Raw genomic sequence first — 56846 nt, forward strand, 5'->3', positions numbered from 1 at the left:
GCCGTCGCCGTCGAGAGCGAACTTCTTGCGGCGGGCGGCGTACCAGAGCCAGGAGAGGTACATCGACAGGGTGCGCGAGGCCTGTCCGGGCCCGGCCACCGGAATCGAGACGTGGAACTTCCCGCCGCCGGAGTAGCTGACGCTCGCCTGCTCCCCCGCGGCGATCATGGGCAGCCCCGAGGCGACCTCGACGAGGAGTGCCATGACCTCGTGGGGCGGGTCGTCCGTCGAGAAGGAGACATCGGCCTTCGCCGAGTAGGGGCCGTCCGGTTCGGTCATGTTCGTGAACGATGCCCCCGACAGGCTCGAGTTCGGGACGATCTGGATGCCGGAACCGGTGTCGATGTGCACGGCGCGCCAATTCACCTCGACGACGCGTCCCCGGGTGCCCCCGACATCGAGCCAGTCGCCGATCTTGAACGGCTGCTCGAACAGCAGCAGAAGCCCCGAGATGATACCGCCCACAGCGTTCTGGAGGGCGAGGCCGATGACGATCAATCCGACGCCGAGCGCCGTGATGAGACCGCCCACATCGGCATCCCACACCCAGGAGAACAGCAGCGCCAGGCCCAGGCAGACGAGCACGAGGCGGGCGATCTCCACGAAGATCGACGGGATGCGCTCCCGCCAGGAACCCGCCTTCGCATTCGCGAAGAGCGCGACGTTGAAGGCGGAGAGCACGAGCAGGATCACGAGGAACCCGAAGACCGTCGCGACCACGCGCACCCACACCTGTTCGGCCGGTGAGCGGAAGGCGAAGATCAGCAGGGCGAGGATCGCGCCGACGGGGACCACCCAGTTGCGCAGCATCCGCAGAGGCTTCTCGACGGGGTTGCCCCGTTCGAGTGGTGAATCCGATCGCCTCGGTCAGCGCGACGAGCAGCACCGGCACGCCCACCGCGAGCGCGATCACCCACCACGCCCATCCGTCCTGGAATGCCTCGGTCATGTCAGGCGACCTTCCAGACCGTTTCGCGGCCCGTTCCCGCCTCGACCGTTCCGGCCTCGACGTAGGAGATGAGATCGCCCGTGCGGTCGCGAACCGCCTGGCTGACGTAGATGCCGGGGTCACCCGTGACCGATCGCACCCGGTAGGCGAAGTTCACAGCATCCCCCCACAGGTCGTAGGCCAGGCTCGTGCGCGCCACCAGACCACTGGAGACGCTGCCCGTGTCGACGCCGGCGCGAACCGCGATCGATGTGCCGTTCTGCGCGTTGAAGCGACCCACGACATCGACGAGCGCCTGCGCGAAATCGACCGTGCGGCGCACGTTGTCGACCCGGGGGGGGACGACGAGTCCGGAGGAGGCGAGATAGCCGCCGTGCAGCGTGCGCACCTTCTCGACACCGCACTTCTCCGCCGCCTCATCGAAGCCGCGCATCAGAGTGTTGAGCTGGCCGATCTCCTCCTCGGCCGTGAGCTTCGCGGCATAGTCGCCGAAGCCGACCAACTCGGCGAACACCACCGAGACGTCCTCGTGCAGTTCGGTGATGACCTCGTCGCCCTGCTTGTACTTCGCGGCCACCGACTGCGGCATCAGCGTGTGCAGAAGCTTCTCGTTCTCGCGCTGCTGCTCCTCGATGAGGTCCTGCTTGATGCGCAGGCTCGAGGCCATGTCGTTGAACGCCTTACCCAGATCGCCGAACTCGTCGCGCGCCCCCTGCGGCACCTGCACGTCGAGGTCGCCCTCCGCCACCCGGCGGACGGCCTGCACGAGACGGTGCACGGGGCGTGTGAATACCTGCGCGAGCACCAGCGACAGCAGCGCGACGCCGAGCATGATCGCCAACAGCGACAACAGCACGGTCCGCGTGAATGCGGCGACCGGCCCGAACGCCTCCGAGGTGTCGATGCTCGCGACGATGACCCAGTCGAGCCCCTCGATCTCGAGCGGGCTGTACGCCATCACGCTCTCTTGGCCGAGATAGTCGACGCCCGTCACGGTTCCGCTGCGGCCCGCCATGGCTTCCGTGACGGCGGGCGTATCGATCGGCTGCAGCAGCACGGCCCCGCCGATCTCGGCGATGCGCTCGGCGATGCGCGGGCTGGTTCCCCCGGCGATCGCCGCGGCCGCGTACTCCTCGGGGTTCTCGATGAGCGTGCGCGAGTTGCTCCGCAGCATCCCATCGCGTCCAACCAGATAGACCTCACCGGTGTCGCCGAGTCCCTGCTGCGTCCAGCTCTCCGAACCGGTCATGACGTCGTTGATCGCGCCGAGCGAGACCTGAAAGGCCATGACGCCCGTGATCTCCGTGTCATTGCCGACCGCCGTGACGGTCCACAGGGTCGGGTTGCCGAGCGACGGGATCCAATAGTCGTAATCGACATAGGTGAACGTCGAGACGCTGTTGCTGGCCACCACTTGTCGGTAGGCCTCGGCGAACGGGGTGTCGCGGTAGGCGTCCGTGTTGAGGTTGGTTCCGAGGTCGACGCCCTTGTACGCCGAGAACACGACATCGCCCTCGAGGTTCATCAGCAGGACGTCCTCGTAGCCGTCCTCTTCGACGAGACGCGCGAAGTAGTCGCCGTACTGGTCGGCCGCAGCCGAATAGGCCGTTCCGTCGCCCGCGTCGTTCGCCCGGAGCTGCGGGTCATAATCCGCGTCGAAATCCTGCACGCGGGTCGTGCACTGCAGCTGCAGGTACTGACCCGCATCGGATTCCGGGATGAAGGCGGAGTCGCTGTACTCGGTCTGCATCGACTCCTCCAGCGCCGGCACGAACGTGTCGGCGTAGTAGGCCTGCAGCTCGGCGCGCTGATCGTCAGTCAACGGCGTCTCGTCGAGCTCGTCGAATGCGGCGTTGAGTTCGCGCGACAGGGTCTGCGCGCTGAGGTTGCGGGAGTCCAGCGCCGCCGACAGCCGGAAGCCGTTGAACGCCGTGTCGACCTCCGCGGCCCGCATGGAGCGGATCGTCGTGAGCTGGTCGACGGCGGCCTCATGCAGCGAGTCGCGGCCGTTGATGAAGCCGATCGCCCCGACGACGATGGAGGAGACGAGGCTCACACCCAGCAGCATGATGAGCAGCTTGGACTGGATACTCAATCCGACGTGCGAAAGACGCGCCCTCCTGCGTGTCGACGACGAACCGTCCTCCGTGGCGATCTTCTCCGACACCCTCTGCTCCCGACTCACCGCTGATCCGTAATCTCCAGACCGCTGCGCCCCCACGCACAGGGCAACCATCGCCCGCACCCGAAACCCTAGTGGTACGCGGTCATCAGCGTCGAGAGTGAAACGTCACATCCTGCGCGGCTGGGTGCGAAGAGCAGCAGCGAGCAGCAGCCCGACCGCGGGGATCATGGTGAGGCTCAGGCCCGGCTGCAGTACCGCCGCGATCGCGATCGCTACGGCGGCGGCGAGCCCCGCTATCCATGACATCCGTTCGCGAAGACGGAGACTCCACGCCCCAACCGCGATCCCGAGGATGCCGACGAGCGCCGCCGGACCCACCGCAACCGCCCAATACCCGGCTCCCGTCGGCACGGATGCGAGCCCGGTCACCGTCGTCCCCCACATCATCGAAGCCGCTGCGAGAAGCACCAGGAACAGGCGTGCGTCCCGGCCGTCGCGGACAGCGAAGGCGACGATCACGCCAGCCACGACGACGAGAAGCCAACCCGCACCGAGCGCTGCAGCGATGCCGATGTACCCGATGCCGTCACTGCAGATCCACTCACCCGCCCCCTCTGAGCCGGGTGGCAACATGCTGCAGTTGATGTGCAGATCGTCCCTGACCAGCCCGATCGCGAAGGCGCCGAAGACGATCGCGACGAACCCACTGACGAGCACGCACAATCCCGCACTGACACGGCGACCGGACCTCGGTGCCGTGGATCGGGACCTATCAGTGTGAGGCATCGGGTCTTCCTTGCGGATGTGTCCTTCGGAGGATGCTGCTGCGCGACAGCCTACGCGGATGAGGGTGGGGTTCTTGTGCATCGACGATGAGACCCGTGGCCCGCTACCCTGACCGCGGAGGAACGATGAATGGATGCTGCGCACCCGCCGATCAGCATCGGTGGAGCCGACCTGGCTCGCCGTGCTTTTCCTGTGCTCGACGACGTACATGGTCGTGACGGGTGTGGTCTACAACCTGCTTCTGCGCAGCATCCCGATCGCCGGGCTCTCCGACGCCTGGACCAACGAGACCCTGCACGTGATCATCCCTGCGGTGATGCTGCTGGATGCCGTGTTCGCGCCGCGACGACGCGCGCTCGGATGGGGCGCACTGGGTATCGCCGTGGTCTTCCCGATCCTCTGGGCTGGCTACACGCTGATCCGCGCGAACCTCATCACCGGACCGGCCACCGGCAACCCGTGGTGGTATCCGTACCCATTCCTCGACCCGCACCTGCAGGGCGGGTACCTCGGTGTCGCGGCGTACATCGTCGGCATCGCCGCGGCGATCATCGGCGTCGCGGCCGGGGTGATCGCGATCGGGCGGGTGCGCGGCACGCTTCCGACCGCACGCCCAGTATCGTCACGCGCCTGACTTCTTGATGATGCTCAATGAAGAAGCGTCCGTCCCATCGTCAAGGCCCCCAGCTGAGCAGGAAGCGGTGCGCTTCGGGTAATAGCGAGAAGTCTTCGTTGAGCCTGCCTGTGTCGTCCACGTACCACGCGCCGGTCTGGACTGCGTTGATCCAGAGCTCGACCCGTTCGGTGACAGTGATGGCAGGCACAGTGAAGATGCCCTCGCCCCACACGGTTCGCAGCGTCGGTGAATCAGGCGCATCGGGATCCGTCGAGTCAATGAAGAAGGGATCCTGACCTAACCAGCACAGAGAGAGGAAACGCTTCTCATCGAAAGCGATCTGTTCGGCTTCCGCCGCTGAATCGGCGATGCCCTTCCCCGTCGTTATCGCGCTTCGGATACCAGGGAAAATTCCGAAGGGCACAATGGTCGATGCTTGCGTGCACGGCTGGCCGCTCGGCACGGACGTGCCGCCGTGCCAGGACCACACTGCGCGCGCGTCCTGCGAGAGCCGAAACCCCGCTTCCGCCTCGATCTCGTGAAGCTGATGCGGGGTGAGCCCGTCAGCGAAATCATGACGGAATCCGATGCGGTCAAGCTCCGCCTCATACCGGCACAGCGCATCGGTCACACTCTCGAAGGTCACGAGATCACAGATTACAAGCGTCCCGCCACACGAACTCGACCCGGTGCAGGCGGGGACACGGCGAGCGGTTACCCTGTTCTGCGGGGACCGACTCGTCATGTCCCCGCGCCGGCGACTGAGGAGACGAAGATGAACCAGCCCTACACCGCCCCGAACGGGAGCCCGGCTGTTCCTCCTCCCCCGCCGGCCGCGCCGTCGCCCGCCGAACAGCTGTTCTCGACGCCCCCGGCGCCCGCAGCGCAGCAGGCCCGCCCCGCCGCGAGCGCGAAGCCGACAGCATCCGCCGACGCGAAGCCGGCACCGACGGATGCCGAGATGCGCCAGGCGGCCGAGACCATCCGGGTCATCTCCGACGCGTACTCCGTGAAAATGGTCGGCCAGGAGCGCCTGCGCACGAGCCTGCTCGTCGCGCTCATCGCCGGCGGCCACATCCTCCTCGAATCGGTGCCCGGGCTCGCGAAGACGACCGCCGCATCCACCCTCGCCGACACCGTCCAGGCGAGCTTCAAGCGCATCCAGTGCACCCCAGACCTGCTGCCCAGCGACATCACCGGCAACCAGATCTACGACGCGCACACGGGATCGTTCCGCACCGTGCTCGGCCCGGTGCACGCGAACTTCGTGCTGCTGGATGAGATCAACCGCTCGAGCGCCAAGACCCAGTCGGCGATGCTCGAGGCGATGCAGGAGCACCAGACGACGATCGGCGGCGAGGTTCACCACCTGCCCCAGCCGTTCCTCGTCATCGCGACGCAGAACCCCATCGAGCAGGAGGGCACCTACGAGCTGCCCGAGGCCCAGATGGACCGCTTCCTGCTGAAGGAGATCGTCGAGTACCCGAGCCCCGCCGACGAGTTCGAGATCCTCGGACGCATCGACTCCGGCGTCCTCGACCCCGACCGGCACGTCGCCGGCGCCGTATCGCTCGAGGACATCCGTTCGCTGCAGGATGTTGCCTCCCGCATCTACGTGGATGCCGCGATCCGCAACTACATCGTCTCCATCGCCTACGTGACCCGGAACCCCGGGCCTTACATCGGCGAGGAGCGCGCCCGCCTCATCAAGTACGGCGCGAGCCCCCGCGCGAGCATCGCGTTCCTGCAGGCGTCCCGCGCGCTCGCCCTGCTCAACGGCCGCAACCACGTGCTGCCCGAAGACATCCGCACCCTGCGCCACGTCGTGCTGCGCCACCGGGTGCTGCTCACCTTCGAGGCGGACGCCGAAGGAATCCACAGCGAGCAGATCATCGACGAGATCTTCGGCGCGGTGCCGACCCCGTAATCCCCGATGCCGAGCCTGATCACCCAGGTGAAGAGCAAGCTCTTCATCCACTCCTCCCAGAAGTCGATGCACGCGCTCGACGGCGCCTACGCGTCGCTCCTGCACGGCCGCAGCCTCGACTTCGAGGACCTACGCGAGTACGAGTACGGCGATCAAGTGCGTGACATCGACTGGCGGGCCACCGCCCGCATGGGCTCGCCGCTGGTCAAGCGGCACCGCGCCAATCGCATGCACACCGTGCTCTTCGTCGTCGACACGGGCCGTTCGATGAGCGCGCTCGCGCCGGACGAGAAGCCCAAGAAAGACCTGGCGATTCTCGCCGCCGGCACCCTCGGCATCCTCGCCCTGCGTCATGGCGATGACTTCAGCGTGGTGCACGGCGACTCCGCAGGCGTCCACCGGCGCGCTCCGGGCCGCAGCGAGGGAGCGCTCGAGCACGCCCTGCGCTCGATCGATCGCGCGGTCGCCGAGGCGCAGGCTCCCAACGATCGCGACGCCCTGCTGTCGTACGTCGCCCGCACGATCGCCCGGCGCATGATCGTCGTCGTCGTCACGGATGAGGCACCGATCACGGATGAGACCGAGCGACTGCTGCGCCGTCTGCGCGTGCAGCACGACATGCTGTGGCTGACGGTGCAGGATGCCGGCCCCGTGCTGGCCCGGTCGGGTGCCGGTGCGCGCGCCGATGTCGACACGCGCTGGGCCGTGCCGGACTTCGTGCACGGCGAGCGCGAGGTGCTCGCCGAGCTGGATGCCCGGTCCCGCGCCGACGCACAGCGCCGCGATGCGCTGCTCGACCGCCTCGAGATCAGCCGCACCGAGCTCGACGCGCAGGACGGTGCCGTGAGCCGCCTGCTCCACCTGCTGAACAGGAGGGCGAATGTCCGCTCCTGATGAGCTGTACCCGCCGACGCAGTACGGCTGGGGGTGGTTGCTGCTGGCGCTGGGGATCATCGCGCTGCTGATCCTCGGGGCGTTCCTGCTGATCCTGTTGACCCGTCCGCGTACGAGCATCTCCGTTCCGGGGCAGCAGGCTCCAGCCGCCCCGCCGGTGCACGAAGTGCTGAATATGCTCCGAATGGAATATTCCGCGCAGATCGATCGCATCGAGGCCGAATACCGCGCCGGGGCGATCACTGCGCGCCAGGCGAACATCGAGCTCAGCCGCACCGTGCGAACGTTCGTCAACGAGTACAGCGGACTCGAAGCGCCCGTGCTCTCCCTCGACGATCTGCGACGCATCGAGGTGCAGCCTGCACTGATCGACGCGCTGCAGCGGCACTACTACCCGAGCATCTTCCGGCGGGGTGCAGCAGTCGACCCGCTCGCCGGCGCGGCAGCAGCTCGAACGGTGGTGGCGTCATGGCACTAGCGAACAGCTGGATGATTCTGGTCGCCGCCGGGGTCGTCATCGCGGCCATCGGACTCGGCCTGCTGATCGGGCTCCGCCGCCCCGCGCACCGGGTCGATGCGGCGAGCGCACCCATCGCCCGCGCCGAGCGCGTGCGTGCGCTCCCGTCGTTCCAGAGCGCCGTGCGCCGCCGCACGGTCGCCCTCTCCGGGGTCATCGTCCTCGGCGTGATCGCCACGTTGATCGGCGGTGTCATCGCGGCTCGCCCGCTTTCGTCCCAGACGATCCAACCCGTCAACACGAGCCGCGACATCATGCTCTGCCTCGACGTCTCCGGTTCCATGAGCGATGTCGACGTCGAAGTGCTCACGGTGTTCGAGGAGCTGCTCGACGGCTTCGAAGGCGAACGCATCGGTCTGACGATCTTCAACTCCTCCCCCGTGCAGGTCTTCCCCCTGACCGACGACTACGACTTCATCCGCACGCACCTGGAGAGCATCCGGTCGAGCTTCGACTACATGGATGAGATCCCCGAGCACTGGGTCGGTACGCTCAACGGCCCCGGAGCATCCCTGATCGGCGACGGCCTCGCCTCGTGCGCCATGCGCTTCGACCACCTCGACGACGAGCGCAGCCGGTCGATCATCCTCGCCACCGACAACGAGGTGGCCGGGGCATCCATCGTCACCCTGCAGGAGGCGGCCGACTACGCCTCCTCCGTCGGCGTGCGGGTCTTCGCGCTCAACCCGGTGCAGGACATCGATGCCGGTCCCGGCGACGAACTCGTCGCCGCCGCCCGCTCCACCGGCGGGGAGTCGTACGGCCTGCGCGAGACGACGACGGTCGCCGACATCATCGCCGACGTCGAGGAGCAGGATGCCACCGAGCTGCGCGGCCAGGCGCAGGTCGTCTGGGCCGACACCCCGAATGCCTGGATCGCCGTGCTGCTGGTGCTCGGACTCGCCTTCATCGTGCTGATGTGGAGGGTGCGCCTGTGATCTTCCAGCCCGTCCTCAACGTTTTCCTGCTGATCCTGCTGTTCACCCCGGTGCTCGCTCTCACCGTATGGCTGTTGGTCCGGGCGATCCGCACACCGGCCCCGGGCGCAGCCGGTCCGCTGATGTGGGCTCTGCGCATCGTCATGCTGCTCGCCGCCTTCGGCATGCTCCTGCGCCCCGGCATCCCCGGCGGAACCTCTCAGACCCTCGCGACCGACACCGACATCATCATCGTCCTCGATACGACCGCGAGCATCGCCGCGGAGGACTGGAACGGATCCGAGCAGCGTCTGGAGGGCGTGCGAGCCGATGTGCAATCAATCGTCGAGGAGTACCCCGGCGCGAGGTTCTCGCTCATCACCTTCGACGCCTCCGCCCAGCAGCGTCTGCCGTTGACGACCGATACGACCGCGCTGATCTCCGCCGTGGAGATCGTGCGGCCCGAGGTCACCGTGCAGTCGAAGGGCAGCTCCATCAGCATCGCGAGCACGATGCTGCAGGACGTCCTCTCCGCAGCCGCCGAATCCGCCCCCGACCGCTCACGCATGGTGTTCTACCTGGGCGACGGCGAGCAGACGATCAGCGATGAACCCGACTCGTTCTCCGGCAGCGCCGCCTACGTCGACGGCGGTGCCGTGTTCGGTTACGGCACGAGCGACGGCGGCCCCATGCGCATCACGACCGGGTCCTTCGATGCCGCGGACGGCGGCGTCGAATACATCGAATACCAGGGCCAGCAGGCACTGTCGGTCGTGGACGACGCGAACCTGCAGGCCATCGGCGCCGACCTCGGCATCCCCTATCTGCTGCGCAGCGCCGACACGGCGATCGAACTCCCCGAAGCCCCCACGACGACGACCGACTACGCCGCATCCGGAGAGGTCGGCAACATCATCGAGCTGTACTGGATCTTCGCGCTCGTCATCATCGCGGCACTCGGTATCGAGATCGCCCGGGCGACGGTTCTCCTCGCACGTATGCGCGGCGAGGCCATCCACGGAGGTGCCCGATGACGTTGGATGCCGCGACAGCCCTCCTCGCCTCGAATCGCCGCCGGCGCAGCATCCGCCGCTGGGTCGCCATCGCGACCCTCCCCCTGACGCTCGCCGCCCTGCTCTTCGTCGGCAAACTGCTGAGCATGTACGCCTTCGCCCATCAGGCCGTCTCGACGTACGTCGTCGACGACTACGCCGGGTCGACCACGGCGGCGCAGGGCCAGGAGTTCCTCAACTGGTTCCAGCCTTTCATCGCCCCGTACAACGTCGGCACGGCCCTCGCCGGCGCGGAAGACCTCGATACGGCGCGCACAAAACTGGAAGAAGCACTCCCCCTGGCCGCGGGCCTCGAAGTCTGCGCCGTGCACGTCAACCTCGCGATCGTCATCGAACGCCAGGGAGACGCCGCACTCGGCGACGGAGACGGCCCCGGAGCCGCCCAGCTCTACGGCGAAGCGCTCCTCGTGACCGCGCAGACGCCGAAGGAGTGCGAATCCGACGAGGCCGACGGGCAGTCCCCCGACCCCGACCGCAGCATGAGCGACACCCTCGAACAGCTCCAGGAGCGCCTGCAGGAGAAGCAGCAGCAGAGCGAACAGCAGCAGGAGCAGCCCGATGACCAGGGCGGGGGCGAGCAGGAGCAACCGCAGCAGCCCCAACAGGACAAGCTCGACGAACTGCAACAGAAGCTCGAGCAGGGCGCCGAAGAGCGCCAGCAGCAGAACGGCGGCGACGAGGGTCCCGGCGGTGGAACGGACAAGCCATGGTAGAGCCCGACAAGCAGCGCTCCCGATACCTCGGCGGCACCGAGGGCGCACCTCCCGTCCCTCCCGCCGGCGGCTATCACGGCGCTCGGCGCACCGCCGCGCTCGTCGACCCGCGGGGCTTCCCGCTCCTCACGGCGGCACCGGCTGCCGAAGCATCCGCAGATCGCGCACCGGCGGAGAAGCGCGCGGCCGGTCCCCTCGGCTGGATCGCCCTCATCGCGGCGATCCTGTTCGTACTCGTGCTCCTGTCGATCCTCCTCAGCGGCGGCACTGACCTGCTCTACGGGATCACCCTGCTCGTGCTGCAGCTCGTCATCGTCGGAGTCGTGATCGCCGCCTGCCTCAGCCGACGCGGGCGGATGCTCGGAGGCATCGCCCTCACGATCACCCTGCTGCTGAACATCGCCACCGTCGGCGGCATGAGCGCGCTGCAGACCTCTGCATCCGGCAACTATCAGGGCCAGAAGACCGAGGAGCAGAAATTCGCCGAGGCGTATCCCGGGATCCCCGGGGTCTCCGAGAGCACGGTACTCGCGCAGATGTCGCTCGAAGACGTACGTGCCGAGAGCGACGCCGCCCTCGCCGACGTGCGCCAGCGGCTCAGTGAGAGGTACGGCTACACCTGGACGCAGTCGGGCGACGAGTCGCTGCGCAACGAACGCAACGGGCACGGCGGCGAATCCATGCTCGTCAGCTACACCTCGCAGAGCTGGATCACGAACGAACCGATCCAGGACTACACCCGCAAGATCGAGGTCATGAACGTCATCGAGGACGTCCTCGTCGAGCGCGGCATGTACAGCCTCTACTCGTTCAACGACCCCGCATCCAGCCTCGACGACACCATCCTCCAGCGCTTCTACGGAACCGCCGACCCCGAAACGCAGCACACCTGGGAGTGGTACACCGACAACTACCCCGACCCGATGCGGTTCTACGCGATCCTCTACGACCTCTCCAACGACCCGGCCGGCGAACTCGCCGCCGAACGTGAGGCCGAGACCGCGCAGAGCGGGGTGCCGATGGAAGGCCTGGAGATCTTCTTCCTCGCCCCCGAACTGCTCAGCGAGGACGACGCCGAGGAGTTCTCCGAACTGATGCAGGACTACGACGGGTTCTGATGCGGGGTGCGCAGCGCATGCGCGCTGCGCACCCCGCATCACGAAGAACTGCCCGGCCCCTGGACAGGGGCGCGGGCAGTTTTCCTCGTGCGTCAGAACTACACGCTCTGGACGTCCGTCTCGTTCCGCTTGCGGCGTGCGAGGAGCACGACCGTCAGACCGATCAGCGCCAGTGCACCGGCGAGTCCCACGGCCCCCACGGAGGAGTCCAGACCCGTCGCAGGAAGCGGCGGCACCGGAACCAGCGGATGCTCCGTGCAGAGCGGGGAGTCCTCCGCGCAGACCGGGGTCTCGCCGGTCACCGCGATGACGTTCCCCAATAGGTGGTTGCCCTGCTGGTCGTAGTCCTTCGCGACGACAGCGTACGTGACCGTCGCGCTGGCGCCGGAGGCGAGTTCACCCGTCACCCGGATCGTGTCGTCGACGGTCTCCGCTCGCAGCGGATCCGTTGCTGTCGGACCGTCGAGCAGCGTCGCGTCGTCGAGCACATCGGCCATGTGGTCGGTGTAGTCGATCTCGACTGCGGGAGCGCCCTCTTCACGCGCGCCGTTGGTGAATGTCAGCGTGTAAGTCACCCGCTCACCCGGGATGATCTCCGTCCCCGAAACAGGGTCGCTGCTCTTGACGACAGAGATCATCGAGACGTAGTTGATCGTGCATCGAGGACGCTCGACGCTCGCGTCAACGCATTCTTCCGGGGTCGGCTGGTCCGCATCCAGAAGGAAGTTCCCCAGACGGTCATCGCCACGCGCACCATCGGGCTTCACCGTCACACTGTATGTGACCGTGACGTAGTCGCTGGCGGGCAGGACTCCTTCGATGCTCATCCGACCGTCGACGATGGGCGATACGCTCAGCGCTGCGCTCGAGACCGTCGCCGCAGCGGTGATCTCGGCGTCGTCCAGGACTCCGCTGAGGTCATCCGCCATATCGACTCCGACAGGAGCGCGACCGACGTTCTCGAAGTGCAGCGTGTAGGTCGCCTCCGCTCCTGGTGCCAGAGACGTGCCGCTGGCGGGGTCGACCGTCTTCCACGCCATGAGTTCGCCGACGGGGTGCTCCGTGCAGGCGACGCCGGGGTCCGCGCAATCAGGGTCCTCCGTTCCCGTCGCAGCCACCAGGTTGCGGAGCATGTTGTCGCCCCGCTCCCCGTCGGGGTTGACCGTCACCACGTATGTCACCGTCACTGTCGCCCCAGGGGCGAGCATTCCCGTCACGCGAACGGTTCCGTTCGTGCCGGTGCTGGCGACGAGCGTCGGCGAATCACTCTCGGCCGTTGCCGTCAAAGCCGCGTCGTCCAGGACACCGCTCAGATCATCGGAGAAGTCGACCTCCCCCGACGCTTCTCCCTCATTGGTGAAGGAAAGCGTGTACGTGATCTCCTGGCCGGCCTCCACCGCAGTGCCGGATGCCGGGTCAGCGCTCTTGGAGACGGCGAGGAGAGGCAAGGGTGTGCTCGTGCACAGGACGCTGTCCTCCGCGCACTCCGTCGGCGGTTCCTCACCGGCCGGCACAAGGTAGTTGTTCGCCACATTGTTGCCGCGCATGTCCGCCGCATTGACCGTGACGCTGTAAGTCACCGTCACCGTTGCTCCGGCCTCGAGATCACCTTCGACCGAGAAGCGCTCGTCGACGACCTCGGAGACGCTGAGCGCGGGGGACGACGCTGCGGGAGCATCGGTCAGCGTGGCATCGTCGAGCACATCGGACAGGACGTCTTCGTGATCGACCACAGCGTTCGCTTCGCCCTGGTTGTCAAAGGTCAGCGTGTACGTCAACACGGTTCCCTCGCCGACCGGGTCGGTGCTCGCCGATACGGCCTTGCTCATCAGAATCCGACCGATGGGCGTGCTGGTGCAATCGGGCAGCTCCGCATCAGCAGGCTGACACGTCGGCACCTCCGGCACCACAGGAGGATTCTCCGGATCATTGACCATCAAGAAGTTCGCCGCGAGATCATCACCCCGCTCACCATCAGCGCGCACCACGACCTCATACGACACCGAAGCCGTCTCACCAGGATCCACAGAACCCGTCACCGAGATCCGTACACCCTCACGACTGACCGTCAGAACATCCGACGACGGCTCGACCACAACATCAGCATCATCGAGAACATGCGTCAGATCATCCACCGAATCAACCGTCGCAGCAGCCTCACCATCATTCGCGAAGAACAACGTATACGTCAGAACAGTCCCCGCAGCAACCGGGCTCTCCGACGCACTCACACTCTTCCACTGCGTCAGCAAAGGCACCGGGTTCTGGGTGCACGTCACTCCGACGTCTCCACACTGCGGATCCTCCGCGTTCGATGGAGCCAGGATGTTTCCGAGCACGTTGTCGCCGCGCTGGCCATCGGGGAGAACCGTCACGGTGTACGTGACCTCCTCCGTTTCACCGGCATCCAGCTGGCCCTCGATCAGAAGAAGATCGTCTGAGGTCAGCTCAGCGTCGAGAGACGGTCCGAAAGTCGGACCCGCTGCCAAGGACGCGTCATCGACCACACCAGCCAGATCGTCGACGTAGCTCACACGGCCTGCCGCATTCCCGGTGTTGCTGAATGTCAGGGTGTACGTCACGTTCTGCCCCGGAGCGACAGCCTCACCGGATTCGGGATTCACCGATTTGACGGCATCAATCACAGGCATCGGCGTGCTCGTGCACTCGGTACTGTCATCCGCGCACTGCTCGGGCGGTGTCGCCCCCGGCGGAACGAGGAAGTTGTTGGCGATGTGATTCCCTCGGTCCGCGGCCGCACGAACGGTCACCTCATAGGTCACGGTCGCCGTCGCACCTGCAGCGAGCTCGCCACCCAGCGAGAATCGACCGTCAACGACTGCGCTGACGGTGACCGAGTCCGTGTCCGATTCCGGCTCGGACATCAGGTCGGCGTCGTCCAAGACGTCTGTGAGGACGTCCTCCCTCGACACGGATCCGGTGGCCTTGCCCGTGTTCGTCACCGTAACGGTGTAGCGAAGCACGACAGACTCCCCCTGCGACTCATGTCGCTCGTCTTCCGGCACAAACCATAGCGGATTTCCGCTGGGATCGCACTGCCTATTTTTTGCTGGTCAGCGCCAGTTCCGGAAACGGTCAATCATGCATGTTCCCGGCCTCGATATGAAGTGCAGCTCACTTCTTCACGCATAAACAGCGAGGCGGGGTGCGCAGCGCACGAACGCCGCACACCCCGCCTCATGATCAGTTCGTCGCTGCGCGACGACGTCGGACGAACAGGAACCCGGCCAGCAGGAGCAGGATGCCGGCGATGACGCCCCCGGTCACCTCGACGCCCGTGACCGCCAGGGATCCGTCGCCATCGGCGTTGCCGCCCGTGTTGCCTCCCGTAGCGCCGTCTCCCGGCTCCGCACCCGGCGTCTCTCCGGGCTCTGCGCCCGGCTCGCCGTCAGTTGCGAGAACCGTGATGTCGGCCGCGGCCGAGGCCGACGACGCCGCCCCCGAGACGACCAGCCGATACGCCCCCGCCGCGGTGTCGGCCGCGACCGGAACGGATGCTGCGAAAGCACCGTCCGCATCGGCCGCCACCGTCACCTCGACTGCAGAGGCGTGTGCCGACCGGGCCGCGCCGGGCGCGGCATCCACCGGCTCGAGCGCGAACGAGATGCCCTCACCGGGCGCGAAGCCGGCTCCGGAGACCTCGATCTCCCCGCCCGCGCGCACCTCGGCGGAACCGATCTCGAGCGTTGTCTCATAGACGGGGAGCTCGGCGGCCGGGCCGGCCACGGCGAGCTCGCCGATCGTCGCCCACGGGTTGCCACCGATCTCGCTGAGAGCGACGAGCTTCACATAACGCGCCGACTGCGGGGCGAACGATGCGAGCTGCGCGTCACCGGAGTTCGCGAACGTCCCGGTCGCGACCGCGTCGCCCCATTCGCCGTCGATCGTCGACGCGGTGGCCGAGGCGTAGACCTCGTAGTCGGCGATGCGTCCGTTGACACCGCCCGATCCGGAGTACGAACGGCCGGTGTACCAAAGGCCGCAGATCGACTGCTCCTCGCCGAGGTCGACGACGATCGCGTGCGGATAGGGCGCATCGGAGGGCGACCACTGCGTGTGCCAGTAGGTGGCCGGGTCGCCGTCGATCGCCGCGGCGGCCGGACCGTTCGGCGCCGGCTCCCCGGTGGTCTGCTCGCTGGATACGTCGCTGATCGCGGCGGGACGGATGCTGTCGGCGCTGCACACCGCGGACGTGGAGACCGCGGCCGAGGCGATGACGGCGCCCGAAGCATCCACCATCTCGAAGGCCACGGAATCGGTCCCGCCGGATGCCGCGATGTTGTGCACGGTGAAGGCGACCTCGGTCGCCGCACCGGATTCGAGCGCATCGACCGCGACGGACGACGGCAGCACGGTGAAGCCCGCGGCCGTTCCGGCCACGCGCACCGAGGCGCCCTCGACCGTCTCGGCGCGCATGTTGGTGATCGTGAACGACACATCGGTCGACGTGCCTGGCTCGAGCGAGATCGTCGCCGGCTTGGGCGTCATCGACACCTCTCCCACGGCCTCCCACACGGTGCGTCCCCAGTCGGCCGGGGTCTGCACGACGCGACCATCGGCGACATCGGTGAATCCGGCGCCGGCGACGGGAACATCGACGAGTCCGTCCGAGATCGAGACGAACTGCTGACTGGCGGCGTTGCGCAGGGTGAATCCGCCATCGGCCTCGCGCACCTCCCAGCGCTGGATCGTCGTGTCGGAGCAGGCCGCGACCCGCAGGTCGGCCCCGATCCCGACCGGGACGTTCAAACGCATCGTGCCGTCACGGGCGATGTCGACGCATCGACCGTCGGGGGCGGTGATCGTGTAGTAGCCGTCGGCGGTCTGCGCGAAGGTCAGGGCGGTTCCGGCATCCGAGATCTCGAGCCGTCCCCCGTCCGTCACCGAGAGCGCACCGGCATCGCTGCTCAGCGTGAACGCGCCCTCGGGCAGCGGGTGACGCTCGCCGTCATCCCACAGGGGTGCGTGGCCGATCGTGTCCATCGCCGCGCGGAAGCCGTCGAAGGTGTCCCACGGGCGCGACGCCGACCAGGTCGACTGCGCGACGAACCGCAGCGGCTCGAACATCCGCTCCTCGGTGGTGTTCTCCGCCTCGCCGGGGGTGCCGCCGTCGGGCCAGATGCTCATGCGCGCGCCGAGGATCGCCTCGGTGCCGCTGGTGACCTTCTGCCCGTAGAACTGCTCGGGAGTCCAGCCCTGGTCATAGAGCGCACGGCTGTTGATCCCGTAGCCGTCGCGCACCATGTACAGCGAGTTCGAGATGTTGTTGACCGTGTGGCCCCAGTCGATGAACTGCTGCGGACGGATCGACGACCCCGCCTGGTTCCAGTGCTCGACGATGATGTCGGTGTCGAAGCGCACAAAGGCGTTGTCGGCCATGACGCCGTCGTTCCAGATGCGCAGCGTCTTGCCCTGCGCCTTCACATAGTCGTTGACCTTGTTCACGTACCAGGCGACGACGTCGTTCTCCGTCGCACCCTCACCGAACTGCTCCTGGGCGAACTGCTTGATCTGCGGGTAGTTGGCATATCCGCTGCCGAGCATGTACTCGTCGACGCCCATGTGCCAGTACTCGCTGTCGAACGCCTCGAAGTACTCGTCGATCAGGTCGGTGTAGAAGTCGAACGAGGCATCCTTCGTGATGTCCATGCGGACCTCGTCCTTGGCGCCCGTGTTCTCGTTCGTCAGCTGCAGCTCCGGCAGGTTCTCCAGCCAGATCTCCATGTGGCCGGGCGAGTTGATCTCGGGAATCACGTCGATCCCGTGGGCCTTCGCCTTCTCGACGAGCCCCCGGATGTCGTCCTTCGTGTAGTACGACCAGGTGTTCGTCTCGGGGTAGCCGTCGACCTTCAGCTTCAGCTCGACCAGCATCGTGTTGAGCTTCAGGAAGCCCATCTCCTCGATGAGTCGATCGATGAAGTCGGTCGAGATGTTGATGACGCAGGCGCAGACCGTGACGCCCCGCTCCTCGTAAGCGGGCACATCGATGACCGACCCCTGCGGGAGCTCGCTCTGCTGGGTGAGCATCTGCACGACGGTGCGGGTGCCGTAGAAGATTCCGGCGGGGTCGGCGGCGGTGATGACGATGCTGTCGTCGATCTCGAGCTCGTAGCCCTCGTCGCCGAGGTCGTCACGGTCCGCATCGATGGTGAAACGAATGTCGCCGTCGCCTCCCTCCGCGATGCTCGCATCGGTGTACTGGGTGGCGAGTTCATCGCGCAGGATGCCGGCGATGGCATCCATGCGCTCGGACTCGGATGCTGCGCCGCCATCGCCGGGCGCGATCGTGATGTCGGATGCCGCGGAGAAGGTGCCGCCGGAGGACTCCCACCCGTCGATCGAGGGGATGACATCGGGCAGGTCGACCGCGGCGGCGGCGGGACCAGCCACGGCGAGGGTGCCGAGTGCGAGAGCGGCGGAGGCGACGCCGGCGACCAGGAGCCGGGGAAGACGTCGGCGGGGTGGGGAGTTCAGGTGGGTCACGGAATTCCTTCTGCTGGGGACGGTCATCGTCCGCTCGCGCCTCAGCGCGCGAGTCATGGCAGCGCTAACATATGGTCTTCTCGCAGAGAATGTCAATGGTTGACCCGGGCGCTACGCCTGTTGTGCCGCGAAAACACACCGTGAATGTGAGCGCATGCAGAAGCACGCGGTCCGAGTATGACGACACGCCGCGCGCCGATAGAATGGGAAGCATGTCCAAGGTCCTGCAGTCTCTTCCCGTCGGCGAACGCGTCGGCATCGCCTTCTCCGGTGGTCTCGACACCTCCGTCGCCGTCGCGTGGATGCGCGACAAGGGAGCAGTCCCCTGCACCTACACCGGCGACCTCGGCCAGCCCGATGAGGACGACATCGAAGCGATCCCGGGCCGCGCGCTCGAGTACGGCGCCGAGATCTCCCGCCTGATCGACTGCAAGACCGCACTCGTCGAAGAGGGCCTCGTCGCCCTGCAGTGCGGCGCCTTCCACATCCGCTCCGGCGGCAAGACCTACTTCAACACCACGCCTCTGGGCCGTGCCGTCACCGGCACTATGCTCGTGCGCGCCATGAAGGAGGACGGCGTCGACATCTGGGGCGACGGCTCCACCTACAAGGGCAACGACATCGAGCGGTTCTACCGCTACGGCCTGCTCGCCAACCCGCGCCTGCGCGTGTACAAGCCCTGGCTCGACGCCGACTTCGTCACCGAGCTCGGCGGCCGCCAGGAGATGAGCGAATGGCTCGTCGAGCACGGCTTCCCGTACCGCGACTCCGCCGAGAAGGCCTACTCCACCGACGCCAACATCTGGGGCGCCACGCACGAGGCGAAGACCCTCGAGCACCTGAACGTCTCGCTCGAGACCGTCGACCCGATCATGGGCGTGAAGTTCTGGGACCCCTCGGTCGAGATCGAGACCGAGGACGTCACCATCACGTTCGAAGGCGGACGCCCCGTCGCCCTCAACGGCGTCGAGTACACCGACCCGGTGGCCCTCGTCTTCGAGGCCAACGCGATCGGCGGCCGCCACGGCCTCGGCATGAGCGACCAGATCGAGAACCGCATCATCGAGGCGAAGTCGCGCGGCATCTACGAAGCGCCCGGCATGGCGCTGCTGTTCATCGCCTACGAGCGCCTCGTCAACGGCATCCTCAACGAGGACACCCTCGCGACCTACCACGAGCAGGGCCGCCGCCTCGGCCGCCTCATGTACGAGGGCCGTTGGCTCGAGCCGCAGTCGCTCATGCTCCGCGAGTCCATCCAGCGCTGGGTCGGCATGACGATCTCCGGCACCGTCACCGTGCGCCTGCGCCGCGGCGACGACTGGACGATCCTCGACACCACGAGCCCCAACCTGTCGTACGGCCCCGAGAAGCTCTCCATGGAGCGCGTCGGCGACGCCGCCTTCGGCCCCGTCGACCGCATCGGCCAGCTGACCATGCGCAACCTCGACATCGCCGACTCGCGCTCGCGCCTCGAGCAGTACGCGGGCCTCGGCCTCGTCGGCGGTGCCACCGGCGAGCTCGTCGGCCGCGTCACCGCGGGCGAGGCATCCGAGATCACCGACGGAAACCTGTCCGCCGAGGACGAGAAGCTCGCGGATGCCGTCGACACGGTCTCCGAGGGCGCAGCCTTCGACTCCGGCACCGACTGAACACCCTTCGCGCGCCCTGATCCCCCGAAGGATCGGGGCGCGCGCCCTCTTCGCCCGAAAGAGCTTTCAATGACGAATGATTCTGCCGCCATCGCCGTACCCCGCCGAGGAATCGGAGGGAAGATCGGACGCATCGTGTTCGGCGTCCTCGCCGCCCTCGTCGTCATCGTGGTCGCGGTGGCGTTCTTCGTCGTCTGGACCGTGCACCGGTCGTTCCCGCAGACCACGGGCGAGCTGGATGCTCCCGGGCTCAGCGCAGAGGTCGTCGTCCAGCGGGATGCTCTGGGCGTTCCCACGATCACCGCGGACAGCACCGACGACCTGTTCTACGCACAGGGCTTCGTGCACGCGCAGGACCGCTTCTTCGAGATGGACTTCCGCCGCCACGTGACCTCCGGTCGCGTCGCGGAGCTGTTCGGCGAATCGCAGGCCGCCACAGACATGTTCCTGCGCACGCTCGGCTGGCACGAAACCGCCGAGCAGGAGGTCGAAGCGCTCGACGAGACGACGCTCTCCTACTACGAGGCTTACGCCGCAGGCGTCAACGCGTACCTCGACTCGCGCGACGGCGCCGACCTGTCACTCGAATATGCGATCCTCGGCATACAGAACCCCGACTACCAGGTGGAGCCCTGGCAGCCGGCGGACTCCGTCGCGTGGTTGAAGGCCATGGCCTGGGACCTGCGCACCAACATCGAGGATGAGACCGAACGCGCTCTGCTCATCGCCGAGATCGGCGACGACACGGCCCCCGCCGACAGCCTGACGCTCCTGGAACAGCTCTATCCGGCATACCCCTTCGACTCGAACCCCGTGATCGTCCCGAAGATCTCCACGGTGCCCGCCGTCGGCAGTGAAACGGATGCGGAACCGGCATCCTTCATCGACTCCACCGACGACGACGTGCAGACGGCGATCTCGACCATCGAGTGGGAGGAGGCAGACTCCGTCATCGCCGCCGCATCGATCCTTCTCGGGGACGCCGGCGAAGGCATCGGGTCCAACTCCTGGGTCGTCTCCGGCGCGCTCACCGAGACCGGTCTGCCCCTGCTCGCCAACGACCCCCACCTCGGCGCCGCGCTGCCCAGCGTCTGGTACCAGATGCAGCTGCGCTGCTCCACGGTGAACGACGAGTGCCCCTTCGACGTCGGAGGCTTTACGTTCTCGGGGCTCCCCGGAATCGTCATCGGCCACAACGACACCGTCGCCTGGGGATTCACCAACCTCACGACCGACGTCGCCGACCTCTACATCGAGAAGGTCGACGGCGACTCCTACTGGCGCGACGGCGCCCTCGTCCCCCTCGACGTCCGAGAGGAGAAGATCGTCGTCGCCGGCGGTGACGACATCGACCTGACGATCCGCTCGACGGTGCACGGACCGATCATCTCCGGGCTCATCGCCGACTTCACCGGCGTCGCCGATGGTCTGGTCATGGCAGACGGATCAGCTCTGACGCACGGAGAGTCGGACGCCGCCGGGGCGCTCTCCGGCGAATACGCCGTCAGCCTGCGCTGGACGGCTCTGGATGCCGGCACCACCGCGAGTGCGATCTTCGCCCTCGACACGGCACGCGACTTCGACGATTTCCGCGCAGCGGCAGCACTCTTCGACGTGCCCGCACAGAACCTCATCTACGCCGACGTCGACGGCAACATCGGCTACCAGGCCCCCGGTCGGCTGCCGATCCGCGGAGCCGGTGACGGCTGGCTGCCCCAGCCCGGCTGGGACAGCAGCTATGACTGGACCGGCTTCATCGAATTCGAAGAGCTCCCCGTCGTGTACAACCCGCCGTCCGGATACATCGTCACCGCGAACAACGCGATCATCGACGACGCCGACTACGACTACTTCCTCTCCCGCGACTGGGACTACGGATACCGCGGCAGCCGCATCGTGAATCTCATCGAGCGAAAGGCCGCCGACGGCCCCCTCACCGCGCAGGACATGCGCGACATCCAGAACGACAACGAGATGTGGATCGGCAAGGCCCTCGCGCACGCGATGGGCGATATCGAGGTCTCCGGTGAAGGACCGCAGGCCGCAGTCGCGCTGCTGCGCTCCTGGGACGCCCAGAACAACATCGATTCGGCCGGCGCCGCCTATGCCAACGTGCTCTGGTCCCACCTCGTCCAGAACCTCTTCCAGAACCGGGACGAGCCGCTGCCCATCACCAGCCAGTCCCGCCTCTTCGTGATCGTCTCCGAACTCCTCGCGAACCCCGACGACCCGCTGTGGACCAACGAGGCGATCGGCGTCGACGGACAAGAGGCGATGCTCGCGCTCTCCGCGGAACAGGCCTACGACGAGCTCGTCGGTCTCCAAGGCAATGTCCCGTCGGCCTGGAACTGGGGCGGGCTGCACGCCATCACTCTGACCAACGACACCTTCGGCTCCTCCGGCATCGTCCCCATCGAGATGCTGTTCAACCGCGGCCCCTACCGGGTCGGCGGCGGAGCATCCGTCGTCAACGCCACCGGTTGGAACCTCGGCACCTCCTACGAGACGACGACCGTGCCCTCCATGCGCATGGTCATCGATCTCAGCGACTTCGACGCCTCCACGTGGAACCACCTGACCGGAGCATCCGGCCACCCCTTCCACCCGCACTACGTCGATCAGACCGAGGACTGGACCGCCGGCATCCAGACCCCCTGGGCTTTCTCGCCCGGGGCGGTCGACGAAGCGACCATCGACACGCTCCGTCTCGTCCCGAAGGGGTGAGCCGCAGGTTCGGTCGTTCCGGTCAGCGCTCGTCTGCGAAGTCGATCGGACCGATACTGGGCGGCTCTTCGTCTTCCGGTGTCTCGACGGTGTCGACCGACTCATCCTGACCCGTCAGACGAGCGACCGCCTCGGCGAACTGACGCTCAAGGGCCGAAAAAGCAGCGGCGGCATCGCCGGCCGCGAGGGCGTCGAGCAACTGCCGGTATGTCTCTGAGACCGAACGGCGCACCGTGTAGCCGTTCGGGTCGCTCAGGCTCGCGACCCGCGTCTCGATCACCAGGGTCGACATGTAGTGCGAGAGGCGCCGACTGCCGGCGGAATCCACGAGCAGACGATGGAAGTCGAGGTCGGCATCGCCGATGGCTCGGGCATCGGTGCTCTCGCTCAGCTCGACGAGCTCGCGATAGGCGTTCTCCAAGTGCTCCAGCACCGAGGGCGCCCCACCGCGGATGATGAGACGCGCCGCCTGGGCCTCGACCGCGAGACGGGCGTCGTAGACATCCGCTACATGCTCGGGTCCGATCACACTCACCCGCATCCCACGACCGGGGGATGCCGTCAGCAGCCCCTCCTGCACGAGACGCTGCGTCGACTCCCGCAGGGGACTACGACTGACCCCGAGCTGAGACGACATCTCCACTTCACCGATCGGACTCCCCACAGGCAGCGCACCGGTGTAGATCGCCTTGCGGAGCTCGGCCGTGATGAGGTCGACGGTCGAAGGGCGAGCGACCCGCACCATCGAGATCGGCGTAACCGCGCGAGGGGTGTGTGAAGCCATGTGCATCCCTTCCAACCGTCGCGCAAAACCGCGAACATCTCATTCTCGATCCTCGGACGCCCTGAAGCGAAGTCGACGCCGGGTTCCCCAGTCTGCCGCATGATCACGTTTTTGTATACGTGTCGACAATCTGCGCGTCTGACTGTACATACCTCGACAGATTCTCTAGTCTGGGGCACGGCCAACGGCGCTTCGATGACGCGCCGCGAGACCGCCGATACGGAACGCGAGGACATCATGACGAAGAGAAACATACGACTCGGGATCGCAACAGCAGCGATCGGGACCCTGACGCTCGGCCTCCTGGCCGGCTGCTCATCCGACGGCGGCGGCTCCGACGGCATGAATACGCTGGAGCGCGCCCAGCAGGAGGGCTCGATCACTCTCGCGATCGCCTCCGAACAGCCCTACTCCTGGGTCGAGGGCGGCGAAGCCACCGGCGCCACGATAGCGATGCACGAGCAGATCTTCCAGAACCTCGGAATCGACGACATCACAATCGAAGAGGTCGACTGGAACTCCCTCATCCCCGGGCTCAATGCCGGGCGCTGGGACGCCGTGAGCGCCGGAATGTCGATCCTGCCCGAGCGCTGCGCCGAAGCCGCGTTCAGCGACCCCGAGATCATGTACACGACAACTCTCGTCGTGGCATCCGGAAACCCGAAGAACCTCAGCGACCTCGATTCGGTCGCCGCAGCCGACGATGTCACCCTCGCCGTGCAGTCCGGCGCGATCGAAGAGGGCTACGCAACCGACCTCGGCATCGGAAACACGGTGCAGGTCGACAGCGCACAGGCCGGCATCGAGGTCGTCCAGTCCGGCCGGGCGGACGCCTTCGCACTGACCGCCGTCTCGTTGAACTGGATGACCGAAGGCATGGACAGCGTCGAGACGACCGAGGCATTCGTGCAGGAGATCGACGGCGTCGCACAGATCGGAGCCGGAGCCACCGTCTTCCGCCAGGATGACACCGAGCTCCTCGAGGCTTACAACGCCGAGCTCGCCAAGATCACCGGCGACGAGACCGCCTACCTCGACCTCGTCGAACCCTTCGGCTTCACCGCGGAGAACCTGCCCCCGGCAGATCTGACCACGGAGCAGCTCTGCGCGGGCGAGCTGGGCTGATCGCAGCGCAATGACGGAAAACTTCGAAGCGCTCGGGAGAGCGCTGCCGCAGATCATCGACGGGGTCCTCATGACCCTGCAGCTGACTGCCGGCGGCGCGCTCCTGGCGTTCGTCGTCGCCATCGGACTCGGGCTTCTCTCGAGGTTCGAGAACGTCGTTCTGCGCGGCATCGCCCGCACGATCATCGAGCTGTTCCGCGGCACGTCTCTGCTCGTGCAGCTGTTCTTCTTCTTCTTCGTGCTGCCGCTGCCGCCCTTCCACATCCAGCTGCCCGCCGTCCTCACCGGCATCCTCGCCCTCGGAATGAACTACGGCGCCTACGGGGCCGAAGTCGTGCGCGGATCCATCAACTCCGTGCCCGCCGGGCAGTGGGAGGCCACGACAGCCCTGAGCCTGTCCCGCACCCACCGTATGTGGCGAGTGATCTTCCCGCAGGCATGGGCGCTCATGCTCCCCTCCCTCAACAACCTGCTCATCCAGCTGCTGAAGGGAACCGCCGTCGTCTACCTGATCACGATCGTCGACCTGACCGCCGAGCTCAACCGCCTCCGCGTGCAGACCGATGTGTTCTTCGCCTACACGCTCGGACTCCTCATCTACTTCGCCATCGCCTACGCACTCACCCTCGTCATGAACGCCCTCGAGACCCGCGCCAAGCACCGCCTCGGCCAGGGCGGCAAATGGCGCGACACGATCACGACGACCCCGATGCCGGACGCGCAGGGAGCGGGTCAGTTCGGATGAACGGAGACACCGGATTCTGGAACTGGGACCACGCCGCGGCGTCATTCCCCGACATCCTCATGAAGTTCCTCACCGTCACACTCGTCGTGACGGTGATCGGCAGCATCATCGCCGCCGTGCTCGGACTCGCGATCGCCCTCGGACGACGCACCGCACCCCGCCCGATCGCTTCGATCATCACACTGCTGATGAACTTCGTGCGCATGACGCCGCTCGTCGTGCAGCTGCTGTTCGCCTACTACGTCTTCACCACGGTCTCACCGCTCGTCCTCGGGATCGTCATCATCGGCATCCACTACGCCACCTACATGGCCGAGGTCTATCGGGCCGGAATCGAGGCCGTGCCGCCCGGACAGTGGGAGGCATCCACCGCGCTGTCCATGTCCCGCGGGCGCACCTGGGCGGCGGTCATCATTCCGCAGGCGCTGCGCTCGACACTCCCCTCCCTCGGCAACTATGTGATCTCGATGTTCAAGGACACCCCGTTCCTCATGGTCATCACCGTCACCGAGATGGTGCGCCAGGCGCAGCTCTACGGCGGCAAGAACTTCCGTTACGTCGAGGCGATCATCATCGCCGGACTCATCTACCTGGTCGCGAGCTACCTGAGCTCCCTGCTGACCAGGCGATTGGAGAAACGTCTTGAATACACCACCGCGTGAAACCCACACCGGCGCCATCTCGCTGGATGAGGGCGACGTCCCCGCGATCCGCTTCGACAAGGTCGAGAAACGCTTCGGCGACCACATCGTGCTGCACGATCTCGACTTCACGGTGCGCCGCGGCGACCGCGTCACCCTGATCGGCCCGAGCGGATCGGGCAAGACGACCATCCTCCGCCTGGTGATGACGCTGGAAGAGGCCAACGCCGGATACATCACCATCGACGGCAAGCCCCTCACGCACTTCGAGCGCGACGGCAAGCGCATCCCCCTCAAGGAGAAGCACAAGAACGAGATGCGCAAGCGCATCGGCATGGTGTTCCAGCAGTTCAACCTGTTCCCGAACATGACCGTGATCGAGAACATCATCGAAGCGCCCGTGCACGTGCTGGGCATGTCGAAGAAGGATGCCATCGCCAAGGGCCGCGCTCTGCTCGAGAAGGTCGGGCTGCCCGATAAGGAGAATGCCCACCCGACCCAGCTCTCCGGAGGCCAGCAGCAACGCGTCGCCATCGCCCGTGCCCTCGCCATGGAGCCCGAAATCCTCCTGCTCGACGAGGTCACCAGCGCCCTGGACCCGGAGGTCGTCGGCGAAGTGCTCAACATCCTGCGCGACATCGCCCGCGAAACCGACGTCACCATGCTGATCGTCACCCACGAGATGCAGTTCGCCCGCGACGTATCGAACCGCGTGCTCATGTTCGACAGCGGACGCATCGTCGAAGAGGGCGCCCCCGAGCAGATCTTCAGCGCCCCGCAGGAGCAGCGCACCCGCGACTTCCTCTCCGCCGTGCTCTGAGCGACCGGGCGGCGCGAGGCGAGAGGGAGAACGGCGGACAGCAATACCGCCTGCTTACCGCTGGGCCCGTCGACGCGTCGAAACGGCAGCCGGGTTGTTGCGGAGCCGGTGTCAGACCGCTGCTGCGCTCGGGTTGTGGGACGCCGCTTCGCGTTCGATCGCGGCGGCAGCACGCTTCGCGATCACCGCGATGCCGACCGCAGCGCCGAGGAACACGACGGCGAGGATGATCCAGCCGACCATCCCCATCTGGATCGCCGTGGCGTTCACGACGAGCGGGGCGGCGAGCGCCGAGAGGGAGAAGCCCATGCCGAACACCCCCTGGTATGCACCGGCGCGCTGCGGGTCGGCGAGCTCGAAACTCAGTCCCCACGCGCCGGCCTGCGAGAGAACCTCTGCGAAGGTATGGGTCAGGGCGGCGATGATGAGGAGGACGATGGCGACCCAGGTCGGATGCCCCGCCGATAGCGCATAGACGATGCAGGCCGCGGCCATGAGCCATCCGGCGATCATCGTCACCCGTCCCGCCGTGCGCACATCGTGCGTGCCGCGCGAGAGCGGCACCTGGAAGATGACCACGAGTGTCGTGTTCACGATGAGCAGCACGGCGACGATCACCTCCGGGGCTTCGGTCGCACTGGTGACCCACAGCGGAACTCCGACCTCGGCGACCCCGAACTGCATGCCGAAGACCGCGGAGAGCAGTGCGAGCAGCAGGTAGCGGGGGTCTCGCCAGGGCGAGCGGCGATTCCACTCGCGACGGGATGCTCGTTCGGCTTCCCCCTGGGCGACTGTGTCGATCGAGCCCGTCTCGGTGCGGATGCTGGTGGTGGTGGCGCGCGGCGCAGCGTCGACGCGAGCCGGCAGGCCGAGCAGCGGCAGGGAGCCGACAACACCGAGAACACCGGCGACGATGATCACCGCACGGTACGACGCCCCGGTGCCGATCGCGAGGGCGGTTGCGGCGATGCCGGCGCCCACGGCGATGGCGACGTTCGTGACGGTCCGCAGGACGGCGCGGGTGAACACCCGCTTGTCGGCGGTGAAGCCACGGGCGATGATCGCCGAGCGCGAGGAGTGGCCGAGAGTGTCGAAGAAGTTGCTGGTGCACGCGATGATCAGCGCGCTGATGAAGTCCCCGGCGAAGGCGTATGCGACGAGCAGCGCTCCCCCGAGGGCTTCGAACGCGAAAGTCATCCGCCTGGCGCTCCACCGGTCTGCGAGCCACCCGCCGAGCAACGACGCGAGCACACCGGTGCCGCTCGCCATCGCGAGCACGAGCGCCGCTTCCGTACCGGTGAGTCCGAGGATCTGCGTGAAGTACAGCACCGTGATCGCGAAGAAGACGCCGCGGCCGATGCGGGAGACGGATGAGGACGCCACGAGCGCGCGCAGCACGCTGTCGTCGAGCGCTGCCCGGATTCCGGCGCTGAGTCGAGCGAGGCGGGACGGGTTCTCAGTCGGTGCGGGGTCGTGCGATGTCACACATCATCTTGGCACGCTCCGGACTGCGCGCGCGTCGACCGCCGTTCCGGTAACAGAACGTGAACAGCTCTGCAGCGTGCATAACTCCTGAAGTTCTTGGACCCGCCCGGTCGAAATCGCCTGACTCGCAAGGATCGCGGCAGATTCTCCTGAATTGCGCACGAGGGCGCGAGGGCACGAGCCCGTTCAGCGGCGGCGGGGGTTCAGCCGGCGCCGGGCGGGGTCTGCTTCGACTCGGCGAGCTCGTCGACGACGAGGCGGCGTTCATCCGCTGTGCCGTTTCGGTAGGCCTGGCGTCCGACGATGTGCGCCGACAGCGGGGCCGTCGCGAACTGCATGAGCACGATGGGCGCGACGAGGGCGATTCCGAGCAGGATGCCGCCGACGGAGCGCTGTGCGAGGGCGATCGCGAGGCAGATGAGGATGACGCCGAGCACCTGGGGCTTGGTCGCGGCGTGCAGCCGTGACGGGACGTCCTTGAAGTGCAGCAGGCCGACCGCGGCAGAGAGGCAGAGGATCGCGCCGAGCAGGATCAGCACGAGCACGGCGATGTCGATGACCGCATCCGGGACGACGATTCCGAACATGTTCATGAGGTCGTGTTGTCCCTTCTCGCGACGTAGCGCGCGACGGCGATGGATCCGAAGACGCCGACGGCGGCGATGATGAGCAGGACCGGGATGCTTCGGGTGTGCCCGTTGATCGCCATCTCGGCGCCGATCACGCACATGACCTCGGTGAGCAGGACATCGGATGCCACGGCACGGTCGAGGATGGATGGTCCCCGGATGATGCGGAAGACCGTGAGGATCGCGGCAATGCCGAAGACGATGATGATCAGACCCATGAGCACGTTCATCGGGCGCCCCCTGTTGCGGAATTCTGCGTGGCCTGCGAGCGCCGTTCGTCTTCGCGCAGGGCGCGGTACTGTGCGGGGGTTCCGAGGGCCCGGACGATCCGCTTCTCCCAACGGAGGATCTCATCGCGCGTCGCGTGGGCTTCGGCCCGGGTGCGCACGCCGATGATGTGCAGGTAGAGCACACGGCGCTTGCGGTCCGTCTCGACGACGAGCGAACCGGGGATGAGCGATGAGGTGACCGAGACGTGGGTCATGATCATGTCGTCGGCGTATTTCAGGGGCACAGCGATGATCGCGACGCCCGGCTGGCGTCGGAAGTCGAACACCTGGACGGCGACGGATACCGCGCCGACGACGACCGCCCAGAGGAACTGGACGACGAAGAGGGCCGCGTACCAGAGGTTGACGCGTCCGGAGAGTTCGATCGTCGGCAGTCGGAAGACGCGCGTGACGAAGATCGCGACGAGGAATCCGGTGATGAGCGACAGCACCGTGAACTGGTTCCAGACGAGCATCCACAGCAGGATCAGCCAGGCGAGGAACGGAAGCTGGGTCCAGATGTCGCGCAGGATGCCGCGGGCGCTGTCGGGGCTCATGGTGCCACCTCCTCTTCGAGCTGCACGAGGTTGACGGGCTCGAGGAGCGACATGCCGATCCGGTCGCACAGCGCGTAGAGCGGACCGGCGAAGATCGTCAGCGCGAGGGTGACGGTCACCATTCCGCCGGTGGCGACGGTCATGATGCGCGGGATGCGGCGACGCTCCTGCTGCTCATCGGCGGCGGGCGCGTTGTCGAGGTAGGAGATCCGTCGGTCGGCCTCGGTCTCGGTGGGGTCTTCGTCCTCGCGCAGGAAGGCGAGGTTCCAGGCGCGCATGAGGGCGTAGAGGGTGAGCAGCGAGGTGAGGATGCCGCCGAAGATCAGCACGATCATCATGGGCGTGCCCACCTGGGCCGCGGCTTCGAACAGCGCGAACTTGCCGATGAATCCGGAGAAGGGCGGGATGCCGCCGAGGTTGATGGCGGGTACGAAGTACAGAACGGCGAGCAGCGGGGCGACCTTGAGGAGTCCGTTGACCCGCAGGATGGAGGTGCTGCCGGCCCGGCGTTCGATGAGTCCGACGGCGAGGAACAGGGTCGTCTGCACGACGATGTGGTGCACGATGTAGTAGACCGTTGCGCCGATCGCTGCGGGTGTCGCGATCGCGAGGCCGAAGATCATGTAGCCGACGTGGCTGACGAGCGTGAACGAGAGGATTCGTTTCAGCTCGGCCTGCGCCACGGCGCCGAAGACCCCGATCACGAGGGTCGCGAGAGCGACGATCAGCAGCAGCGTGTTGATGTCGTTGTCGGCGAAGAGCTGCGTCTCGGTGCGGATGAGCGCGTAGACGCCGACCTTCGTGAGCAGGCCCGCGAAGACGGCGGTGACCGGTGCGGGCGCGGTCGGGTAGGAGTCCGGCAGCCAGAACGACACCGGGAAGATGGCGGCCTTGATGCCGAAGGCGACGACGAGCATGAGGTGCAGGACGAGTTGCGTGTCCTGCGGCAGCTCGCTCATCCGTTCGGCGATCTGCGCCATGTTGACGGTGCCGAGGGCGCCGTAGATCATGGCGATCGCTGCGAGGAAGATGATCGAGGAGACGAGCGAGACGACGATGTAGACGGCGCCGGTGCGGATGCGCGACTCGGTGCTTCCGAGTGTGATGAGCACGTAGGAGGCGACGAGGAGGATCTCGAAGCCGACGTAGAGGTTGAACAGGTCGCCGGCGATGAAGGCGTTGAAGATGCCCGCTGCGAGGATCAGGTATGAGGGGTTGAAGATCGAGATCGGCGTCTCGTCGGTGCCGTCGGCTGCTCCCTGGCCGATGGAGAAGAGCAGAACGGCGACGAGCACGATGCTCGAGATGAGGACGAGCAGCGCTGCGAACCGGTCAACGTAGAGCACGATGCCGAAGGGCACCGGCCAGCCTCCGACGGAGACGGCGATCGGCGCGCTGCCGTCGATCGTGACCAGCAGCACGGCGGCGATGATCGCGACGGCGGCGAGGGAGACGACGGTGACGAAGACCTGCAGTCGCGGGCTGCGCCCGAAGACGAGGGTGATGGCCGCGCCGAGCAGCGGCAGGGCGACGATCAGGGGGACGAGTGCGCTCATGTGCGGTCCCCTTCGTCGTCATCGGATGCTGTCTGCTCGCCGTCCTCGGATGCCTGGGCTACGACATCCGGTGCCGACGGGTGGACCTGATCGACCGGTGCTTGGTCGTCGATCGCGGGGTGGTCGCGCATGTGAAGGACGGTGATGGGCGACGTGCGGTCGTCGACGAAGTCGGTGGTGGCCTCTTCGTCTTCCGTGTCGTCCTCGTCGTCCATGACATCTTCGTCCTCGTCGGTGCGCTCGCGCAGGGCGATGTCGGCCTCGTCGTCCTCGACGGTGTCGGCCTGGCCCAGCTGCCAGGAGCGGTAGATGAGGGCCAGGAGGAACGCCGTCACGGCGAAGGTGATGACGATCGCCGTGAGGGTGAGCGCCTGGGGCAGGGGGTCGCTGAGGTCGCTGTATCCGAAGAACGGCGCGTTCCCCGGGACGCCCATGACGATCAGCAGGAGAAGGTTGGTGGCGTTGCCGAGCAGCATGAATCCGATCAGCACACGCGTCAGGCTGCGCTCGAGCATCGCGTAGACGCCGGCGGCGAACAGCACGGCCATGACGATGACAAGGGTCAGAGAGATGTCCATCAGACGCCCACCTCCCGCGAATACATCTGCTGGGCTTGCTTGTCGACCTCAGCGCCGAGGCTGCGCAGCACATCGAGCACCAGCCCGATGACGACGAGATAGACGCCGATATCGAAGATCGTCGAGGTGACGAACTCCATGTGTCCGATCCCGGGGATCTCCCATTCCCAGAAGGTGCTCGCCAGCGGCGACATCCCGAAGAACAGGGGCACGACGGCAGCGCCGACGGCAAGGAAGAGTCCCGAGCCGAGCAGACGGCCGGCATCGGTCGGCGCCGCCGCGCCGAGCTCCCAGCGGCCTCCGGCGATGTAGCGCATGACGAGCGCCATGCCCGCGACGAGACCGCCGGCGAAGCCGCCGCCGGGCTGGTTGTGTCCGGCGAAAAGCAGGTAGATCGACACGACGATGATGGTGTGGAAGAGCACGCGGACGATCACTTCGAGAAGGATCGATCGGTCTTCGTCCTTCATCTGCTGACCGCCCACGAGCCAGGCGCGCGGGGCGCTGCGGTTCTCCGCGGTCTGGAAGCGGACTCCCTCGGTGGTCTCGACGAGCGGTGCGATGCGGGCCTTGCGGCGCAGGCGCTTGGGCAGCGCGGGACGCTGCGAGAGCATGTCGGCGCGATGCGTGACGAAGACGAGGGACGCCACGCCGGTGGCCGCGAGGACGAGGACCGAGAGCTCCCCCATGGTGTCCCAGCCGCGCAGGTCGACGAGGGCGACGTTGACGACGTTCTGGCCGTGGCCGAGCGTGTATGCGAGTTCGGGGAACTGCAGGGAGATCGGCGCCTCGACGCGGGCTTGCGTCGCAACGACCGCGACGAAGGCCATCATGACGCCGGTTCCGATCGCGAGGATGGCTCGGGGGATGCGGGACACCGAGGCGTTGTGCTCTCCCATGCGCGAGGGCAGCCGGCGCAGCACGAGCGCGAACGTCACCATGGTGACGGTCTCGACGAGGATCTGTGTGAGAGCGAGGTCGGGCGCTCCGCTGGTCGCGAAGAGCGCGACCATGCCGAGTCCGGTGACGGAGACGAGGACGACTCCGGTGTAGCGCTTGCGCGCCTGCACGGCGAAGACCGCGGCGATCGCCATGATCGGCGCGACCGCGATCTGGGTGGGCGTGTGCCAGGCCGAGAGTTGAAGTCGGTCGATGTCGCTCGCAAGCAGGGCGGTGGTCTCGGCGGCGAGGAAGACGACGAAGATGGTGCCGACGTAGACCGGCAGCGAGCCGCGCTGGGTGAGGGTCGTGACGACGACCGAAAGGCGGTCGACGCCGCGCATGACCCAGAAGTAGACGTCGGCGGCGGTGAATCCCAGCATCCGGGGCTTGCGATCCCAACCGGTGCGACGGGTGACGAGGAACAGGCCGATGCCGAGCAGGATCGACAGCACCGAGATTCCCAGCGCAGGCTCGAATCCGTGCCAGAGGGCGAGGTGTCCGGGGCCCTCCACGGGGATTCCGTCGGCGTCGAGGCCCGGCGTCGCAGTGATGGCATAGCCGTGCAGGGCGACGTCGATCGCGGGCGCTCCGATGCCCGCGGCGATCGTGAGCGCGCCGAGGATGATGGGAGAGGAGAGGAAGCCGACGGGCGGGTCGGGCCAGAGAGTATCGGGCTTGATCACACCCTGGCGGTCGCGCTTCTTCCAGAACGCTCCCCACAGGAATCGGATGCCGTACGCCGCGGTGAGAACGGAGCCGAGGACGATTCCGATCAGCGCGACGAGTCCCCAGGTCGAGCCGCCCATGGCGTCGTCGAGCAGTCCGGTCAGCGCCGACTCCTTCGCGACGAAGCCGATGGTGGGGGCGATGCCCATCATGGAGGCGACCGAGATGAAGGCGACGGTCGCCATCACAGGGGCCTGTCGACCGACGCCGGACAGCTCGTCGATGTCTCGGGTGGAGAGCTGGCGGTCGATCACGCCGACGATGAGGAAGAGCGCCGATTTGAACAGTGCGTGGCTGATGACCAGGGCGAGGCCGGCGAGGGCCGTCGCCTGTGTTCCGTACCCGACGATGACGGTGAAGAAACCGAGCTGGCTGACGGTTCCGAACGCGAGGATGCGCTTGAGGTCTGTCTCCCGAAGCGCTTGCAGTCCGCCCAGGAGCATCGTGAAGACACCGAGCGAGATGACGATCGGCCGCCAGGTTTCGGAGAGGGCGAAGACGGGGGCAAAGCGGGCGATCAGATAGATGCCCGCCTTGACCATCGCCGCGGCGTGCAGGTAGGCGCTGACCGGCGTGGGCGCCGCCATCGCGCCCGGGAGCCAGAAGTGGAAGGGGAAGATGGCCGATTTGCTCAGCGCGCCGACGAGCAGCATGACGATCGCGGCGTTCATCATGGGCCCGGCGGGCGGGTCCTGGAGGATCTCGATGATGCTGGAGGTGCCGGCGTCGACGACGATCAGCACGACGCCGACGAACATGACCAGACCGCCCAGCGTGGTGACCAGGAGCGCCTGCAGCGCCGCACGACGGCTGGCCGCACGACGTCGGTAGTGGCTGATGAGCAGGTAGGACAGGATGCTGGTGATCTCCCAGAACATCACCAGGAGAACGAGGTCGTCGGTCAGGACGAGGCCGTACATCGCACCCGCGAATCCGAGCAGGACACCGGCGAACTGGCCGAGCTCCGCCGAGTTCTCGTAGAAGTACCAGCGGCAGTATAAGAGGACGAGTGCTCCGACGCCGGTGACGATCAGCGTCAGCAGCCACCCGAGCACATCCATGTGCATGGACAGGTTCAGGCCGAGCTGCGGGACCCACTCGATGTTCTCGAACGGCGCATCGCCGTCGAGCACGCGCGGCGTCATCATGAGCGCCTGCACGAATGCCGCTGCGGGAATGAGAGCGGCGACGGCGAAGGCCTGTGCACCCAGCCAGCGGACCAGCGCGGGAAGAATCAGCGACCCGAGCAAGAACACGGCGAGGAGCAACAGCATCGGCGGCTCCTCAAATGGCTCGTCGGCCACACGGCACAGGCGGGCGGGTTTTTCACAGTTTACCCGGCGCTCAGAGCTCCGGACGCCGGTTCCGCCGCTTTCGCTCATGAATTCCGGTACGCACGGGACGCCGTGCGAGAGTAGCCGGATGCAACGCACGTGGATCAGAGAAGTCGGCGGATGGGTCTGGGCAGCGCTTCTCGCCATCATCACCGTCGGGCAGGTCGCGGCATCCGACCGCGGTGAACTGCTCTTCCGTGACGGCGACTCGCTCGTGGTCGCGCTTCTCGTGCGGTCGGTCGCCGATGGGGAGAGTTTCGACTGGGTGCTCTCGAGCGTCCTGTTCCTGCCGGAGCTCGTCGTGTTCGGGATGCTGTGGGCGATCGGCGCCCTGTTCGGCATCGGCACGAATGCGCTTCTCGTCGTGAACGCCGTGCTCAACGTGCTCGCCCTCTACGGCGCTTTGCGCTTCGTCGCCGGCGCACGGCGAGCGAACCGCTCCCCCGTGCTGTGGCCCGTCCTCGCCATCGCATTGTTCTGCGTGCTCGCGGTGACCGAGGCGTCCGCCTCACGCGATTCGTTCGAGCTCGCCTCGCTGCTTCTGACCACGACGTACTACTCGGCGACCATCATCGCGGTCCTGCTGAGCGTCGGACTCATCCGGCGCGAGTTCGACCGTCCCTCAGCAGGCAGGCTTCTGCCGGTCTTCCTGGCGGCCGTCGCTGCGATCTCCGTGCTGTCGAACCCGCTCTTCGTGGCCTGGGCGACCCTGCCACTCAGCGTCCTGCTCGCGATCGCCGCCGCATACCAGGGCTCGCGTGCACGAGCGCTCCCGCTTCTCGGCTGGCTCGTCGGCGGTTCTGTCGTCGGCGCACTCGCGCGCATTCCGTTTTCCGCATACATCGGTAATGATGGCATCGGCTACGCTCAGCCCGCACTCTGGCCCGAGTCCCTCCGCTACTACGGCGCTCTTCTCGCAGACCGGGTCATGACGCCTCTGGGAGCAGTCGCCGCCATCATCCTCATCGCGCTCCTCGCCCTCGCGGTTCGGCGGACGATTCGAGCGCAGAGCACCGGAGAGCGTCTGGTCGCCGCATCCGCATGGGCGCTTCCCCTGTGCGTCACGATCGGCGCCATCGCGCTCGGCACGCACGCGGCCCGTTATCTCGAGCCGGCCGCGTTCGCCCCGCTCCTCGCGCTCGTCGCCTCGCCCTCGTCGATTCGCCCTCTCCCGACCCGAAAGGCGATGCTGGCCGTCACCGCCTCCGCGGCGGTCATCGCCGTCGCGGCGGCGACCCTCAGCGTCCCCCGCGCGGCTGCGGCGTCACGCGTGCTCGACGCCGATCTGCAGTGCGTGAACGAGTGGGTCACCGCATCCGATCGCACAGGAGCGGGCCAGTTCTGGACCGTCCGATTGCCCAAGCTGCACCTCGACGACGCATCGCAGCTCGTGCAGGTCGACCATCGCCTGAATCCGTACCCGTGGCTCATCAATCGTCAGGACTTCACGATCGGCGAGGTGTCATTCCTCGTCGAGGACGCGAACAGCTCCTTCTGGGAGCTGGGCTCGGATCTGCTGCCGACGGGGTCGATCGACTGCGGCCGCTACACGATCCACGACTTCGCGCCGAACGCCCTGCCGTTGGGCCCCCTGCCTCTCTGACGGTCCTGGCGATCAGGCCGGCGGGGCCGCCGTCGTGGTGCCGGCGCGGAAGCGGCAGGTGAAGTGCAGGGAGTCTGCCGGTTCGCCGCGCAGCATCCGTGCGATCTGCTCCCCCGCGGCGCGCCCCTTCTCGACCGCCGGCTGCACGGTGGTCGTGAGCACATGGTCGCCGATCCCGTCGACGCGGATGCCGTCGAACCCGCAGACGCTGACGTCTTCGGGCACGCGCAGTCCGAGTTCCTCGGCCGCGCGGATCACACCGGCCGCGAGCAGATCGCTCTGCGCGATGATCGCGGTCGGGCGCCGGTCCTCGTCGGCGAGCAGATCCCGCCCGGCGATGAGGCCCTCGTCGATCGAGCTGCCACCCGCCGACCACGCATGCACATTCGGGAATACATCGCGGACGCCTGCGAGTCGATCGCGTGTGACGTCGACCGTCATCGTGCTCAGACGCGCGTCATCGACGTCACCGCGTTCGGCTTCGCCGGTAAGCGGCAGCGTGATGGTCGCCACCCGCTCGTGACCGAGATCGCGAACGTGGGCCGCGACGGCGGCTGACGCGTCGCGGTTGTCGAGCGAGATCTGGGGGATCCCGTCCCCCGCGTCTCCTTCGATGACGACGACGGGCAGGCCACGGGTTCGGACGATCTCGAGGGCATCCCGCGTTCGACCGGAGCATCCGATCAGCACGACGGCGTCCACCGGCGCGGTCGTCAGGTTCGGGGCATCCCCGTCCTCGGCCGAGTCGCGCAGCAGCAGAACGCCGGCGCCGAGAGACGCGAGCCCATCAGTGATGCCATCCATCATCGGGATCGTCACCGGGTCGAGGAAGGCGGCGCGCAGCGGCCCCTCGAGCACGACCGCGACGATGCCGCTGCGACCGCGGCGCAGCGACGCCGCCATCGGGTCCGGCCCGGTGTACCCGAGCTCCTCGGCCGCGGCGATCACGCGCGCTCGCGTCGCTTCGGACACCTTCGCCTTGCCGCTGAAGACGACGGATGCCGTCGAGATCGAGACCCCTGCCTCGCGGGCGACATCGGAGATGGTGGCCCGACGGGCTGCGCTGGAATCGGCCATGTCTCGAGAATACCCGGCCGCGAGTTCCGCTGGTCGAATCGATTCGATACGCTCTATGCATGGAATCGGTCCTCTCCCGCGCGCAGTACGTTCGCTGGCGCAACGCGATCTTCGCCATCTTCCTCGCCAGCGGCGTCTCGATCGCCACCTGGGCGGCGCGTTTGCCCGACATCAAATCGGCGCTGGAGATCTCCAACTCGCAGATCGGCCTGCTCCTTCTCGCGATGGGCCTCGCCTCGATCATCGGCATCTCCACGAGCCCCGCGGTGATGGCGCGCACCGGTGCACGCCACGGGATGCTCGGGCTCATGATCATGCTCTCAGCCGGCCTCGTGCTCATCGGGCTGGGAACCACCGTCTTCGCCTCATTCCCGCTGGTGGTCACCGGACTCGCGCTCTTCGGCTACGGCAACGGATGCCTCGACGTCATGATGAACGTCGAGGCCACCGCGATCGAGCAGCATGCGCGGAAGACGATCCTTCCCCTGTTCCACGCCTTCTTCAGCTTCGGAACGGTCATCGGCGCGGGCTTCGGCTGGGCGGCCACGAACGCCCACATCAGCGTCGCCGTGCACGCGATCGCCGTCGCGGTCCTCATCACGATCGGCGCATTCTTCTGCTTCGCCAACGTCCCCGCCCGCGCCACCGCGCAGGACCCGGTATCGCCCGGTGAGAAGCCGCACTGGCGCGAGCGCATGCACGTCGCCCTCTCGGCCTGGCGCGAGCCCCGCACCTACGCGATCGGCATCGTCATGCTCGGCATGGCATTCGCCGAGGGCGGCGCGAACGACTGGCTGGCCCTGGCCGTCACCGAGGATCACAGCGGAGGTGCGGCGATGGGGGCTGCGGCGCTCACCGTCTTCTCCATCTGCATGACGACCGTCCGTGTCTTCGGCGGCCCGCTCGTCGATCAATTCGGGCGCGTGATCGTCCTGCGCGTCCTCGCCGTGGCCGCGGCATCCGGTCTGCTGCTCTTCATCCTCGCGCCCTCGCTGCCGTTCGTCTTCATTGGCGCGGCACTGTGGGGAATCGGCGCATCCCTCGGGTTCCCCCTGGGCATGTCGGCCGCCGCCGACGACCCCGAGAAGGCGGCTGCGCGCGTCAGTGCCGCCGCGACCATCGGCTATGTCGCGCTCCTCGCCGGTCCCCCGGTGCTCGGCGTCATCAGCGAGCACATCGGCCTGCTGAATACCCTGTTCATCATCGCCGGGCTCGTCGTGGCATCCGGTCTCTTCACCGGAGCCACCCGCCCTCTGAAGCACACCGAACCGGCAGCCGTTCCCGCGGTCACGAAGTAGGCTCGTCGGGTGCGTCTCGTCATTGCCCGTTGCTCCGTCGACTACACCGGTCGCCTCAACGCCCACCTGCCCCTCGCAACCCGCGTGCTCATGCACAAGGGCGACGGAAGCCTCCTGATCCACTCCGACGGCGGCAGCTACAAGCCGCTCAACTGGATGAGCCCGCCGTGCACCCTGGTGTCGGAGGAGCCGGGAGAGGAAGAGGCATCCGCGGGTGTGACCGATGTGTGGCGCGTGACGCACAAGAAGACCGGCGACGCGCTGCGCGTGCAGATCTACGAGGTCATCCATGACTCCTCGCACGACCTGGGCATCGACCCCGGCCTGCAGAAGGACGGCGTGGAGGCCGATCTGCAGCGTCTTCTCGCCGAACAGGTCGAGCGCATCGGTGAGGGAACGACCCTCGTGCGCCGCGAGTTCCCCACGGCGATCGGCCCCGTCGACCTCATGGTGCGCGACGCGAACGGCGCCGCGATCGCCGTCGAGATCAAGCGCCGCGGCGATATCGACGGCGTCGAGCAGCTCACCCGCTACCTGGAGCTCCTCGGCCGCGACCCGCACCTGACTCCGATCACCGGCATCTTCGCCGCGCAGGAGATCAAGCCGCAGGCCCGCGTTCTCGCCGAGGACCGCGGCATCCGCTGCTTGGTTCTCGACTACGACGACATGAAGGGCGTCGAGTCGGGCGTGCCGCGCCTGTTCTGATCTGTCTCACCCGGCCGGAGTCCGGGGACCTGCCGAGCCATAGGCTGGGAGCATGTCAGCTTCCCCGTTCTCCTGCGTCCTGTGGGATGTCGATGGCACGATCGCCGATGCGACGCCCGGCATCTTCCCCCGCCTTCTCGAGGTGCTCGCCTCGTTCGGCCTGCCGGCGCCGGATGCCGCGACGATGCCCCAATGGGTCGGACCGCCGCTGTACGAGTCGTTCCAGCAGATCGCAGGGCTGTCGCCGGAGCAGGCCGACGATGCCCTCGCGCGCTACCGCGGCCTCGCCGCGCGCGACGGCTACGCGGCCTCGGTCGACATCTACCCGGGTGTCCCCGAGGTGATTCGGGCGGTCGCTACGACCGGGATCCCGCAGGCGACGGCGAGCACGAAGCCCGAGAACCAGGTGCGGGCGATCCTCGAGCACCACGGCATGATCGACCTCTTCACGGCGATCTCGGGTGCCCGCAGTGGCACGGAGGGGCGAAACGACGGCAAGGCACTGGTGGTCGGCTGGGCGCTGGAGCGTCTGCGCGCCGCGGGCGCCGACACTTCGCGCCCGGTGCTCGTCGGAGACCGGCACCACGATGTGAACGGTGCCGCGGAGTACGGGATCCCCGTGATCTTCGCCGAGTGGGGCTTCGGGGACGCCTCCGAGGGCGATTCGGCCGCGCATCGCGCCGCGGATGCCGCAGCGCTGAAACGGCTTCTGCTCCCCTGACGCCGTCCGCCGCATAAAACACAGCACTCCCTGCCGAGCGGCGTCGATGACGCGCGCTCGTCAGGGAGTGCTGGGATCAGTCCCTCAGAGGGGACGGATGTTCTCAGCCTGCAGGCCCTTGGGGCCCTGGGCGACCTCGAACTCGACGCGCTGGTTCTCGTCGAGCGAGCGGTAGCCGCTTGCTTCAATTGCGGAGTAGTGCGCGAAGACGTCAGCGCCGCCGTCATCGGGGGAGATGAAGCCGAAGCCCTTCTCCGAGTTGAACCACTTAACCGTGCCTTGGGTACTCATGTACTGCCGTTCTGCTGGAATGTCGCCGGAGCTGGATGCCCCGACGATGCCCACATTATCTGCGCAGGGCCAGGAGGGAATACCCCGAACCGGATGGTAACCCAAATGTTGCACGAGAGATTCGGCGGAAAAATAAACGGCCCTCACCGCGGGGGGAGCGATGAGGGCCAAAGACGACCGGAGGGTGCGTCAGAAAACACTGTAACGCGAAATATCCGTTTTGTCCCCCATTTGGGGGACAAATGTGAAAATCTCCAAAAAATCGACGCTCAGAGGCCGACGGGAGCACGATTCATCACCATAGGGGAGCGTGGGCCGAGGATCCAGCACCGGCCCTAACGTGTTGCGCATCGACGCGTCAACCCCGTCGCCGGATCCGACGATGCGAACGAGAGTCGTATCCACGGATCGCATGATCCCCGACGAAAGGAATGGATCAATGGGTATCGGAGACAAGGCCAAGCACGCCGCCGAAGACGCCGTCGGCCACATGAAGGAAGCCGCCGGAAAGCTCACCGACAACGAGCGCCTCGAAGCCGAGGGCAAGGCCGATCAGGCCAAGGCCGACATCAAGAAGGCCGGCGACCAGGTCAAGGACGCATTCGACAAGTAGGCGTGAGATGAGGACCCCCTCGCCCGTCACGGGCGAGGGGGTCCTTTCTGCGGCCGTGCGTCAGGAGATCGCCGAGAACACTCCGCCGATGAGAAGCCCGATCAGCGTCGTCCATCCGACGATCGCGATCGCTTGCCAGAACAGCACTCGGGCCTTGCGGACACCGAGAGCCGCGAGCATGGTGGCCGTGAACATGGTCGGCAGCAGCAGCGGACCGAGCAGGCTCACCCCGGGAACGCCGTAGCGCTCGAGCGCGGCGTGGAACTTCTCGCGACGGGCGGCCTTCCGTGCGGTCTCATCAGCGATGACGGCCTCTGCCTCGAATGCCTCGACCTCGATGACCGACCCATCGGAGGCGACCAGCGCCTTCGCCCGTGAACGGTTGATCACCGCGGAACGCGCGTGAGAGCCGGCGAGCACGAGGATCGCGACGCAGAGGAAGTTGCCCGCGATCGCCGCGATGCCGGCGACGAACGGGTTGATGCCTCCGATGATGCCGATCGTGACGGCGCCTTCACCCTCGATGAAGGGAACGGCGCCGGCCAGCGCGATGATGAGCGGCTGGATGAGCTCGGGCACCTGGGCGACGAGGTTCTGGAACGTCTCGATGAGGTTCATGGTGTTCTCCTTCTGAAGTCTTCTGCGGTGTGGTGTTCCGCGATGACTCCATTCCATCCGTCGGCGGAGGATCCGATAAGTGTCGTTCCGTCACCTTCTCCCGTGCGGTGTGCACGGCGCACGGGTGACAAGTGTCACGCCCATAGGCTGAGGGCATGAGTTCGATCCCCGGGGCCGTCGCCGACGGTCCGAACCGCATGAAACGCGGCATCAATGCCACCTGGTGGTACACCGTCTCCGGCATCGTCTTCTTCCAGCTCGTGCTCGTCCTGGTCTGGTGGCCCGTCGCGATCGACCGCGGCCCCGTGGCCGGGTCGATCGTCGGCATCGGCGGCCTGGTCTGGACCGCCGCGACCGTGCCAGTGCTGCTGCGCTACCGGCACCGCGCCGACACGGGGAGCGCCATCGACGGCTGGCGCGCGAATCTCGCGCCCTTCGTGATCGTCGTCATCTTCGCCGTGGCGGCCTCCGCGACCACGGGATACGTGACCTTCGGCGCCCTCCCGGTTCTGCAGATGCTCATGCTGCTGAACTGGCCGCGGGGCATCCGCGCGCGCGTCGCGCTGGTCGCGACGGCGGTTCTCGTCGCCACCTGGATCATCGACCGCCGGATCGCCCCTGTGCTCGATCCCGAGAATCCGCGTTCGTGGATCCTGGTCGGGTTCTTCTCGATCATTCTCCCGATCATGACCGTGCTCTCTCTGTGGTGGTGGGATGTCATCGGCACACTCGATCGGGCCCGTGCCGCCGAATCGCGCCTGGGTGCCACCCAGGAGCGCCTGCGCGTCGCGACGGACGTCCATGACCTGCAGGGGCACCACCTGCAGGTGATCGCCCTGCAGCTCGAGCTCGCCGAGCGTCTGCTCGAGAAGGAGAGGCCCGACACGGCGCTCGAGCAGCTCAGACTCGCGCGCACGAGCGTCGACAAAGCCCGCCAGGGAACGCGCGACCTCGCGCTGCGGTTCCGGGGCGTCCCCCTGCGCGACGAGATCGCGAACGCGGTCGATCTGCTCCGTGCTGCGGGCACGACGGCGGAGGCAACGGTGAGCGACGACGCGGATCGTGCCCCGGCATCCGTTCTCGGTCCGGTGATCCGCGAGACGACGACGAATGTGCTCAAGCACGGTAACGGACGATGGGCGCGGCTGTCCCTGCGCCGCGAGAGCGGGTTCTGGCGGTACGAGATCGCCAACGACAGTTCGGATGCCGCGGCCGGCGGCGACGGTTCGGGACTCGAGGGGATCGCCCGCCGTGTCGGCGAGGTCGGGGGAGCCCTCGAGGTGGACCGCAGTCGGCATGAGTTCACGGTCGTCGTGACCGTTCCGGAGGAGAAGCGATGATCCGCGTCGTGATCGCCGATGATGAGGCGATGATCCGTTCGGCCGTGGCCGCTCTCCTGCGGCTCGAAGACGATATCGATGTCGTCGGCGAGTGCGCGGACGGGCTGCAGGCCGTCTCTATGGCCGAGGAGCTGCAACCGGATATCTGCCTGCTCGATCTCGAGATGCCCGGCCTCGACGGCGTCGAGGTCGCCGAACACCTGCGGCGCAGCGTCGCGACCCGATGCGTGGTGATCACCCGGCATGCCCGCCCCGGCGTGCTGCGTCGAGCACTGGCATCCGGAGTCGCCGGTTTCCTGCCCAAGTCCCGCAGCGCCGATGAGGTCGCCGAGGTCATCCGACGGGTGGCGGCAGGAGGCCGCTACGTCGACCCGGAGGTCGCCGCCGATGCGCTCAGCGATGAGCGCAGCCCGCTGACCGAGCGCGAGCTCGACGTGCTGCGCGCCGGTCGGCGCGGTGAGACGACCGGACAGATCGCCCGCACGCTCTCCCTCGCTCCGGGAACCGTGCGCAACCACATATCCGCCGTGCTGTCGAAGCTCCACGTCGCCACCCGTCAGCAGGCAGTACTCATGGCCGAGGAGCAGGGGTGGATCTGAGTCGCTCGGTGGTCTCGCCGACCGGGAGCATTAGCCTGCCATCATGACTCGTGACGATTCCGCCCCCTCGGAGACCGGATCATCGGAAACCTCCTCCTCGGAAACGGGACGCAGTTCTCGCCGTTCCTTCCTGCGCGCATCGGGAGTGGGAGCGCTGGGCATCGCCACCGGTGCTCTGGGCGCCGTGGCGATCGGACAGGCCGCCCGGCCCCACCCCGACTCGACCTACGGCTTCACACCGCTGAAGGCACGGCACGAGCCCGGATTCGACCACATCGTCGTGATGATGTTCGAGAACCGGAGCTTCGATCATATGCTCGGCCGGCTATACACCGAGAAGACGGTGCCCGAGGGGCAGAAGTTCGAGGGACTGCAGTCCGGCGATCACTCGAATACGGCCCCCGATGGCACGGTCGTCGCCGCCCACGTCTACGAGGGCACGACGGACGACATCATGAGCCAGCCGAACCCCGATCCCGGCGAGTACTACTCGCACGTGAACACGCAGCTATTCGGCGTCGTCGATCCGGCGAGCAACGAGGATCTCTCCCAGCATCCGGTCGAAGCCCCCTGGAATGCTCCGAAGAAGGGCCAGAAGCCCGATATGTCGGGCTTCGTGCGGGACTACATCATCAACTACCGCCTGGCGCGGGGCACCGACCCGAAACCGGAGGAGTACGCGCGCGTGATGGGCGGTTTCTCGCCGGAGATGCTGCCCGTGCTCTCGGCCCTCGCTCAGGGCTTCGGGGTGTACGACCACTGGTTCTGCGCCGTCCCCTCGCAGACGTTCTGCAACCGATCCTTCTTCCATGCCGGTACATCGCACGGGTTCGTGACGAACGTTCAGCACGGCGGGCAGAAGAAGTGGTTGGACGCTCCTGCGGTGCCGACGGTCTTCAACCGGTTGGAGGACGCCGGCAAGACCTGGCGCGTCTACTACGACGCGGACCAGGTCGTGTCTCTGACCGGCATGCTGCATGCGCCATCGATCGAGAAGTACTGGAAGACGAACTTCCGCAGCATGGAGCAGTTCCACAAAGATGCCGCCGACGGGAACCTGCCCGATTACGCGTTCATCGAGCCGCGCATGGTTTTCGACCACAACGACATGCACCCGCCGGTGAGCAAGCCAGAGGTCGTGGCCGATCCGGATGGGGGAGAACCCTTCGACAGCGCGATGTCGGACATGCGGGCCGCGGAGGCGCTGCTCGCCGAGGTCTACACCTCGGTGCGCTCCGGGACCAGCAAGAAGGGGTCGAACGCGATGAACACGCTCATGCTCGTCACGTTCGACGAGCACGGCGGCATCTACGACCATGTTCCGCCGCCGACCGCGCTGCCGCCGACGAAGGACGGTGAAGCCGGGGAGATGGACTTCACGTTCGACCGCCTCGGGGCGCGCGTACCGACGATCGCGATCTCGGCGCACACCGCGGCCGGCACCGTGATCAACGATGTGATGCACCACGGAGCGCTCGTGAAGACCCTCTGCGAACAGCATGGTCTCGCTCCGCTGACGCAGCGGGATGCCGCGGCGACGAGCCTGCACAACGCGGTCAACCTCAAGACTCCGCGGCAGCCGGCGCTGTGGCCGGATGTGCATCGGCCGTATGTGCCGAAGAATCCCGAGGCGGGACTGAGCAAGCCGACGGATGAGAAGCACCGCGATCGTCCGCTGACCGCTCCGGCGCTCGGCCTCATCGGCCTGCTCCTCGCGCGCTACGAACCCGATGCCGAGCTGCCCAGCAGCTACGGGGACGCCTACGAGGTGCTCACCAAGCACGGTGAGGGTCTGTTCGGGGTCAGCGACTGAACTCGGGGCGCTTGCGCGGACGGCCGCTCAAGCCAAGCAGCACGAGCGCGATGACGATCGGAATGTAGACGAAGATGTCGCCGACCGTGAGGACCTCGCCGAGCAGCAGCGACGCTCCCAGAAGCAGCACGGGTTCGAGATAGGACAGCAGCCCGAACAGCGACAGCGGCAGCAGCTGCGACGCCAGGATGTAGCAGACCATCGCGATGCCGCTGAGGATCGCCATCGTCAGCATGAGCGGCCAGGCCGCGGGGATGCCGCGGCCTGGCTCGCTCGCGTAGAAGAAGACGATCATCGCCACGGCCGGCAGGGTGAGGACGATGATCTCGAGGAAGAAGACCTGCATCGTGTCGAGCCCGGTGGCACGGCGCAGAGCGAAGTAGACGGGGTAGAGCCCCGCGATCAGCAGTACCGGCCAGGTGATACCGCCGGCGATCACAAGCTGTGCGAGCACGCCGATGGCCGCTGCGGCGACCGCGCACCACTGCAGGATGACGAGGCGGTCGCGGAACAGGAAGCGTCCGACGACGACCATGACCAGCGGCAGCAGGAAGTACCCGAAGGCGACGTCCTGCGCATGCCCGTGCGCCGCTCCCCACATGAACACCCATAGCTGCGCGCCCATGATCGCGCTGTTCACGAGCAGCAGGACGATGAGCTTCGGGCTGCGGAAGATGCGCCTGACGACCGCGCCGAGAGCGGCGCGTGCGCGCGGCGCGGTGTGCAGGGCGATGAGCGGCAGCAGGATGAAGATCACTCGCCAGGCGGCTGCTTCCTCGGAGGTGAAGCCGTGGAGGTTTCCTCCGATCAGGCTGATGATTCCGAAGAGCACCGAGGCCAGAAGGGATGCCGCGACGCCACGGCTCAGCGTGGAGGTGAGGTCGGGGCGGCGGATGATGGCCTCCTGGTGTCGGCGTACTTCTCAAATGTAGCGCCGCGATCCGAGCAACCAGGGTTGACAGCAGGCGAGTGGGCAACGTAGGTTGACAGCATGTTGTCAACCCAGGTTGCGGCGACGGCTGCCGACACGTCCGATCCCCGAGCGGGGCTGCGCGCCGTCGCATCGCTGCGCACCCTCGCCGACGCTCTCGAGCTGCAGCAGGTCGAGGCGGCGCTGCGCGCCGGCATGACGTGGCAACAGATCGCGGATGCCCTCGGCGTCACGCGCCAGGCCGTGCACAAGAAGCACGCCCGCCGAGTCGACCCTGCGATCCGGATCCCGGGAAAGCGCGCATGAGCCGCCTCACCCGGATGATGGCGGCGAGCCAAGCCGTATCCCTCGCCGCGATGGAAGAAGCGTCCCGACGCGGGCGCCGCACCGCCGACATCGATGACATGCTGCTCGCCCTCAGCATCGACAGCGGCGTCGCGGGCCAGGTGCTGCGCAGCCTCGGCATCACGATCGACCGCGCGCGTGCTGCCGTGAGCCTGCAGCACGCGCAGCAGCTGTCGCACGTCGGCATCTCCGCGGCATCCGACGACGGCCGCATCACGTTCCATGAGACCGCGGCCGCCTTCGAGTGGAGCAAGCGCGCGCTCGAGCTGCTGACCCGCTCGACGCAGAAGGGTAAGAACGGCGACGCCGCCGCGATGCTGCGCGAGCTCCTCGATGAACCGAGTGGCCTGATCGCCGAGATCCTCGCGCACCTGGGCACATCGACGGATGCCGTGCGCAGCCGGCTCGACGATGCCGAACGCATCCCCTCGCACAACGCGAACGCCATCGACCCGGCACGTCGCCGCGCAGCATCCGATGCCTTCGTCTCTGCGCCGCCGAGCGAGGCGTGGGCGCTCCTGAGCGACCCGCGACGCGTACCGGAATGGGATCCGGGCATCGCGTCCATCACCGTTCCGGAATACAACGGCGCCGCGACGGGAATGGCTTGGGAAGCGCGCAGCGTCACCGAGCGCCGGCACGACGGCAAACCGATCCGGATGAAACCCGAGGCGGTGCGACAGCAGGTCGAGCTCACGCACCTCGAGCCGGATCACGCCATCGCGTGGCGGTTCACCTATCCGGATGCTCCGCACAGCAACGCCCGGCACGTGCGCATCGACCTCGCACCCGCCGCCGGAGGCACTCAACTGCGGCTGACGCTCCAGCGGGAGCGACGTCCCGGCACGAAACGGCGCCGCATCCGCGGCTTCATCCTGCGACCGGCGCACCGCTTCATCGTCTGGCTGCAGCTGACCCAGCTGACCGCGGAGATCAGTCGGGTATATCGCTGACGCTCATGAATCACTGCGAATCCACGAGCCGCCCTGCTCGCTCAGGGAGATCGTGGTCGCCCGGTCGGTCAGGTCCCATGAGCGTCAGAGCAAGGACGAGACCGCCCATGCCCGTCATCATCGAGAACTTCTTCATCATGGTCATACCCCTCGGGCTCGTTTGAGCCCACCGCCACGATGGCCGGAAACAGAAAGACCCCCGCTCCGGGAAAAATCCCAGGCCGGGGGCCTTTTCGATTCGCTGTGCGCGAGGGGGGACTTGAACTGACCTCGACCCCCTCGCGCCGCGAAACTCGGAGGGACGTTCTGCCGCAGAAAATCAACGATCTACGGCATGTGATCTGTGGATAACTCCGCGGCGATACGCCGAGATACAGGTTGCTTAGCACTTTCGTTAGCACTTTTCCGAGGGGGTGGCCCTGCCATCCTCGGACTGCTCCTCAGTCTTCACAATGTACGTCGGTGTAGGTTTCTACGACACGTTGATTGTCGGGGTATCCGGCGGCGTCCAGTGCGTCTCGTACCTCCGCCCGCACCGCTTCGGCATAAGCGAGTGCCTCTAGCCGCTCGCCGGTAGGCGGCTTGACCGAATCATCCGAGTTGCTGAGCGTTTCCTCCCACAAATGAAGACTGTCAGGATCCGGCTCGGCGTCGCGAAGAGCGACGGCTGCCACTTCCATTGCCTGAGCCGGAGCGCGCTCATCCAAGACCTCCAGCTTCCAGGCGACCTCGCATCCGTTGATCATCTCAGCTCGATCTGGGTCTAGGAACGACACAGGCCCGCGCGTCAGATAGAGACCGGCAAGCACCAGCGCCACCACGCCTGCAAATGCCAGACCCAGCCATAGCAACCAGCGTCGAGGTGTATTTTCGTTCGCCATTCGGAGATCCACTTTCAGTAGCCCTGGGCATCGGGCCGCATAGTCTGTGCTGTGGCCGGGTCATAGGTCACTCGGGTTTTGTCGGGTAGGTCGCGCGAGGGGGTGCCTGGTGTCCAAATCGCCAGCGCCAGCGCGAGCAGCGGAAGCAGGAACGCGAGCAGCGGAAGGATCATGACGCCGAGGAATGCCGCGCTGACAAGTCCGATGAGCACTCCGATCATCACACGAACAGCGATCCGGCCGGGCAGGCGAGCCGCGACGAACCAGCCGGTCGCGGCCCCGCCGAAGACTGCGGCAGCCACGAAACCCGGAGCCATGCCATCCCACTCCGGTGCGTATTGGTAGGCGACGGTGATACCGACGAACGATCCCGCCAACAGCACGAGAGGTGCCCAGGTATGCATAGGGCGCAGGCGGGATCGGGAGGTCAGCAGTATCCCGCACGCGCCAAGCAGCGGAAGCGCACCGATCAGCGAGATGGTGATGCCCTGTCCCATCGCGATGGTCGCATCAGGCCCGCCCTGGAACCATCGTGATCCGGTCAACGCATATGCAACACCGACCGCGCCTGCGACCGCTGTCACCAGGAAGAGCAGGCGGGCGACATCACGAGAACGCGCAGAAAGGGCCCGTGGAACGGCAGGAACCGCGGATGCCACCCTGTGGTTGCCCCCGGTGGCGAGAACGGTGATACCGAGAGCGATAGCAGCGACGCCCGAGGAGTATGGGGAGACGAGCGAGATACCGACAATGGGCGCGGCGATGACACCGGCGACCAGGGAGAGTACGAGTACCAGCCACCGTGGGAGTCGTGTCTTGCGTAGCAGTCCGTCGAGAAGCACGGCGATCGCCACGGCACCGATCGCCCACGCCGCGACCACAAGCCATGACCATGCGGCAGCGAAGGCAGGCATCGCCATTCCCGCGTCAGCAGCAGCAAAGCCCGCAGCCCACGAAATGCTGGACAGCACCGCGAGAGCAAGCGCAACCGTCACCAGCGGAACCAGCGCGAGCGCACGCGGCTCCGAAATGACACCCCGCTCCCTGAGTAAAGCGAGCACGCCTATGGAGACGAGTAGCGGGCACGCCCCTCCCGCCAATACGGGAAGCACCCACCCCGCACCCGCCTCGGCGAACAAACCGAGTCCCCAGGTCGTCAGCAGCCCCGCCACCACGGCAAGACCTAACGCGAGCACGGCGCACCGCAGTGCGAATCTCGTACCCAATCGCGAGCCAAGCCCGTACACAGCAGCCGTTGCATGTTCGGATGCTGAAGGGGCAGTCTGTCCGGACTCTTCCGCCTGTTCGAGCATGGTGCTCAGCAGCACCTCACCGTTGCGCTCACGCCACTTGCGCGGATACCACCTCAGCAAACGGCTGTACTGTTCTGACCGTTCCATGCTCACGCCTCCGCTCCTTTGAAGAACCCCATTGCCGCGCCAGGCAAGGCCATGCGAGTTCGAGCGACCCGCACGGACCGCTCCAGCAATTCGACCTCCTCCGTAAGACGAGCCGACCCCTGATCCGAGATTCGGTAGTAGCGGCGGGCGCGACCATTGATGACTTCTTCGCCATCCGTATGTATCAGCCCATCCCGTTCGAGCCGTTCCAATGTCGCGTACAGAGTCGTCACTTTCAGTGACACCCGGCCCTCCGAAGCGGCCTCCGTTTCACGCAGTATCTCGTAGCCATGCCGACGCCCACCCGCAAGCGCTGTCAATATCCAGAACACTGGCTGCGTCATCGAAAAAGCACTCATCCTCCCACCATATACCCACTACCGGCATATACCCACTAACCAAAGGGTTGCTACACCTTATGATCCTGAATGAACGTATGCTACCGTGGTAGATACCAAAGTTGCCGTACTGGAAATCATTGGTGGTGAGTCTCATGCATGGCGGTGTGATCCTGTTCCGGGGGACCGGGGCCGATGCGCGCCGCTATGTCGAGGCCGACCGCTCTCGCGCCGATGACTACTTCGTCGGCGCTGACACGTCCGTGGCGCAGTTCACCGCGCTCGACGGTGACGGGAACGTGACCGCCGCGCTCGGACTGGAACCAGAGGTGTACGCGGGCTGGGTGGACTGGCTCGACCCGCTCTCCGAGGAGTCGATGGGTAGGCCGCGCCTGCCGGGCGAGGGGCGGCAGGGTTCGCCGCGGTTTGCGGAGATGGTCGTGAACGCTCCGAAGTCGCTGTCGATCGCCGCAGCTCTCCATCCCGAGGTCTCCGAGGCGCTCGACCTCGCGCAGCGGGACGCCGTGCGCGAGATTCAGCGGTGGCTGGCACAGCACTCCGTCACCCGTGTGGGGCCGCGTGGGAAGCAGGAGGTTGTGCCCGTCGAGCAGTTGCAGACGGTGGCGGTGTCGCATCGCACGAGCCGGGCGGGTGATCCGCACCGGCATATCCACTTCCAGATCGGCACCCGCGTCTGGGCGGCCGGGAAGTGGCGGGCGCTGGACACCGCGGCGCTGTTCCGTCAGCAGGGCACGATCCGTGCCTTTGGCACCGCCGTCATCGCGGCGAACCCCGAGCTTGCGGAGGTGCTGGATCGGCACGGCCTGACGCTCGATCCGGTATCAGGTGAGGTGGTCGAGCTCGAGCGGTTCAACGGCGTGATGAGCAAGCGCGGCGAGCAAGTCCGCCGACACCTGGAACGGCTCGAAGCGGAGTGGGAGGCGGCGCACCCGGGCGAAGGGATGGGGCCGGTCGTCTCCGCCCGTCTCGCGGCGAAAGCGTGGGCGTACGAGCGGCCCGCGAAGAAGCCCACGACCCTCCGCGAAGAACAGGCGTGGGTGAGCGAGTTGCGGGAGGCCGGCTACGACCCGGCCACGTTGCGCCGGCCCGTGCGTCGTGCGCCGGCATCGCTGGATGACCTCGCCGTACAGACCGTGGCAAGCCGAGCGCTGGATCGGTGCGCCGCAGGCAGTTCGGCGTGGACTCGGCATACGGTGCAGGAGCACGTCACACGGATCATGACCGAGTACGGCGTGCAAGCCGCACCCGCTGAGATACGCGAGTTCGTGCAGATCGCCACCGCGTTGGCGATGGAGGATTGCTTCTCGATCCTCCCGCCCAGCGCGGCTGCCCCGGAGCATGTGGCGCACTTCACGTCGCTCAGGGTGGTGCAGTCGGAAACGGAGCTGCGCGACCTCCTCGCCCCGCGCATCCCGAAACAAGACCTTGAGTACCCGGACGTGCGCCGGGCGGCGCGCAGGCGGGGGCTGGATGCCGGGCAGGAGCGCGCCGCCGCCGCGGTCGCATCGACCGACCCGCTCGTGGTTGTAGAAGGCGCGGCAGGGAGCGGGAAGACGACGATGCTCGGGGTTGCAATCGAGGTCGCCGCACGACACGGGCGGGCGTCGCGGGTGGTTGCGCCGACGTTGCGCGCCGCGCAGGTGGCGCACGATGAACTCGGCGTGCCCGCGACGAGTGTTGCGGGGCTCGTGCACGCGCACGGGTGGCGATGGAACAGCGACGGCGTATGGACGCGCCTCGCACCGGGAGACATTGACCCGGACACGGGCCGCACCTATCGCGGCCCGGCAGAGGGCGCGCGGCTGGGGCGGGGTGAGCGGGTGATCGTGGACGAGGCCGGTATGCTCGACCAAGACACCGCAATCGCCCTCCTGACCGTCTGCGATGAAGCGGGCACGACGGTCGCGCTGGTCGGGGATCGGGCACAGCTCGCCGCCGTCGGCAGAGGCGGAGTGCTCGACATGGCCGCACACATCAGGGGCGGCACGTTCGACATGGCTGAGGTGCACCGCTTCACCGACCCCGCCTACGCCGAGGTCACGGTACGGATGCGCGACGGGCGCGACCCTGGCGAGGTGTTCGACCGGCTCGCCGCGCTCGGACTTGTGCGCCTGCACGCGAGCGACGAGGAGGTGCGTGAGCACATCGCCGAGCAACGCCGGGAGGGAGAAGCGGTCACGGTCACGTCCAACGACGAGGCCCGCACTGTCAACGCGCGTATCCGGGAGGAACGGGTGGCGAGTGGTGAGGTCGACGACCACCGCACCGCGACCGGCAGTGACGGTCTCCCCATCGGTGCCGGAGACGTGATCCAAACACGCAAGAACAACACCAGCATCGGTGTGGCGAACCGGCAGAACTGGATCGTGCAACGCGTCGAACAGGACGGGACATTGCGGGTGCGCGAGGCCGGGAACGGGCGGAAGCGGCAGCGCACCGTGCGCCTGCCCGCCGAGTATGTGGCCGAGCACGCGCACCTGTCCTATGCGACGACCGCCTACGGGGTGCAGGGTGCCACCGTCACCAGTTCGCACACGATCCTCACTGATGCCACCAGCACCGCAGGGGTCTATGTCGGCATGACTCGCGGCCGCGAACAGAACCTGTTGCACGTCGTCGCCGAGAGCCAGGAGCGGGCGCGGGAGCAGTTCGTCGCGGCGATGGAACGCGACCGCGCCGACCGCGGCCTCACCGACGCGACCGAACGCGCTGCAGAGGCCGTGCGGGGACTCGTGGATGAGGGGCCGGTGCGTCTCGTGCAGACAGAGCGGGCACGCCTCACCCAGCTCATCGAACGCGCGGAGCAGCAAGCGGCACTGCTCGAGGATGCCGCCGCTCGATTCGCCGCCCAGAAGCAGGCGCATCACGTCGAAGCCGAAGAGCACGCCGAGCTTGTGACCCACGCGAAGAAGACCGCCGAGCACACCCGCAACACGGTCACCGCCGACGTGGAGACGCGAACCCGCGCGGACGGGCAAGAACTCGTGAAAGCTCGCGCGCATCTTCACGCCGCTCGCGACGAGGCGCGGGCGGCGAGGTTCCGGCGCAGGCGCGCTGCCGCCCGGAACATCAACCTCGCGGAAGAATCGGTCGAGAAGATCGAGCAGCAGGTCACCCAGACATGGGGCACCGCACCGTCTCTCTTGCGCCCTGCCTCCGAGTGGGCGAAGAAGATCGCGACGGAACACGCTGACGCTCACTCGGAGGTGCAGGCGGCTGAACAGGTTCTCAGCGACACCGAGGCCGCGAGGCAGCAGACGGCCCAGCGGCAGGCCGTCGAGCGGGATCGCCTCACCATCGAGGTGTACGGGGCAGAACAGGCACGGCAGATGCGAGGCACCTTCCGCATCCCCAACCCCAGGGCCGACGCCGAGCACGCCAGGAAGCGGGCAGCCGAGGCGCGGCGGGTGATCGCTGAGTTGGACGCGCGCCCCGTCGCTGAGGCCGCCGAATGGCTCACCCAGCGGCGAGAGCAGCAGCGGGCCGAGCGCGAGGCTCTGCAAGCCCTCCAGGAGGCCCTCACGCGCCGCAACGCTGGGCTGACCAGGACTGGCCCGGATCAGCGGCGAGACGGGCCGGGGCGCAGCTTGTGATCTGGCCTGGTGACGCTACAGAGACAGCCCGCCGTGGGGTGTTGGCGGTTCCGGGCGGCGTATCTCCGTGCCGAACGACTCCGCGGCCGAGCGAGAACGGCTGCGGCGGGCCGCGTCGAGTTCGCGATCCAGAACGTCCGCCGTCCGCGAGATACCCCGCACTTGGAAGCTGCGCACCTGCTCCACCGTCAACGCCTCCCCAGGTCGCATGCTCCCGTCGAGCCGGTAGAGGTTCGGCCGGATCAGCGCGTCGATCCCGCTGTGATCCTCAACAATCGCGAGGGTGCGGGCGTGGGCGAACACGTCGCCGGGAATCTGGGACCAGTCGATGACCCATCCGGCGTCGCGGGCGAGCTGGTTGAACATGATGTGCTGACTGCGCGTGTTCACGTCTCGGAACGGATGGATCGCGGTCGTCTCACCCCAAACCCATGCCAGTCCGTCGGAGAACGCATCCGGGTCCAGGCCGCGGAGATGGTCACGGGCGGCGAGTTCCCCGAAGACTCGCTCAGCCTCGGGCACGATGAACGGCGGACGGCAATGCGCAATGCCGGTGCCGCCAGGGTGAGTGTCGGTGTTGCGGATGTCGCCACCCCAGACATACAGATCGGCGGTCAGATGCTGGTGGATGGCCTGCAAGTGGGCGAGGTCGAGTCGTCCGGGGATCGGGTGCTCGGTGAGTTCGACCATGCGCTGATGGATCGCGGCCGTCTCGACGGCTTTCCAGCGGTCGTAGTCGGTGATGCCGAGCTTGTTGATCAGAACGAGGCTGTTCGGGTAGCTGTAGCGGTCGGGCACTGGTGCTCCTGCCCGGACGGGTTACTTCGCGGGGAAGCGGTCAAGCGCCGCAGCGATCGCCTCGCGCACCGCTTCATCCGCGGACAGTTCCCCGCGCACCTGACGGCGGGCAATCTCTCGATCCGACTCAGTGACGACTGCACCGGCCGTGACCTGCCCGGCCTCGACCTCCGCGAGCACACGCCGGACATGGGCCTCGGATACGGGGGTCTTGAGAGCCATTCGGGGTGCCTCCTTGTGGTCGGCGTTCTTGGGTTAGTTTACGTTGCTCCGCTGACATTCGCCGGGAGGCCAGGGGCGGGGGTGCCGATTCGGCACGGCCAGTGGATTGTCAGGCTTCGCCGTTGTCGGTTGCGGCGTCGGCGAAGAGGGCGAGGAATTTCTCGCGGGGGATCACGATGCGCCGACCGAGCTTCACATGCGGGATGGTGCCTTCGTTGATGCTCGTGGTGATCGTGCGGGGATCGACGCCGAGGGCTTCTGCGGCTTCTTTGCGGGTGATGACGAGGCTGCGCCGCTTACGGAGGTCGTCCATGTCGAGGGTGCTCTGCCGCATCGTCACACCATCCGTTCGTGTCAGCGCCGAGAAATGTGGTTCCTCCCACCGTAGAGAATCGCACTTGCGCTGTCAAGCATTGCGTTGTAGTTTTCTACTATGGAAACAGGGAGGGTGCGGGGCAACCCCGCAGGCATCACGAACACGCACGTCGCGCAGAACATCCGCGCCGCCCGTCAAGCGATCGGCATGGACTTGCGCACCATGTCCGACGGCCTGAAAGCCGCAGGGCGCAAGCTCTCCACCTCAGGCATCAGCAAACTGGAGGCCGGGGATCGCCGCGTGGACGTGGACGACCTGACCGTGATCGCCTACCTGCTGCGCACCACCCCGGCCGCACTCCTGACCCCACCGGATGAGCAGACGACGCTCACGGGCGTGCCGGAGGGGTATGAGCCGGAAGAGATCGACAGGTGGATGCGTGGGGAACTCGTGCTCACCGATGAGGGGCTGTTCAACTACTGGCAGCAGGAATGGGTGGTCTGCACCGACCGCATCCACTACCTCGAAACCACGCTCACGGGCATGACTGCCCCGAGCAAGGACGACCCCGAGAAGCCGAGCGCGCACCCGAAGACCATCGCCGCCTACCAAGAGCGCTTGGAGACGGCGCGGGCACGCGCGCGCGCGATCCAGGAGCGGGGTGTGCAGCTCGATCCGGAGGGGCGTGTGTTCAACGCCGCCGACTACGCCGAAAATTACGGCGATACGCACCGGCCCGGGCAGACCACGGCAAGGAGCACCCTGTCATGAACGCGGCGAAGCAGCCTGCCGAGCAGGGCGGCGGGGGTGAGAAGCAGCAGCGGCGTTCGCGCTCACGGCAGCCCGGCTCGATCCAGGGCTACGACACCGACAAGGGCAAGCGGTGGCGGTTCCAGATCTACGTCCTGAAAGACCCGGAGTACCCCGAGATGGGGATGCGCCGCCTGACCCGTTCCGGGTTCACGAGCACCGACGAGGCGAACGACGCCTTGCAGGAGGCGTTGAAGCAGCGGAAGCAGAACGAGAAGTTCGGCAACAAGGTGCCGACAGTCGGAACCTATGCGGATGAGTGGGCGGCAGGGCTCAAGCTCGCGGCGTCCACGATCAAGGGATACAAGAAGATCATCCGCAACCACATCCGCCCCCAGCTCGGCCCGATCCGGCTCGACAAGCTCACCGCCACGAGGATCGCGCGCCACTACCGCGACCTCGAAGACCACGGCCGCCGCGACGAATATGGCAAAGGTGAGCCGCTGTCGGCCAACAGCGTCCACAAGGTGCATGTCGTGCTGGGAGCGATCCTCGACGCGGCGATAGACGACGGGCACTTGACGGTGAACCCCGCGAAGAAGAAGCGCACCGTCAAGCCCCCGAAGTCCAACGAGGTGCGGGCGCAGAAACCCGAGATCGCGACGTGGACGGCCGAGCAGTTGCAGACCTTCCTCACCTGGAACCGCGACACGCTCGAAGACGAGCTGTTCCCGCTGTGGCGACTCATCGCCTACACCGGCATGCGCCGCTCCGAAGCCCTCGCCCTCAAGTGGTCGGACATCAACACGAAGACGATGCGGGTCAGCATCCGCCGCGCCGTCGATACCGACGACTGGACGAAGACGAAGACCACCAAGACCGGGCAAGCCCGCGTCATCGACGTGGACGCCGAAACC

General features: G+C 66.9%; 52 protein-coding genes (1 of these 52 running past the window's edge). 27 read left to right on the forward strand and 25 right to left on the reverse strand.

What is annotated here, in order from left to right; translation table 11 throughout:
- The 3 genes from Q0Z66_RS04290 to Q0Z66_RS04300 all read right to left on the reverse strand — a co-directional run.
- Positions 1–810, reverse strand: an 810-nt coding sequence (locus Q0Z66_RS04290; RefSeq protein ID WP_298038179.1) for a mechanosensitive ion channel domain-containing protein, incomplete at its 3' end; no start/stop codon positions are given.
- Between the two features lie 140 nt (positions 811–950).
- A complete protein-coding gene (locus tag Q0Z66_RS04295) occupies positions 951–3116 on the reverse strand; it encodes an adenylate/guanylate cyclase domain-containing protein (protein ID WP_298038182.1) in 2166 nt (721 codons plus the stop codon).
- A 123-nt stretch (positions 3117–3239) separates the two neighbouring features.
- A complete protein-coding gene (locus Q0Z66_RS04300; RefSeq protein WP_298038184.1) occupies positions 3240–3791 on the reverse strand; it encodes a hypothetical protein in 552 nt (183 codons plus the stop codon).
- 202 nt (positions 3792–3993) lie between these two features.
- On the opposite strand from Q0Z66_RS04300, the gene Q0Z66_RS04305 reads away from it, so the two are divergent.
- The gene (locus tag Q0Z66_RS04305; RefSeq protein ID WP_298038186.1) at positions 3994–4494 is read left to right on the forward strand and encodes a Pr6Pr family membrane protein; all 501 of its coding nucleotides are present in this window, start codon (positions 3994–3996) and stop codon (positions 4492–4494) included.
- Between the two features lie 40 nt (positions 4495–4534).
- On the opposite strand, the gene Q0Z66_RS04310 is transcribed toward Q0Z66_RS04305, so the two are convergent.
- The gene (locus Q0Z66_RS04310) at positions 4535–5122 is read right to left on the reverse strand and encodes a hypothetical protein (protein WP_298038187.1); all 588 of its coding nucleotides are present in this window, start codon (positions 5120–5122) and stop codon (positions 4535–4537) included.
- 315 nt (positions 5123–5437) lie between these two features.
- Here Q0Z66_RS04310 and Q0Z66_RS04315 point away from each other — a divergent pair, with 315 nt between their 5' ends.
- The 7 genes from Q0Z66_RS04315 to Q0Z66_RS04345 are packed head-to-tail and all read left to right on the forward strand — an operon-like array spanning position 5438 to position 11635.
- A complete protein-coding gene (locus Q0Z66_RS04315; RefSeq protein WP_298038305.1) occupies positions 5438–6403 on the forward strand; it encodes a MoxR family ATPase in 966 nt (321 codons plus the stop codon).
- A 6-nt stretch (positions 6404–6409) separates the two neighbouring features.
- Complete coding sequence (locus Q0Z66_RS04320; protein ID WP_298038189.1) at positions 6410–7297, forward strand: DUF58 domain-containing protein; 888 nt, start codon at positions 6410–6412, stop codon at positions 7295–7297.
- Entirely contained in the window at positions 7284–7775 is a 492-nt protein-coding gene (locus Q0Z66_RS04325; RefSeq protein ID WP_298038192.1) for a hypothetical protein, read from the forward strand. The genes Q0Z66_RS04320 and Q0Z66_RS04325 overlap by 14 nt, the downstream gene beginning before the upstream one ends.
- Entirely contained in the window at positions 7766–8752 is a 987-nt protein-coding gene (locus tag Q0Z66_RS04330) for a VWA domain-containing protein (RefSeq protein WP_298038194.1), read from the forward strand. Before Q0Z66_RS04325 ends, Q0Z66_RS04330 begins: the two co-directional genes overlap by 10 nt.
- A complete protein-coding gene (locus Q0Z66_RS04335) occupies positions 8749–9765 on the forward strand; it encodes a VWA domain-containing protein (RefSeq protein ID WP_298038195.1) in 1017 nt (338 codons plus the stop codon). Before Q0Z66_RS04330 ends, Q0Z66_RS04335 begins: the two co-directional genes overlap by 4 nt.
- Positions 9762–10517, forward strand: a complete 756-nt coding sequence (locus Q0Z66_RS04340) for a hypothetical protein (RefSeq protein ID WP_298038197.1) — start codon at positions 9762–9764, stop codon at positions 10515–10517. Before Q0Z66_RS04335 ends, Q0Z66_RS04340 begins: the two co-directional genes overlap by 4 nt.
- Positions 10511–11635 (forward strand): hypothetical protein, encoded by a 1125-nt coding sequence (locus Q0Z66_RS04345; protein ID WP_298038199.1) that lies wholly within the window; start codon positions 10511–10513, stop codon positions 11633–11635. The genes Q0Z66_RS04340 and Q0Z66_RS04345 overlap by 7 nt, the downstream gene beginning before the upstream one ends.
- A 98-nt stretch (positions 11636–11733) precedes the next feature.
- Here Q0Z66_RS04345 and Q0Z66_RS04350 read toward each other — a convergent pair whose 3' ends face one another.
- Entirely contained in the window at positions 11734–14619 is a 2886-nt protein-coding gene (locus Q0Z66_RS04350; RefSeq protein WP_298038200.1) for an LPXTG cell wall anchor domain-containing protein, read from the reverse strand.
- Positions 14620–14839: 220 nt separating this feature from the next.
- The gene (locus Q0Z66_RS04355) at positions 14840–18139 is read right to left on the reverse strand and encodes a family 20 glycosylhydrolase (RefSeq protein ID WP_298038202.1); all 3300 of its coding nucleotides are present in this window, start codon (positions 18137–18139) and stop codon (positions 14840–14842) included.
- 212 nt (positions 18140–18351) lie between these two features.
- Here Q0Z66_RS04355 and argG point away from each other — a divergent pair, with 212 nt between their 5' ends.
- Together argG and Q0Z66_RS04365 are read left to right on the forward strand one after the other, a co-directional pair.
- Complete coding sequence (argG, locus tag Q0Z66_RS04360) at positions 18352–19788, forward strand: argininosuccinate synthase (protein WP_298038204.1); 1437 nt, start codon at positions 18352–18354, stop codon at positions 19786–19788.
- 69 nt (positions 19789–19857) lie between these two features.
- Positions 19858–22512: a penicillin acylase family protein gene (locus Q0Z66_RS04365; RefSeq protein ID WP_298038207.1), complete on the forward strand. Its 2655-nt coding sequence runs from the start codon at positions 19858–19860 to the stop codon at positions 22510–22512.
- Positions 22513–22534: 22 nt separating this feature from the next.
- Here Q0Z66_RS04365 and Q0Z66_RS04370 read toward each other — a convergent pair whose 3' ends face one another.
- Positions 22535–23296 carry a GntR family transcriptional regulator gene (locus Q0Z66_RS04370; RefSeq protein ID WP_298038209.1) on the reverse strand — a complete coding sequence of 254 codons (762 nt, stop codon included), beginning with the start codon at positions 23294–23296 and terminating at the stop codon, positions 22535–22537.
- Positions 23297–23533: 237 nt separating this feature from the next.
- Here Q0Z66_RS04370 and Q0Z66_RS04375 point away from each other — a divergent pair, with 237 nt between their 5' ends.
- From Q0Z66_RS04375 to ehuA, 4 genes are read left to right on the forward strand one after another with little or no spacing between them, the layout of a single operon-like run.
- Positions 23534–24421, forward strand: coding sequence for a transporter substrate-binding domain-containing protein (locus Q0Z66_RS04375; RefSeq protein WP_298038210.1), 888 nt, complete (start codon positions 23534–23536; stop codon positions 24419–24421).
- Between the two features lie 10 nt (positions 24422–24431).
- Entirely contained in the window at positions 24432–25166 is a 735-nt protein-coding gene (locus Q0Z66_RS04380) for an amino acid ABC transporter permease (protein WP_298038213.1), read from the forward strand.
- Positions 25163–25828, forward strand: coding sequence for an ectoine/hydroxyectoine ABC transporter permease subunit EhuD (gene ehuD, locus Q0Z66_RS04385; RefSeq protein WP_298038215.1), 666 nt, complete (start codon positions 25163–25165; stop codon positions 25826–25828). Before Q0Z66_RS04380 ends, ehuD begins: the two co-directional genes overlap by 4 nt.
- Positions 25829–25850: 22 nt before the next feature.
- On the forward strand, positions 25851–26627 hold the full coding sequence (gene ehuA / locus Q0Z66_RS04390) for an ectoine/hydroxyectoine ABC transporter ATP-binding protein EhuA (RefSeq protein WP_298038308.1): 777 nt from the start codon (positions 25851–25853) through the stop codon (positions 26625–26627).
- 111 nt (positions 26628–26738) lie between these two features.
- On the opposite strand, the gene Q0Z66_RS04395 is transcribed toward ehuA, so the two are convergent.
- From Q0Z66_RS04395 to Q0Z66_RS04425, 7 genes are all read right to left on the reverse strand, one after another.
- Positions 26739–28112, reverse strand: coding sequence for an MFS transporter (locus tag Q0Z66_RS04395; RefSeq protein ID WP_298038216.1), 1374 nt, complete (start codon positions 28110–28112; stop codon positions 26739–26741).
- Between the two features lie 203 nt (positions 28113–28315).
- Entirely contained in the window at positions 28316–28705 is a 390-nt protein-coding gene (mnhG, locus tag Q0Z66_RS04400) for a monovalent cation/H(+) antiporter subunit G (protein ID WP_298038218.1), read from the reverse strand.
- Positions 28702–28971 carry a monovalent cation/H+ antiporter complex subunit F gene (locus tag Q0Z66_RS04405; RefSeq protein WP_298038221.1) on the reverse strand — a complete coding sequence of 90 codons (270 nt, stop codon included), beginning with the start codon at positions 28969–28971 and terminating at the stop codon, positions 28702–28704. Before Q0Z66_RS04405 ends, mnhG begins: the two co-directional genes overlap by 4 nt.
- Complete coding sequence (locus Q0Z66_RS04410) at positions 28968–29567, reverse strand: Na+/H+ antiporter subunit E (protein ID WP_298038223.1); 600 nt, start codon at positions 29565–29567, stop codon at positions 28968–28970. The genes Q0Z66_RS04405 and Q0Z66_RS04410 overlap by 4 nt, the downstream gene beginning before the upstream one ends.
- A complete protein-coding gene (locus tag Q0Z66_RS04415; RefSeq protein ID WP_298038225.1) occupies positions 29564–31123 on the reverse strand; it encodes a Na+/H+ antiporter subunit D in 1560 nt (519 codons plus the stop codon). The genes Q0Z66_RS04410 and Q0Z66_RS04415 overlap by 4 nt, the downstream gene beginning before the upstream one ends.
- Positions 31120–31701, reverse strand: a complete 582-nt coding sequence (locus Q0Z66_RS04420; RefSeq protein ID WP_298038226.1) for a Na(+)/H(+) antiporter subunit C — start codon at positions 31699–31701, stop codon at positions 31120–31122. The genes Q0Z66_RS04415 and Q0Z66_RS04420 overlap by 4 nt, the downstream gene beginning before the upstream one ends.
- Positions 31701–34643 carry a Na+/H+ antiporter subunit A gene (locus Q0Z66_RS04425; protein WP_298038230.1) on the reverse strand — a complete coding sequence of 981 codons (2943 nt, stop codon included), beginning with the start codon at positions 34641–34643 and terminating at the stop codon, positions 31701–31703. Before Q0Z66_RS04425 ends, Q0Z66_RS04420 begins: the two co-directional genes overlap by 1 nt.
- Positions 34644–34791: 148 nt before the next feature.
- Between Q0Z66_RS04425 and Q0Z66_RS04430 the strand changes: the two genes are divergently transcribed.
- On the forward strand, positions 34792–36306 hold the full coding sequence (locus Q0Z66_RS04430) for a hypothetical protein (protein WP_298038233.1): 1515 nt from the start codon (positions 34792–34794) through the stop codon (positions 36304–36306).
- Positions 36307–36318: 12 nt separating this feature from the next.
- Here Q0Z66_RS04430 and Q0Z66_RS04435 read toward each other — a convergent pair whose 3' ends face one another.
- Positions 36319–37383, reverse strand: a complete 1065-nt coding sequence (locus Q0Z66_RS04435; RefSeq protein WP_298038236.1) for a LacI family DNA-binding transcriptional regulator — start codon at positions 37381–37383, stop codon at positions 36319–36321.
- Between the two features lie 59 nt (positions 37384–37442).
- Here Q0Z66_RS04435 and Q0Z66_RS04440 point away from each other — a divergent pair, with 59 nt between their 5' ends.
- The 3 genes from Q0Z66_RS04440 to Q0Z66_RS04450 are packed head-to-tail and all read left to right on the forward strand — an operon-like array spanning position 37443 to position 40107.
- A complete protein-coding gene (locus Q0Z66_RS04440; protein ID WP_298038239.1) occupies positions 37443–38681 on the forward strand; it encodes an MFS transporter in 1239 nt (412 codons plus the stop codon).
- 9 nt (positions 38682–38690) lie between these two features.
- A complete protein-coding gene (gene nucS, locus Q0Z66_RS04445; protein WP_298038242.1) occupies positions 38691–39386 on the forward strand; it encodes an endonuclease NucS in 696 nt (231 codons plus the stop codon).
- Positions 39387–39438: 52 nt separating this feature from the next.
- Positions 39439–40107, forward strand: coding sequence for an HAD hydrolase-like protein (locus Q0Z66_RS04450; RefSeq protein ID WP_298038244.1), 669 nt, complete (start codon positions 39439–39441; stop codon positions 40105–40107).
- Positions 40108–40191: 84 nt separating this feature from the next.
- On the opposite strand, the gene Q0Z66_RS04455 is transcribed toward Q0Z66_RS04450, so the two are convergent.
- Positions 40192–40398 carry a cold-shock protein gene (locus tag Q0Z66_RS04455; protein WP_298038246.1) on the reverse strand — a complete coding sequence of 69 codons (207 nt, stop codon included), beginning with the start codon at positions 40396–40398 and terminating at the stop codon, positions 40192–40194.
- Between the two features lie 439 nt (positions 40399–40837).
- Between Q0Z66_RS04455 and Q0Z66_RS04460 the strand changes: the two genes are divergently transcribed.
- Positions 40838–41011: a CsbD family protein gene (locus Q0Z66_RS04460; protein WP_298038248.1), complete on the forward strand. Its 174-nt coding sequence runs from the start codon at positions 40838–40840 to the stop codon at positions 41009–41011.
- A gap of 60 nt (positions 41012–41071) precedes the next feature.
- Here the strand turns inward: Q0Z66_RS04460 and Q0Z66_RS04465 are convergent, their stop codons facing one another.
- Positions 41072–41629: a small multidrug efflux protein gene (locus Q0Z66_RS04465; protein WP_298038251.1), complete on the reverse strand. Its 558-nt coding sequence runs from the start codon at positions 41627–41629 to the stop codon at positions 41072–41074.
- A gap of 155 nt (positions 41630–41784) precedes the next feature.
- Between Q0Z66_RS04465 and Q0Z66_RS04470 the strand changes: the two genes are divergently transcribed.
- The 3 genes from Q0Z66_RS04470 to Q0Z66_RS04480 are packed head-to-tail and all read left to right on the forward strand — an operon-like array spanning position 41785 to position 45381.
- Positions 41785–42969 carry a histidine kinase gene (locus tag Q0Z66_RS04470; RefSeq protein ID WP_298038253.1) on the forward strand — a complete coding sequence of 395 codons (1185 nt, stop codon included), beginning with the start codon at positions 41785–41787 and terminating at the stop codon, positions 42967–42969.
- On the forward strand, positions 42966–43568 hold the full coding sequence (locus Q0Z66_RS04475; RefSeq protein WP_298038255.1) for a response regulator transcription factor: 603 nt from the start codon (positions 42966–42968) through the stop codon (positions 43566–43568). The genes Q0Z66_RS04470 and Q0Z66_RS04475 overlap by 4 nt, the downstream gene beginning before the upstream one ends.
- Before the next feature lie 43 nt (positions 43569–43611).
- A complete protein-coding gene (locus Q0Z66_RS04480; protein WP_298038258.1) occupies positions 43612–45381 on the forward strand; it encodes an alkaline phosphatase family protein in 1770 nt (589 codons plus the stop codon).
- Here the strand turns inward: Q0Z66_RS04480 and rarD are convergent.
- The gene (gene rarD / locus Q0Z66_RS04485; RefSeq protein ID WP_366938968.1) at positions 45371–46279 is read right to left on the reverse strand and encodes an EamA family transporter RarD; all 909 of its coding nucleotides are present in this window, start codon (positions 46277–46279) and stop codon (positions 45371–45373) included. The two genes, Q0Z66_RS04480 and rarD, sit on opposite strands and share 11 nt — an antisense overlap.
- Positions 46280–46372: 93 nt before the next feature.
- Here rarD and Q0Z66_RS04490 point away from each other — a divergent pair, with 93 nt between their 5' ends.
- Positions 46373–46618, forward strand: a complete 246-nt coding sequence (locus Q0Z66_RS04490) for a hypothetical protein (RefSeq protein ID WP_298038260.1) — start codon at positions 46373–46375, stop codon at positions 46616–46618.
- The gene (locus tag Q0Z66_RS04495) at positions 46615–47610 is read left to right on the forward strand and encodes an SRPBCC family protein (RefSeq protein WP_298038262.1); all 996 of its coding nucleotides are present in this window, start codon (positions 46615–46617) and stop codon (positions 47608–47610) included. The genes Q0Z66_RS04490 and Q0Z66_RS04495 overlap by 4 nt, the downstream gene beginning before the upstream one ends.
- A 10-nt stretch (positions 47611–47620) precedes the next feature.
- Here Q0Z66_RS04495 and Q0Z66_RS04500 read toward each other — a convergent pair whose 3' ends face one another.
- The 4 genes from Q0Z66_RS04500 to Q0Z66_RS04515 form a co-directional block, all read right to left on the reverse strand.
- A complete protein-coding gene (locus Q0Z66_RS04500; RefSeq protein WP_298038265.1) occupies positions 47621–47749 on the reverse strand; it encodes a hypothetical protein in 129 nt (42 codons plus the stop codon).
- Between the two features lie 301 nt (positions 47750–48050).
- Positions 48051–48491, reverse strand: coding sequence for a hypothetical protein (locus Q0Z66_RS04505; protein WP_298038268.1), 441 nt, complete (start codon positions 48489–48491; stop codon positions 48051–48053).
- Between the two features lie 14 nt (positions 48492–48505).
- Positions 48506–49897, reverse strand: coding sequence for a hypothetical protein (locus Q0Z66_RS04510; RefSeq protein ID WP_298038271.1), 1392 nt, complete (start codon positions 49895–49897; stop codon positions 48506–48508).
- On the reverse strand, positions 49894–50250 hold the full coding sequence (locus Q0Z66_RS04515) for a PadR family transcriptional regulator (RefSeq protein WP_298038273.1): 357 nt from the start codon (positions 50248–50250) through the stop codon (positions 49894–49896). The genes Q0Z66_RS04510 and Q0Z66_RS04515 overlap by 4 nt, the downstream gene beginning before the upstream one ends.
- A 101-nt stretch (positions 50251–50351) precedes the next feature.
- Here Q0Z66_RS04515 and mobF point away from each other — a divergent pair, with 101 nt between their 5' ends.
- Positions 50352–53843 carry a MobF family relaxase gene (gene mobF / locus Q0Z66_RS04520; RefSeq protein WP_298038276.1) on the forward strand — a complete coding sequence of 1164 codons (3492 nt, stop codon included), beginning with the start codon at positions 50352–50354 and terminating at the stop codon, positions 53841–53843.
- A gap of 15 nt (positions 53844–53858) precedes the next feature.
- On the opposite strand, the gene Q0Z66_RS04525 is transcribed toward mobF, so the two are convergent.
- The 3 genes from Q0Z66_RS04525 to Q0Z66_RS04535 all read right to left on the reverse strand — a co-directional run bounded on the left by Q0Z66_RS04525 (position 53859) and on the right by Q0Z66_RS04535 (position 55197).
- Entirely contained in the window at positions 53859–54641 is a 783-nt protein-coding gene (locus Q0Z66_RS04525; RefSeq protein WP_298038278.1) for a Fic family protein, read from the reverse strand.
- Between the two features lie 21 nt (positions 54642–54662).
- Positions 54663–54863, reverse strand: a complete 201-nt coding sequence (locus Q0Z66_RS04530) for a hypothetical protein (protein ID WP_298038281.1) — start codon at positions 54861–54863, stop codon at positions 54663–54665.
- A gap of 109 nt (positions 54864–54972) precedes the next feature.
- Positions 54973–55197 (reverse strand): helix-turn-helix domain-containing protein, encoded by a 225-nt coding sequence (locus Q0Z66_RS04535; RefSeq protein WP_298038283.1) that lies wholly within the window; start codon positions 55195–55197, stop codon positions 54973–54975.
- Between the two features lie 99 nt (positions 55198–55296).
- Here Q0Z66_RS04535 and Q0Z66_RS04540 point away from each other — a divergent pair, with 99 nt between their 5' ends.
- Both Q0Z66_RS04540 and Q0Z66_RS04545 read left to right on the forward strand, forming a co-directional pair.
- Positions 55297–55950 carry a helix-turn-helix transcriptional regulator gene (locus Q0Z66_RS04540; RefSeq protein ID WP_298038285.1) on the forward strand — a complete coding sequence of 218 codons (654 nt, stop codon included), beginning with the start codon at positions 55297–55299 and terminating at the stop codon, positions 55948–55950.
- Positions 55947–56846, forward strand: the 5' portion of a protein-coding gene (locus Q0Z66_RS04545; RefSeq protein WP_298038287.1) for a tyrosine-type recombinase/integrase. The gene runs 363 nt beyond the window's last position; 900 of the gene's 1263 nt are visible here — the first part of the coding sequence; its start codon is at positions 55947–55949; the stop codon falls past the right edge of the window. Before Q0Z66_RS04540 ends, Q0Z66_RS04545 begins: the two co-directional genes overlap by 4 nt.

The organism is uncultured Microbacterium sp. (genome assembly GCF_947632095.1).
Classification (GTDB): domain Bacteria; phylum Actinomycetota; class Actinomycetes; order Actinomycetales; family Microbacteriaceae; genus Microbacterium.

Excerpts from the sequence above, each read along its gene's own strand:
- Q0Z66_RS04410 (WP_298038223.1), bottom strand. The coding sequence starts at position 29,567 with ATGAGCCCCGACAGCGCCCGCGGCATCCTGCGCGACATCTGGACCCAG.
- Q0Z66_RS04480 (WP_298038258.1), top strand. The coding sequence starts at position 43,612 with ATGACTCGTGACGATTCCGCCCCCTCGGAGACCGGATCATCGGAAACC.
- Q0Z66_RS04540 (WP_298038285.1), top strand. The coding sequence starts at position 55,297 with ATGGAAACAGGGAGGGTGCGGGGCAACCCCGCAGGCATCACGAACACG.
- Q0Z66_RS04405 (WP_298038221.1), bottom strand. The coding sequence starts at position 28,971 with ATGAACGTGCTCATGGGTCTGATCATCATCGTCTTCGGCATTGCCGCG.
- Q0Z66_RS04500 (WP_298038265.1), bottom strand. The coding sequence starts at position 47,749 with ATGATGAAGAAGTTCTCGATGATGACGGGCATGGGCGGTCTCGTCCTT.
- Q0Z66_RS04340 (WP_298038197.1), top strand. The coding sequence starts at position 9,762 with ATGACGTTGGATGCCGCGACAGCCCTCCTCGCCTCGAATCGCCGCCGG.
- Q0Z66_RS04530 (WP_298038281.1), bottom strand. The coding sequence starts at position 54,863 with ATGGCTCTCAAGACCCCCGTATCCGAGGCCCATGTCCGGCGTGTGCTC.
- Q0Z66_RS04460 (WP_298038248.1), top strand. The coding sequence starts at position 40,838 with ATGGGTATCGGAGACAAGGCCAAGCACGCCGCCGAAGACGCCGTCGGC.
- Q0Z66_RS04330 (WP_298038194.1), top strand. The coding sequence starts at position 7,766 with ATGGCACTAGCGAACAGCTGGATGATTCTGGTCGCCGCCGGGGTCGTC.
- Q0Z66_RS04475 (WP_298038255.1), top strand. The coding sequence starts at position 42,966 with ATGATCCGCGTCGTGATCGCCGATGATGAGGCGATGATCCGTTCGGCC.
- Q0Z66_RS04455 (WP_298038246.1), bottom strand. The coding sequence starts at position 40,398 with ATGAGTACCCAAGGCACGGTTAAGTGGTTCAACTCGGAGAAGGGCTTC.
- Q0Z66_RS04535 (WP_298038283.1), bottom strand. The coding sequence starts at position 55,197 with ATGCGGCAGAGCACCCTCGACATGGACGACCTCCGTAAGCGGCGCAGC.
- Q0Z66_RS04495 (WP_298038262.1), top strand. The coding sequence starts at position 46,615 with ATGAGCCGCCTCACCCGGATGATGGCGGCGAGCCAAGCCGTATCCCTC.
- Q0Z66_RS04325 (WP_298038192.1), top strand. The coding sequence starts at position 7,284 with ATGTCCGCTCCTGATGAGCTGTACCCGCCGACGCAGTACGGCTGGGGG.
- ehuD (WP_298038215.1), top strand. The coding sequence starts at position 25,163 with ATGAACGGAGACACCGGATTCTGGAACTGGGACCACGCCGCGGCGTCA.
- Q0Z66_RS04425 (WP_298038230.1), bottom strand. The coding sequence starts at position 34,643 with ATGCTGTTGCTCCTCGCCGTGTTCTTGCTCGGGTCGCTGATTCTTCCC.
- Q0Z66_RS04320 (WP_298038189.1), top strand. The coding sequence starts at position 6,410 with ATGCCGAGCCTGATCACCCAGGTGAAGAGCAAGCTCTTCATCCACTCC.
- Q0Z66_RS04505 (WP_298038268.1), bottom strand. The coding sequence starts at position 48,491 with ATGGCGAACGAAAATACACCTCGACGCTGGTTGCTATGGCTGGGTCTG.
- Q0Z66_RS04415 (WP_298038225.1), bottom strand. The coding sequence starts at position 31,123 with ATGAGCGCACTCGTCCCCCTGATCGTCGCCCTGCCGCTGCTCGGCGCG.
- Q0Z66_RS04440 (WP_298038239.1), top strand. The coding sequence starts at position 37,443 with ATGGAATCGGTCCTCTCCCGCGCGCAGTACGTTCGCTGGCGCAACGCG.
- Q0Z66_RS04450 (WP_298038244.1), top strand. The coding sequence starts at position 39,439 with ATGTCAGCTTCCCCGTTCTCCTGCGTCCTGTGGGATGTCGATGGCACG.
- Q0Z66_RS04515 (WP_298038273.1), bottom strand. The coding sequence starts at position 50,250 with ATGAGTGCTTTTTCGATGACGCAGCCAGTGTTCTGGATATTGACAGCG.
- Q0Z66_RS04365 (WP_298038207.1), top strand. The coding sequence starts at position 19,858 with ATGACGAATGATTCTGCCGCCATCGCCGTACCCCGCCGAGGAATCGGA.
- mnhG (WP_298038218.1), bottom strand. The coding sequence starts at position 28,705 with ATGAACATGTTCGGAATCGTCGTCCCGGATGCGGTCATCGACATCGCC.
- Q0Z66_RS04490 (WP_298038260.1), top strand. The coding sequence starts at position 46,373 with ATGTTGTCAACCCAGGTTGCGGCGACGGCTGCCGACACGTCCGATCCC.
- argG (WP_298038204.1), top strand. The coding sequence starts at position 18,352 with ATGTCCAAGGTCCTGCAGTCTCTTCCCGTCGGCGAACGCGTCGGCATC.
- Q0Z66_RS04380 (WP_298038213.1), top strand. The coding sequence starts at position 24,432 with ATGACGGAAAACTTCGAAGCGCTCGGGAGAGCGCTGCCGCAGATCATC.
- Q0Z66_RS04305 (WP_298038186.1), top strand. The coding sequence starts at position 3,994 with ATGCTGCGCACCCGCCGATCAGCATCGGTGGAGCCGACCTGGCTCGCC.
- Q0Z66_RS04315 (WP_298038305.1), top strand. The coding sequence starts at position 5,438 with ATGCGCCAGGCGGCCGAGACCATCCGGGTCATCTCCGACGCGTACTCC.
- Q0Z66_RS04345 (WP_298038199.1), top strand. The coding sequence starts at position 10,511 with ATGGTAGAGCCCGACAAGCAGCGCTCCCGATACCTCGGCGGCACCGAG.
- Q0Z66_RS04420 (WP_298038226.1), bottom strand. The coding sequence starts at position 31,701 with ATGGACATCTCTCTGACCCTTGTCATCGTCATGGCCGTGCTGTTCGCC.
- Q0Z66_RS04370 (WP_298038209.1), bottom strand. The coding sequence starts at position 23,296 with ATGGCTTCACACACCCCTCGCGCGGTTACGCCGATCTCGATGGTGCGG.
- Q0Z66_RS04435 (WP_298038236.1), bottom strand. The coding sequence starts at position 37,383 with ATGGCCGATTCCAGCGCAGCCCGTCGGGCCACCATCTCCGATGTCGCC.
- Q0Z66_RS04430 (WP_298038233.1), top strand. The coding sequence starts at position 34,792 with ATGCAACGCACGTGGATCAGAGAAGTCGGCGGATGGGTCTGGGCAGCG.
- Q0Z66_RS04470 (WP_298038253.1), top strand. The coding sequence starts at position 41,785 with ATGAGTTCGATCCCCGGGGCCGTCGCCGACGGTCCGAACCGCATGAAA.
- Q0Z66_RS04465 (WP_298038251.1), bottom strand. The coding sequence starts at position 41,629 with ATGAACCTCATCGAGACGTTCCAGAACCTCGTCGCCCAGGTGCCCGAG.
- Q0Z66_RS04375 (WP_298038210.1), top strand. The coding sequence starts at position 23,534 with ATGACGAAGAGAAACATACGACTCGGGATCGCAACAGCAGCGATCGGG.